The sequence below is a fragment of the Rhizobium sp. SRI_017 genome (genome assembly GCF_057586295.1).
The window spans coordinates 57,672-114,256 of the sequence record NZ_JBYCZP010000013.1 but is presented as its reverse complement, the minus strand read 5'-3'; the positions used below and the strand labels follow the sequence as shown (position 1 = coordinate 114,256).

Below are 56,585 nucleotides of genomic sequence, written 5' to 3'. Positions count from 1 at the left end.
CGTATCTCACCGTGGCGGCGACGGTTGCGGCCGGCGTCGCGGGCATTGTCGAAGGCATTGAGCCCGAACCCGAAGTGATCGGCAACGGCTATGTCCAGGACAATGCGGGGCCGGATTTCGCCCGCTCCATGCCCGAGGCGATCGAGCGGCTCAACGGCTCGTCCTTTGCCAGGGACTGGCTCGGCGAGCGCTTCGTCGATGCCTTCGTCGCCAGCCGCCAGAGCCAGTACGACGAATTCCGAAAGAAAGTGCCCGACGTAGAACTGCAACGTTTCTTTGACCTGGGGTAGCGCCATGAAGCCGGAACTTCGCATGCAATTCCTCGAAGCCATGAGCCGCGCCGCCACATTCGTGGCTGTGGTGACAACCGATGGCGAGGCGGGACGCTTCGGCGTCACGATCAGCTCGCTGACCTCGGTTTCGGCCGATGGCGATCATCCGTCGCTGCTCGCCTGCCTGCATCATCAGAGCCCGGCGGCAGCGGCGATCCTTGGGAATCGCGCCTTCTGCGCCAACCTCCTGCAGGAGGACCAGCACGAAGTGTCGGATCTGTTCGCAGGCCGGATGACGGCGGGGGAACATGCCGGGCGTTTCGATCGGACGGCCTGGACATCAGGCGAACTCGGCCAGCCGATTCTGGAGGGGGCCACGGCGAGCTTCCAGTGCCGGGTCGCGACGTCGGTCTTGTGGGAGACCCATCACATCATCGTCGGCAATGTCGTTTCGGTCGGACTGTCCGATCATCCGGGAGCCCTTCTCTACGGCCAACGGGCCTATCGTCGGGCGGTCCAGTTGCCGGCGGGCAAATGATATCTTGCTGTTGCCGAGTTACTTAACATACTAATTAGTTTCGCGCCCAGGGACGGAGGCGCGGAAACACCCACGCAGAGAGCCGGCAGCAAGATCGGCCTTCGCGCAACAACCGAGAGGGAACTATGGTTGATGTTACACAGGGCGGAGCGAACCAGCTCCGGAAGAATTCACTGGGGTTGATTGCGGTGACCTTCATGGTCATCTCGGCGGCGGCGCCGCTGACCGGCGTGGCGGGCGCCATGCCGCTGGCCTTCCTTCTCGGCAATGGCACCGGCATTCCGGCGACCTTCCTGCTGATGACGATCATCATGCTGGCCTTCTCGGCCGGCTATGTGGCCATGTCGCGCCACGTCAAGAATGCCGGCGCCTTCTATGCCTATGCGGCGCGCGGGCTCGGCGGACGCACCGCGGGTGCTGTCGCCATCATCGCGGTCGTTGCTTACAACGCCATGCAGTTCGGCCTGATCGGCCTGCTCGGCGGTGTGGCGACGGGCGTTTTCGGCCAGTTCGGCATCAATCTGCCCTGGTATGTCTGGAGCCTGATCGCCATCGCGCTCGTCGGCATCCTCGGTTATCGCCAGGTCGATCTCTCGGCTAAGGTCATGATCGTTCTGGTGTTGCTGGAATATGCGATCGTCCTGATCGTCGACTTCGGCATCCTCAGCAAGGGCGGCGCGGCCGGCCTTTCGTTCAATTTCTTCGACAGCACGGCCTTCTTCTCGGGCTCGCTGACGGCGGCGGTCCTGTTCTGCCTGGGCTCCTTCATCGGGTTCGAGGCGACGACGATCTATGCCGAGGAGGCGCGTGACCCGGAAAAGACCATCCCGCGTGCGACCTATCTCTCGGTGCTGATGATAGGCCTTTTCTTCATCTTCACGACATGGCTGATGATCGTCGGCGCCGGGGTCGACAAGCTCCTGCCGACGCTCGGCGCACTTGCGGACCCGACGGCCTTCTTCTTCGACCTCACCGCGACCTATGTCGGCGGACCATTCCCCGCTATCGCCGGCCTGCTGCTGGTCTCGAGCCTGTTTGCAGCACTCAGTGCCTTCCACAACTACATCGCCCGCTACAGCTATGTGGCCGGTCGCGAGGGCCTGCTGCCGATAGCCTTCGGCCGGACGCATGATGCGCATCAGAGCCCGCATGTCGGCTCGGTGGTACAGACTGTAATGGCGCTGATCGTGCTGGCCATCTTCGCAGGTCTTCAGCTCGATCCCGTGCTCAACATGTTCACCTGGATCAGCCAAGTCGGCACGCTGGGCGTTCTCGGCATGATGGCGATCACCTCGCTTTCGGTGATCGCCTTCTTCCGCAAGCAGGGTGGCCAGAACTCGCCGATCTCGACGCTGATCCTGCCCGGTATCTCCGGACTGATCATGGCGGTGTTGTTCGTCTACATCTTCATCAACTTTGGCGACCTGACCGGCACGAAGGGCGGCGCGCTTGGCATCATCCTGCCGGCGCTGATCCCAGTTGCCGCTATCATCGGCTTCCTGATGGCAACCCGCCTGAAGGCAAGCGATCCGGCCGCCTATGCCCGTATGGGTCAGAACAAGGCCTGACGACGGGTTCTCCACCGGTGCCGCGATGGCGCCGGTGGATCTGCTTCGAACGCGACTGGAGCGACAAATATGACCCACCCATCGCTTGGCCCTTCCGGCCATACGGATAGCTATGTCCGCGATCGCCTGCCATCGGCGGACGAATGGCCGGAGCTTCTGCTCGACGGTTTCGACTATCCCGAATGGATGAATGCCGGCGTCGAGCTGACCGACCGCATGGTCGACAAGGGTTTTGGCGACCATGTCGCGCTGATCGGTAACGGTCGCTCCCGAACCTACAAGGAACTGACGGACTGGTCGAACCGCATCGCCCATGCCCTGGTCGAAGACTATGGCGTCAAGCCGGGCAACCGCGTGCTGATCCGCTCGGCGAACAATCCGGCTATGGTCGCCTGCTGGCTGGCCGCGACGAAGGCCGGCGCCGTCGTCGTCAACACCATGCCGATGCTACGATCAGGCGAACTCGCCAAGGTCGTCGACAAGGCGGAGATCAGCCATGCGCTCTGCGATACAAGGCTGATGGACGAGCTGACCGCCTGCGCCAAGAACAGCGATTTCCTCAAGGTGGTCGTTGGATTCGACGGCACTGCCAACCATGACGCTGAGCTCGACCGGGTCGCGCTGAGCAAGTCCGTCCGCTTCTCAGGCCCGCCTGTCGGCCGTGACGATGTTGCGCTGCTCGGTTTTACCAGCGGCACGACGGGCGAGCCCAAGGCGACGATGCATTTCCATCGTGACCTGCTGATTATTGCCGACGGCTATGCGCAGGAAGTGCTCGGGGTCACACCGGACGATATCTTCGTCGGCTCGCCGCCGCTCGCCTTCACCTTCGGCCTCGGCGGCCTCGCCGTTTTTCCGTTGCGCTTTGGCGCAGCGAGCGCGCTGCTGGAACAGGCCTCGCCGCTCAACATGGTCGAGCTGATTCAGCAGCACAGGGCGACGGTCTGTTTCACCGCGCCGACGGCCTATCGCGTCATGCTGAAGGCGATGGAGGAGGGGGCGGATCTTTCCTCGCTCCGCGCCGCCGTCAGCGCGGGCGAGACCCTGCCGGCCCCGGTCTATGACGAGTGGATGCGCAAGACCGGCAAGCCGATGCTCGACGGCATCGGCGCGACCGAAATGCTGCACATCTTCATCACCAACCGTTTCGACGACCACCGCCCAGGCTGCACCGGGAGGCCGGTCACCGGCTACGAGGCGCGGATCGTCGATGACGCCATGAACGAGCTGCCGCGCGGCGAAGTCGGCAGGCTCGTCGTGCGAGGCCCGACCGGCTGCCGCTACATGGACGATACCAGGCAGCGCAACTATGTGCAGGACGGCTGGAACATCACCGGCGACAGCTTCTGGCAGGACGAGGACGGCCGGTTCCACTTCGCAGCGCGTTCGGACGACATGATCATCTCATCCGGCTACAACATCGCGGGTCCCGAGGTGGAGGCAGCGCTGCTGTCCCATGCCGCTGTGCTCGAATGCGCCGTTATCGGTTCGCCCGACGAGGAGCGCGGCCAGATCGTCGAGGCGCATGTCGTGCTCGCAGCGGGACACGCCGCAGATGAGGTCACGACCAAGCTGCTGCAGGACCACGTCAAGGCAGTGATTGCGCCCTACAAATATCCGCGGAGAATCGTCTTCGTCGGCGCCCTACCGAAGACGCAGACCGGCAAGATCCAGCGCTTCCGCATCCGCGAACAACAGAAGCAATGACCGATCAATCGGATCCGCTATCATTCTCCGAGAGATGATTTCTCACGGAGAGCTGGATCTGGTCGATATTGCGCGCCAGGCCCGACAATGTGCCTTTATCGACATCTGCCATGAGGTCACGCACCCAGCCTTCGTGAGCGGCGGCCATCTCGGCGAATGCCCGTCGCCCCGTCTCGGTCAGACGGGCCACCGTGACGCGCCGGTCATCGCCGGGCGTCTCCCGGGCAACGAGACCATCGGCTTCCAGGCGTTCGACGAGGCCAGTGATATTGCCGTTGGTCACCATGGTACGCTTTGAAATCTCGCCCAGACGCAGGCCATCGGGTTCGCGATCGAGCTGGGCGAGCAGGTCGAACTGGGGAAGCGTGGCGCCGAACTCCGTTCGGAGGCGTCGGCGGATCTCCTGCGAAATCAGCTTGGTCGCCGAAAGCAGGCGCAGCCAGACCCTCAGCTCCTGCTTGCCGTCAGCATGTCCATGGAGTTCGTTTTCCAACTCAGCCGCCAATGCAGCACCCCAGCCTTTCTCTCGTTTCTTGCGCACCGTAATGCCGCGAAATGATGTGCGTTTCAATCTCGACCCGAAAACTCATTTTCCGCCCAGCATTTGCGCGAGCATGAAACCGGAACCTGCACCGGTGCCGGCGCCCGGCCAGGTCGGTGCGCCACACAGATAGAGCGAGGCAACCGGCGTCTTGTAGCGGGAATAGCCGGCGACGGGACGGAACAGGAAATTCTGGTCGAGATGGTGCGAGCCAGAGAGATTGTCGCCGCCGATCAGGTTCGGATTCTCGCGTTCGAGGTCGACCGGGGAGAACACCGACCGTCCAAGGATCTTTCCACCGATGCCTGGCGCGTAGCCTTCGAGAATGTTCAACACACGAACGGCGTACGCTTCCTTGACCTCATCCCAATCCGTGCCGGCGATCTCGCCCTTGGCGTCGCCACGAATGCTGGCCGGCAGGACGCGGACCTGAACCCAGAGAACGTGCTTTCCATCCGGCGCGCGGCTCGGATCGAGTGCCGTCGGCTGGCCGACAACCAGCGCCGGCTCTACCGGCAGCAGGCCGCCGGTGGCCTCGGCATAGACCCGGCTCATCATTTCCAAATCAGGCGCGACATGGACATAGGCGAAAGTCTTGAGTTCCTCGCCGGCCTTCCAGTCCGGCAAGCCATCGAGTGCCAGATGGATCATCATCGTTCCCGGCCCGGCGCGGAACTTGGCGATCCGCGCGTCAAAATCCGCGCGCGCAGGATCTGGTGACAGCAGCTTGCCGAAGACCAGTTGCGGGTGGGCATTGGCGATGACGGCCTTGCGCGCCGTCAACACCCGCCCGTCCGCGAGCCGCACGCCCGTCGCCTTGCCGCCAGAGATTTCGATCCGCTCGACGGCATTGTCGAGAATGAGTTCTCCACCCTTCGACTTCAAGAGCGCCGTCATTGAGCGGATGATCGTATCAGCGCCGCCCTGTCCGATGACCATGCCGAAGGCCTGGTTGGCCATGGATTCGAGATAGGGGAAGAGCGCGCCGCCGGCGACGTCGGGCGCGAAATCAAGATGCAGCCCCCAGACCGCCATCATCGTCTTGACCTTGGCGTGTTCGAACCGCGCATCAAGGAAATCGCGCGGGGAGGACAGGAGAAGCTTCAGCGTATCGTACATCCAGCGCATACCCCGCGACCGCCAGGCCTTCCAGGCAACCTTGGCGCCGGCGAATGACGGCATGGGCGAGCCGAGCAGGCCGAAAATATGCGGTGCATCGGCGCCGAATTCGGCGAGCATCGCCCGCCAGGCTGCTGCGTCCTTCGCGGAGAAGGCGGCGATCCGGCCGGCGGTCTTTTCAAGATCAGTGCTGACACCGAGCCAGGTCTGGTCGCGGAACACGCTTGCAAAACAGTCCGCCGCTGGCACGATGCCGAGGCCATGGGCGAAGAGGTCATCCTTGTTCTTATTGAAGAACGCGGAGCCGGCGAACATCGAGAGGTTCATGGCGCAGAGGTCGTGCCGGAAGCCGGGTTGCGTCAATTCCCGCGTCTTGACCGCACCGCCCGGCTCGGCATTCGCCTCGACCACGACGACCGACCACCCCTTCGACGCAAGCTCGACTGCGGCAGCGAGTCCGTTGTGGCCTGCACCGATGACAACGGCATCGTAATTCATCGGCATGTTCCCCTAAAACCATTCTTGTCCTTGGCTTCATATGCAAACATTTTGCAAAAGCCGCCGCAAGCGAAAATATTTGAAACCTAAAGGTTTATTTTCAGCCACCATTGAGGTGATTTTCTTTTTGTGATTCAATAGGATAAACTAGTACACCGCGGCTCGATCCGTTCCCCTCTGCCTCCGCTGCGATACTTGCATTTTCATATTTGCTGTCTTAGCGTTGCCGGCAGGGAGCAGCTACGGCGCGGAGGATTGATCGTGCGTAGCACCTGAAAACAAGGGAACACACCATGTCAGCCAACATTCTCGCCGATGTCGCGAAAGCGCTTCTTTCCGGTTCCATCACGGTGGTGGATCTTACCGCACCGCTCGGACCGAACACGCCGGTGCTCTACCTGCCGCCGCAGTTCGGCAAGAACACGCCCAACGTCAAGGTGCACGAGATCTCGCATTACGATGCGAACGGTCCGTTCTGGGCCTGGAACTGGCTGGAACTCGGCGAGCATACCGGCACGCATTTCGACGCGCCCTGTCACTGGATCACCGGCAAGGACCTGCCCGGCAACACGACCGACACGATCCCGCCGCAGGCCTTCGTCGGCCCGGTCAATGTCATCGACCGCTCGAAGGAAGCCGCTGCGAACCCGGATTACCTGCTCACCGTCGAGAGCATCAAGGAGTGGGAAGCCGAGCATGGTGCGATCGAGGAAAACAGCTGGGTCGTGATGCGCACCGACTGGTACAAGCGGAATGGCTCGACCGAAGCCTTCCTCAATGCCGACGAAAACGGCCCGCATTCGCCAGGACCGACGGCGGAAGCGATCGAATATCTCGTCTCCAAGAAGATCATGGGCTGGGGCCAGGAAACCATCGGCACTGATGCCGGCTCGGCCGGCGGCATGAACCCGCCCTTCCCGGCGCATAACCTCATGCACAAGGCCGGCCGCTACGGCCTCGCCAGCCTCTGCCATCTCGACGAACTGCCGGCCAAGGGCGCGATCCTGATTGCTGCGCCGCTCAAGTTCGTCAAGGGAACGGGCTCGCCCATCCGCGCGCTGGCGCTGGTCACCAAGTAGGAAAATCTCTTCTCCCCTCGGGGGGAAGATGTCCGAAGGACAGATGAGGGGGAGGGCTCCTCGCTCGCGGCACCCCCTCATCGCCTCGCATGCGCTCGGCACTTCTCCCCGCTGGGGAGAAGAGGGAGGTCGCCGCACCGCCGAACCACATCAGGGATTCAGCTGCTGTCATGACCACATATGATTACATCATCGTCGGCAGCGGCATCAACGCGCTGGTCGCGGCGGCCCTGCTGGGGAAGAAGGGCAAGAAGGTTCTCGTCCTCGAACGCAACGACCGCATCGGCGGCTGCCTGCGCACCGAGGAGATCACCGAGCCGGGCTTCAAGCATGATATCATGGCCACGACCATGGTGTTGTTCCTGACCTCGCCGGCCTATGGCGCGCTTGGCAAGGATCTCGAAGCTCGCGGTCTCGAATTTGCCCATGCGGATTTGCCGACCGGCGTGCTGATGCCCGATGGCCGGCATGCGATCCTGTCGATGAACCGGCAGAAGAATGTCGCTGCCTTCGAAGCGTTTGCTACAGGCGACGGTCAGGCGTTTTCGCGCGAGATGGACAAGCTCGGCGCTGACGCCCCCTTGCTGTTTTCGCTGCTCGGCGGCGCACTCTGGTCCGGCAGCATCTTCAAGACCGTGCTCAAGGAAGCCTGGAAGCGGGGTCCTCGCGGGCTCGCCGCCTGGTTCGGCGAGGCGCTGGTCAGCGGCCGGGCGCATCTCGAAACGACCTACAAGTCCGAGGAGATGCAGGCTCTGTTCGCGCCGTGGGTTCTGCATTGCGGCCTTGGTCCGGAAAGCGCCTATTCCGGCGAGATGCTGAAGGTCATCGGCTTCGCCATCGAGCTTGCCGGCTGCCCGGTGGTGAAGGGCGGCGCGGAAAATCTGCTCAAGGCGTTCGAGCGACTGATCACGGACAATGGCGGTGAGATCCGCACCGGCGCCGATGTCGAGGCCATCTTCGAAAGCGGCGGCAAGGCGACGGGTGTGCGGCTCGCCGGCGGCGAAGTGCTGCAGGCAAGTCAGGGCGTGATCGCCTCGGTGACGCCAACCCAGCTTTACGATCGGCTGCTCAAGGGCTCGTCGAAGAGCTCGCCCGCCGATGTCAGCGAAGGCCTGAAAAACTATCGTTATGGCAAGGGCAATATGCAGATCCATTATGCCCTGAAATCGCCGCCGCGCTGGAAGGCGGGCGAGGATCTCGCCAACGTGGCGCTGCTGCATCTCACGCCCGGCCTCGATGGCGTGTCGCGCGCAGCCAACGAATGCGAGCGCGGGCTGCTACCTGCGGTGCCGACCATCTGCGTCGGCCAGCCGACGGCCTTCGATCCGAGCCGCGCGCCGGAGGGCAAATCGATCCTCTGGCTGCAGCTTCCCGAAGCGCCGCGCCATATCAAGGGTGATGCCGCCGCCCACCTGCCGATTCCGCAGGATGGTCGATGGACGGAGGAACTGCGGGAGCAGTTCGCCGACCGTGTCGAGCGCATTCTCGAAAGTCATATTGACGGCTGGTCGGAGAATGTCATCGCCCGAAAGGCGTACTCGCCCGCGGATCTCGAAAAGATGAACATGAACCTCGTCGGCGGCGACCCCTATGGCGGCTTCTGCGGGGTCGACCAGTTCTTCGTCTGGCGGCCGTTCAAGTGGTCGGTGAACCACAAGACCCATGTGCCTGATCTCTACCATATCGGCGCCTCGACCCATCCCGGCCCGGGCCTTGGCGGCGGGTCGGGCTTCCTGCTCGCCTCGTCCTTGAAATAGTGCTTGGAATGATGGCATGACCGAACGTTTCTCCGGCAATGTGCTCCGGCCGCTTGATGGCCCCGAAGCCAAGCGCCCGACCATGGGCGAGATCGGGCTCAACAATTTCGCGCCTTATCTGATGAATCGGGTGATCTCTCGCTGGAACGCCAATCTCGCCGACGATCTCAAGGCGCTCGACATGACGACGGCCAAGATGCGGGCGCTGGCCATCCTGTCGATCACGCCGTCTGTAACGATCAACGAACTCTCGGTCTTCGCCGTGACCGAGCAATCGACGATGAGCCGGACGCTCGATTCGCTCGAGGACCAAGGCTACATCCGCCGCCAGCCGCGGCCCGATGATATGCGCATCCGCGACGTGACGATCACCGAGGACGGCCGCGCCGCCTTCGAAAGCATCTGGCCGACCATGTATGACGATTTCCTCAAGATGTTCCAGGGCATCGAGGAGGAGGAGTACAAGACCTTCGTGGCGGTGCTGCACAGGATATTGCAGAACATCCGGCTGCACGAGATTTAGGATTTGGCCTCGTGGGGGGATCGTGCGTCGCCCTGTCTACCATGACGGATGGCGACAATTTCTATTGCGTCACCTTTGAGGCGAACAATGACGACATAGGGCTTCATCACCACCCGGCGGGTTCCGAGCGTGTCGCCATGAACGCCCATCCCGGAAAACTGGCCGAAATTCGACCGAAACTCCCTGAAGCGCTTGGCAAGGTTGTTCGCTGCCTCCGGATTGACCTCAAGCAAATAGGCCATCTGGTTCAGGAACCAGCGCTCGGCAATCGGCGAGACGATCACCCGCCTCCGGCTCATCAAGCAAGCTTCCGCGCCGCCTTGGCTTCGTGACGACGGATCATGGCCTCGGCTTCGTCGAGCATATCATCAATGTCGATTCCTTCGCCGCGATCCAGTTCCGCAATACCCTCAGCCTCCTCCAGAATGTTGCCGCCATCACCTTCCAGATAGGCTTGCATCGCACGCAGGATAACCCAGGAACGGTCACGGTCCATGGCGGCAGCGATCCGGTCGAAGTCGGCCAGCATATCGCCCGGAACGCGCAGGGAAATTTGGGCACGTGCCTTCTCGGACATCTCAACCTCTCTCGCATCTCAACGAAATTCATTGTATCCCATCGAAATACGGAATTCAATCGCGCGCTTACAGCGTCGCCACCGTCTTCAAAGCCCCATCCAGCGCATTGCCGCCTTCATCCAGAAGAGCTGCCTGCTTCAGCCGGCGCAGCCAATCGGCGCCGTCTTCACGATGACGGAGCAGCGGCAGGGCAGAGAGGACGCGGTCGAACTTCGACAAGCCGCGCGCATGGGTGTCGGAATAGCCCTTGACCAGGCGCCTGACAGCGAGGACCTCGGTCGCAAGGTCGTAATTCTCGGGCAGCAGTTCGGTCGCCGCCTTCAGCCAGGCGTTCATATGCTCCATCTCGCGGGCGTGACGCAGTGTCCCGCGACGGCGGCCGCGGAGTGCCGAGACGATGTAGAGCCCGAGGAACCAGAAGAGCGTTGCCGTCCGAACCCGCCGGCCCTTGTTGACCCGCCTGTCGAGGAAGGCAAAAAGCCTCGGACTGTTTTCTATCCATAGGCCGAGCTTCTTCGGCAGGGTACCGCAGACTTCCTCCATGCGCGGATGCATATATTCGGTCATGTAGACGACCTGGTCGTCCTTGGCGCCGACTTCCTTGCGGACGCGCTCGAAGCGCGACTCGCGCACCTTGAGGTCGGCGACGCGGATCACGTCGTCATAGGCCATGGCGACCGCGACGTATTTCGCGGCCTGTTGCGTGAAGGCGTAGCCTTTGGCCTCGCCACCTTTGGCCCGGTCAAGTGCCAGAAGCCCGGAAACGCGATCGAGATATTCGCTTGCATAGGCCGGATCCTGGAAGTCGGTGAGCTTCTTCGTGCCGGCATAAAGCATCGCATGTGCCTCGGCCCGGAATTCCGTGCGGATGCGGCCGATGAGCTTGTCGAGTTCGGGATGACCGGCCGAGGCCGGCAGCGGGTCGAGCCGCTTGCTCGGCTTGTCCGAGACCGGATCGCGCGGGTTGTTCCGGGCGCGGTCGAAGGCGGCGCCGAAAGCCTTGAGCGATGCCTCGATGCCCTTGCCGCCGGCGCGGATCGTAGCCTCGAAGGCCGCGCGCGGGAAGGGAAGCGCGCCGGAGCCGGCGAGAGCACCGAACATCGAGGCGGAGATGACGCTGCCGTTCTTCGTCGCGAGCGTCTCCATGTCGAAGGCGATAGTGCGCTTCGAGGCGAAATCGGTGGCGTCGACGACGATTTCCGGGTTGCCGATACCGTTGCCCGGCGTCTGCTTTTCGGACACGGCGAAGGCGCGATGAGTTGAGGCGATCAGCGTGGTCTTGTCGGGCGTGACAAGGCCGCGCAGGACCGAGCGGCCGGCTTCCATCAGTTCGGCGGCCATGACGACGTCGACATCACCGGGCGTCGGCATCAGCGAGAAGATCGGCGCATGGCCATCCCTCTCCGGCAGCATCTCGATATAGTAGATCGTCGCGCCGGTGCGCTGGGCGACGCCCGGCACGGATGTGGTCTGCGCCATCCAGCCCTGCGCCTCGGCGAGGCTGACGATCCAGTCGGCCAGCACGCCGCCGCCCTGGCCGCCCATGGCGAGCACGGCGATGGCGAGGGGCTTGTCGGTGGACTGGCGGACGGGGGCCGTCGGATCGATGGAGACATGTTCGTTCATGGCGCGATCCTCACTCGGCAAACAGCACGCGGCGCGACTGCCGGCGGGCCTGCAGCCAGCCGATCACGGCGCCACGGACGCGGGCGACGAAGCGGTCCCAGCCGGTCGGATTGTGGATGATATCGGCACGGTAGAAGGACGGGCAGAGCACGGCGGCCTCCGAGACCTCGCCGCAATTGCCGCAGCCGACGCAATTGTTGTCGATCGCCGCGACCGGATCGTCCTTCAACGGATCGTCGGTATGCTTGACCGAGAGCGACGGACAGCCGGAGAGACGGATGCAGGCGTGATCGCCGGTGCAGACATCCTCGTCGACGCCGAAGCGCTCCTTGACCATCCGCTTGCCGTCCTTCACCGCCTTGGCGAAGAGCGGCTTCACCCGGCGCTGCTTGTTGAGCATGCATTCGGAGGAAGCGACGATGATCTTCGGGCCTTCTTCCTTGGTGGTCAGTGCCTCGCGCAGCGTGTCGCGCATCTTGGTGACGTCGTAAGTGTGGTCGATTTGGCGCACCCAGGTGGCGCCGACGCCTTTCACCGCATTGACGATCGAATTGTTGGTCTTGCGGCGCGGATTGTCGGCGCGGGAGGACAGGATGTCCTGGCCGCCGGTCGCCGCCGAATAGAAATTGTCGACGACAAGAATGACGCCGTCCTGCTTGTTGAAGACGGCGTTGCCGATCGAGGTCGCCAGCCCGTTGTGCCAGAAGCCGCCGTCGCCCATGACCGAGATCACGCGCTTGTCGGCTTTGACGTTGAAGGCCGAGGCGGCGGCCGGCGACAGGCCGTAGCCCATCGTCGTCGAGCCGATATTGAAGGGCGGCAGGATCGAGAACAGGTGGCAGCCGATATCGCCCGACACATGATGCTGGCCGAGCTCGTTCTGCACCAGCTTCATCGCCGCGAAGATCGGTCTTTCGGGACAGCCGATGCAGAAGCCTGGCGGACGCGGCGGCACGACTTCGGCAAGTGCCTTGATCTTTGGGTCGTTGAGAACAGGCGACGGGTCCGGAATCGGCGGCTGGTTGCCCAGCAGGAGCATCTGGTAGGTCTCGATAAATTTCCGGATCCCCTTGACCAGCACCGGCGCGGTATATTCGCCGCCCATCGGCAGCACGTCCTTGCCGGAAAGCTTGGTCTGGATGTCCCGGCGGCGGAGCAGCGTATTGAGGGATTGTTCGATATATTCGGGCGCACCTTCCTCGACCATCAGCACGGCCTTCTTGCCGATGCAGAACTCCGCGATCTCCTCATCGATCAAGGGATAGGAGACATTCATGACATAGAGCGGCACCGAGGATTCGCCATAGACATCGGCGAGGCCGAGCTGCTGCAGCGCGCGCATTACGCCATTGTAGAGCCCGCCCTGCAGGATGATGCCGATCTCGCCTTCGGCGGGGCCGAAATATTCGTTGAGCTTGCGCTCGCGGATGAAGTTGACGGCGGCGGGCCAGCGCTTCTCCAGCTTTTCCTTCTCGTGCGTGAAGGACGCTGGCGGCAGAACTATGCGGTTGACGTCGCGCACCGGATTCTCGAGCGCCTGCCGCAGCGTGAAATCCGGTCGCTTGTTGTCCTTGGCGACGAACTGGCCGTGGACATGACAGCTGCGGATGCCGACCTGCAGCATCACAGGTGTGTTCGACGCTTCCGATAGCTGGAAGCCCTGCTCGACGATCTCGACGATCGAGGGCAGGTTCGGTCGCGGCGTCAGCAGCCAGAGCTGCGACTTCATCGCGAAAGCGTGGCTGCGCTCCTGCATGATCGAGGAGCCTTCGCCGTAATCCTCGCCGATGATGATCATCGCACCGCCGGTAACGCCACCTGAGGACAGGTTGGAGAGCGCGTCCGAGGCAACGTTTGTGCCGGCCGTCGACTTCCAGGTGACCGCGCCGCGGACCGGATACATGACGGAGGCGGAGAGCATCGCTGCGGCCGCCGCTTCCGACGCGGAGGTCTCGAAATGAACGCCCAAGTCTTCCATCACATCCTTGGCGTCGGCCAGCACGTCCATGAGGTGCGAAATCGGCGAGCCCTGATAGCCGCCGACATAGGAGACACCGGACTGCAGAAGCGCCTTGGTGATGGCCAGAATACCCTCGCCGCGGAAGATCTCGCCATCGCCCAGCTTGAGGTCCTCGACCTCGCTCGCAAATGATCTCTCAGCCATATCAGGCTCCCCTTGGCCTCTTTTGAGGCTTCATCTTCGAAACATGCAAAATCATATTTCTTTGCAGCGCCGATTGTCAAATGGCAAATAGCTCTATGTGTTGCAGCGCGAAGAGGCCATCTCATTATGGATGGGCGAGCCATATTAATATGCGTCGGCATATAATTTGCGTGCGAATCGTCCGACAGGCGAAAGAATCCGCTTGCCAGTGGTTTGGCCCTATTTTAAGGTTCAAGTATTCCGATCAATAAATCGACGGCATGGGCGGAAAAGCTTGAATTGCCGGCGAACAGGGGAACGACGGAGCTCATGATGACTGATATTACCCGCCGCCAGACGCTGGGTCTGGGTGCTTCTGCCTTTTTGACTGGTGTTCTCGCCGGCCGCGTGCCGGTGCAGGCCGCTGAGACCGATACGCTGACCATCGCCTTCAACGTCAACCTGCCGTCCTTCGACGCAACGGTCGGCCCGTCGGCGGTCAATCCGACGATCCAGGCGATCTACCGTTCGATCTTTGACCAGTATATCGGCCAGGCTCCCGACCTGAAGTTCGAGCCCGGTTTGCTGACCGCCTGGGGCTGGAACGACGACAAGACCAAGGTGTGGATGGACGTCCGCGAAGGCGTGACCTGGCATGACGGTTCGCCCTTCACGCCTGAGGACATTGTCTGGTCGCTTGAGCGCGCCGCCAACGAAAAGACCGGCAACCCGATCCAGTTCATCTGGTCCACCGCCGGCAACTACAAGATCGAAGGCAACAAGATCACCGGCGACGTTCTGCGTTTCGAGCCCACCTACTTCATGTGGATGGCGTTCCTGACCGGCTATGTCCTGCCCAAGGCATATTATGAAAAGGTCGGCGCTGAAGGATTCGAGAAGAAGCCTGTCGGGACCGGCCCCTATATGGTCGACGCCTATGAAGGCAACGCCTTCCTGCGCCTCAAGGCGAACCCGACCTACTGGGGCGGCAAGCCGGCTTTCGACACCGTGATCTTCAAATTCGTGCCTGACGGTACGAGCCGCGTCGCCGAAATCGAGTCCGGCTCTTCCGATATCACGCTCGAGATTTCCTATGAGGATTTCGACCGCCTCAAGGAGAAGGAAGGACTGGCCGGCATCGCCACCCCGATTTCCGATATCGGCATGATCTTCCTCAACAATATCGAGGTGATGGAGGACAAGAACGTTCGTCTCGCAGCCCATCACGCCATCGATAAGAAGGCTATCGTCGATCGCCTTCTGCGGGGTTACGGCGTGCCGATCGATACGCTCGAAGCGCCGGAATATTCGGCCTTCGATGGCTCGATCAAGGTACCTTACGATCCTGAACTTGCCAAGAAGCTGCTGGCCGACTCGGGCTATTCGACCGACAAACCGGCGAAGTTCAAGATCCAGTCGACGCGCGGCCTGAAGCCCAAGGATTACGAGATGGTCCAGGCCATCGTCGGCATGTGGCGCAAGGTTGGTATCGAGGCCGAGATCGAAGTCTACGAAATCGCCAAGCATTACGAACTGCGTGCCGCCGATCAGTTGGCACCTGCTGCCTTTTACAACTGGGGCAACGCGATCGGCGATCCGACGACGTCGACCGGCTTTGCCATGTTCGGTCCCTCGCCGCACTCGGTGTGGAACACCGATGACCTCGACGGCATGATCGGCCCGCTCTGGGGCGAGAAGGACGAGGCCAAGCGCATTGCCGGCTGGAAGGCTGTCGACAAGTATATTGCCGAGCAGGGTTATGTGATCCCGCTGCTGCAATATGCCCAGCCGGTCGTCTACAAGTCCGCGCTCAAGGTGACACCGAACGTTTCCGGTGCGCTTCAGCCGGCCTGGGTCTCCAAGGCCTGATATCGCAAGGGCGGGTAACTCCGGTTGCCCGCCCATCTCGGCATTTCTTCGGCTTGTTTGCCCCGATCCGCTCGGCTAGCCTCGGCTTCCGCGCGTGAGGCTCCTGTTCCATGCCCTTCATTCTTCTTTCGGTTCTCAACAGATTGGTGCTCGCAGCGGTGACGCTGTTGGGCGTAGCGGTGGTGGTGTTCGTGCTGCTCCGCGTCGTGCCGGGCGACCCGATTGCGATGATGATCTCGCCCGGCTCGACGCCTGAGCAGATCGCCCAGATGCGCGCCCATTACGGGCTGGATGGCTCGATTGCGAGCCAGTTCTGGATCTGGCTGAAGTCGATTCTATCAGGCGATTTCGGAACCTCGATCTCGCTTCGGCGCAATGTACTGGAGCTCCTCGGCGAGCGGCTGCCGGCAACGCTCGAACTCGCCGCCGCCGCCCTCGTTTTCGCCATTCTTCTCGGTGGGGCGATCGCGATCCTTGGCACGCTCGTTCGCAGGACCTTCCTCGAGCCGGTCGTCGATACCGTCAATGGAACGGTGCTGGCGGTGCCCGATTTCATCTGGGCACTCGCCCTGATCCTTGTCTTCGGCGTGTTCTTTCCAGTCTTTCCGCTATCCGGTCGTATCGACCCATCGGTGCAGAACGACTTTGCGACCTCCTTCTATCTGCTCGAAAGCCTGGTGACGCTCCGCTTTGGCGTATTGATCGACATCTCCTCGCACATGATTATGCCGGTGCTGGCGCTCGGCCTCCCGCTGGCCGCGATCATCGCCCGCGTGCTCAAGGAGGCACTGCTCGAAGCCATGGTGCAGGACTATATCCTGCTCGCCAAGCTCAGGGGCAAGTCGAACCTGCGGCTCATCCTGCAGGAGGCGCTGCGCAACGCAGTCGGACCGACGATCGCGCTGACCGGCGTGCAGTTCACCTTCCTCATCGGCGGCACCGTCATCGTCGAGCGCATCTTTGCCTATCCTGGGATCGGCAACATGGCGATCGACGCGGTGATCAACCGCGACCTGCCGCTGATCCAGGGACTGGTGCTGGTCTTCGGAGCGCTGTTCATCCTTATCAATCTGGGCGTCGACCTGCTTGTAGCCGCTTTCAATCCGAGGCTCCGTCATGCGTAAGAGTCTCCGCACCGCCCTCAGGGAGCCCAAGGTCGTCGTCGCCGGTGGATTCATCCTGCTGCTGATCCTGATGGCAATCTTCGCACCTTGGCTGGCGCCGAAGGATCCGCTCGAGCAGGATCTAATGCTGGGCACCCTGCCGCCAGCCAACCAGCCGGGCGCGGAACCCGGCTACTGGCTCGGCACCGACGATCTTGGCCGCGATGTGCTTTCGCGCCTCATCCATGGCAGCCGGATCGCGCTGATCGTCGCCTTCGTGGCGGCTGGCCTGGCGGCACTGCTCGGCACGGTTCTCGGTCTGCTCGCAGGCTGGTATCGCGGCTGGGTCGATGTCGTCATTTCGCGTCTCGTCGATATCTGGATGGCCTTTCCGCCGGTGCTCTTGTCGATCCTGCTCGTCGCTGTGCTCGGCTCGGGCGTGCACTCGGTCATCGCGGCGATCGTCATCATCGACTGGACGCGCTTCTGTCGTGTCGTGCGCTCGGAGACCATGGCCCAGGCGCAGATGGATTATGTGACCGCGGCCCGGACCATCGGCTTTCCCAAGCTGCGCATCCTATTTGCCGAGATCCTGCCCAATGTGGCGCCTGTCATCGTCGCGCTGCTGAGCCTCGAAATGGGCATTGCCGTCATCGTCGAGGCGATCCTGTCCTTCGTCGGCCTCTCGGTATCATCGGACACCCCGACATGGGGCGGCATGATCGCGCAGGGCCGCAGCATCATCTACCAGGGCTGGTGGGTGCTGGTGGCGCCGCTGGTCATGCTGTTCCTCACCGTTCTCGCTTTCAACCAGCTCGGCGACGGATTGCGCCGCGCGCTCGACCCGATGATGCGCCGATGACAGAGCCGCTCCTTTCCATATCAGGTCTCTCCGCCGTCTCCGACCGGGAGAACGGCGCGCCGATCCTGCGCGACGTGTCGCTCAAGCTGGAGCGCGGTGAAGTGCGCGGCCTTGTCGGCGAAAGCGGCGCCGGCAAGTCGACTATCGCCAAGGCGCTGCTCGGCATTCTGCCGCGCACGGTGCGGGTGACGGGCGGTTCGATCCGCTTCGAGGGCAGGGACCTGCTGACACTGCCACCGAAAGCACTGAGCGACATCATGGGGAGCGAAATCTCGCTCATCCCGCAAGATCCGCAGACGGCACTCAATCCCGGGCGGCGCATCGAGGGACAGCTGACTGACGGTTTGAGGATGCGCCGCCGCCTTTCACGACAAGCCGCGCATATCAGGGCCCTCAAGCTGCTCGAAGAAGTGCATATCCGCGAGCCGGAGCGCGTGCTGCGGTCTTATCCGCATGAACTCTCGGGCGGCATGCGCCAGCGCGTGCTGATCGCCGCCGCCTTTGCGCTTGAACCCAAGTTGGTGGTCGCAGACGAGCCGACCACGGCGCTCGACGTGACCGTGCAGAAGCAGATCCTCCGGCTGATCCGCGGCATGCAGAAGGCGCACGGCACCGGCGTGATCTTCGTCACCCACGATCTCGGCGTCGTCGCCCAGATTTGTGACACGGTCACGCTGCTCTATGCAGGCAAGGTGATCGAGGAGGGCTCGACGACCGATGTGCTCACAGCGCCGCGCCATGCCTATACCAAGGCGCTGATGGCGGCCGGACCGCGCTACGACAAGCCCAATGCCGGACTGGAGCCCGTGCCGCAGTCCGTCTTCGAACAGTTGCGCGGCGAGATCGGGATCACGTGATGGCTGAAGATCTTCTCATCGCAAAAGGAATCGAAGTCACCTATGGCGGTGGCGGCCTGTTTAGTGGCGCCGGCCACAAGGTGCTGCACGGCGTCGATCTCTCGATCAAGCGCGGCGAGACGATCGGCATCGTCGGCGAATCCGGCTCCGGCAAGACGACGTTCGGTCGGGCGTTGCTGCGGCTGGTCGATGTCTCCGCCGGTGAGATCAAGTTCGATGGCACCGACATCACGCACGCGCCCGATCACAGGATGCGGCCGCTCCGGCGGCGGATGCAGATGATCTTCCAGGACCCGATGGCGTCGCTCAATCCGCGCCATTCCATTCGGCGCATCCTGGTCGAGCCGCTGCTGTTCCACGGCGTCGCCGCCGATGCGCGCGATGCTGAAGCGCGGGTGATCAAGATTCTCGACCGCTTTGCGCTTCCGAAGATCGTGCTCGACCGCAACCCGCATGAACTCTCGGGCGGCCAGCGCCAGCGCATCGGCATCGCCCGCGCCGCGCTGCTGGAGCCGGATTTCGTCCTGGCCGACGAGATCGTCTCCGGTCTCGATGTCTCGACCCAGGCGCAAGTGCTCAACCTGCTCAAGGATCTCACGCGCGATCTCGGGCTCGCCATGGCCTTCATCAGCCATGACCTCAGCGTCATCCGGGCGGTCTGCGACCGGGTCTGCGTCATGCGATCAGGCAAGGTGGTGGAGGAAGGCCCCTGCGACCAGGTCTTCGCCGCGCCGAAATCGAATTATACCCGTGCGCTCCTCGATGCCATTCCTTTGCCGGAGATCGATCCGGACTGGCTGGACCGCGTGGCCCTGGTCGACGAGACTCCATAAAACGATCTGACCCGCTTTCAGCGGCGCCGGCGGAGCGTCTCGGATGGCGCTTCGCCGTAGCGTTCCCGATAGGCGGCAGCGGCGCGGCCGAGATGACCGAAGCCGGCGGCGAAAGCCGCATCGGCGACAGAGCCCTGGGCGCCAACCGAGAGAAGCGTGCTTCGGAAACGCTCAAGCCTTAGCGCGAGCAGACCCTCACCTAACGTGACCCCGCGTGCCTTGCGGTAGGCATCCTGGAGCGAACGCAGCGACACGCCCGACGCTACGGCAATCTCGGCCATGGAAATCAATTGCTCAGCATTGGCCGCCATGTAGTCTTGTGCACGACGAACGGCGAACGGATCGGCGGAGGGCGCCGGCCGGGAGAAGGCCGGCGTGACACTGCTCGACAGCCGGGACAACAGCAGCGTCGTCAGCCCATCCCGCAGCAATGCCCGATAGGCATCCGGGACGCCATCTGATGTCTCGGCAGCGTCGAGCATCAATTGGGCATGCTGCAGGATCGCACGGCCCACGACGCCGGTCAGGTCGACACCGGTCTCGAATTCGATCGCCCGCATGGGCTGGTGGGTCAGGCTTTCGAATTGCGCCTCAACCGCTTCGCGGCGGATGAGGATGATCAGTTTCTCGCAGCCTTCGTTCCAGGTCATGCGGGTGCCGAGGGTCGGCGACAGGATCGAGCCACGCTGGCCCGCCCGGACATCCGCCGCGACCGTGCCGCAGCGGACAGTCGCGCTGCCCTTCAGCGGCAGTTGCAGGAGAAAGAAGCGGGAGAGTTCGCCGGGATCGATCTCCACCGTCGAACCGTAGGCGACGAAGTTCACCGAATAGTCGACCTGCAGGGCGGTGTGATGCCGGGCGTGAAACGCCTCGGTATTGCGGCCGACGGGATTGAGGAAATGCGGACAGAAGATCCGGCCGATCGCCTCGCGCGCATCGTCAGGCGAGCGCGTGTCGACGGCGGCGAAACGGGAGAGCGGCGAGTCTTCTGTCAACATCGGCTTTCTCCGGCAAGGGTCGCTTCCAGCAGGTGACGATTTTCAAGACGGCTTGCCGGATCTGGATATTCACCTGCGCGATCCGGATTGTCCTCCATGCCGGCCGCGCGGATCATGACGATACTTTAGATTTAAAGTGAATGAAAGTCCCGGCTTTCTCCGGCAGCCCGCGATGAGGAGACAGGCGCCAATGGATAAGGACACATTCCGTGCAGCGATGCGACAGGTCGCCGGTGCCGTTACGGTGGTGACAACGCGCGGGCTGAACGGCGAGCCGCGCGGCGTCACCGCGACCGCCGTCTGTTCGCTCACCGTCGATCCGCCCTCGGTCGTCGCCTGCATCAACCGCGAGACCTGGGTCGGGCAGATTGCGCCCGAAAGCGGCAATTTCTGTGTTAACGTGCTCGCGAAAGCGCAGCGGCCCGTCGCCGAGACATTTGCCGGCCGGTCGGCGCTTTCGGGCGCCGAACGTTTCCAGGTCGGCGACTGGCAAGATGCGGATACCGGCGCGCCGGTGCTCGACGGGGCGATCGCGAGTTTCGATTGCGACCTTGAACAAGCGGTCGACTTCGCCACGCATGTCATCCTGATCGGGCGGGTGCGCAAGACAGTCAGCGACAATCCGGATGCCGAACCGCTTGTCTATGTCGGCGGCGCGTTCACGACCACCCAGTCTGCGGCCTGACGCAGGCCTTCATCCGGACGAACAAAACAACGAGAATGGGGAATTCCATGCGTGGACTAGATGGAAAGACGGCGATCATATCGGGTGGCGCCACCCTGATCGGCCAGGCGGTGGCGGCGACGCTGATCGGCTATGGCGCCAAGGCGGTCATCGCCGACATCAACGAGACAGACGGTGCTGCCGCAGCATCCAAGCTTGGACCGAACGCCAGTTTTATCCGAACTGACATCACAGACGACGCCGACATTACGGCGCTCGTCAAGAAGACGGTCGAGACGACGGGCAGGCTCGATTTCCTCGTCAATGTCGCCTGCACCTATCTCGACAATGGCGCGGAGACCAACCGGGCCGACTGGCTGAAGGCGCTCGACATCAACATTGTCGGTTCGGTCATGCTGATGCAGGCCGCTCATCAGCACCTCAAGGCCAACAAGGGCGCGATCGTCAATTTCGGCTCGATCTCCTCGCGCGTCGCCCAGACAGGCCGCTGGGTCTATCCAGTGTCGAAGGCGGCGATCCTGCAATTGACCCGCAACCAGGCGATGGACCTCGCGCCCGACGGCATCCGCGTCAATGCGGTCTCGCCCGGCTGGACCTGGAGCAATATCATGGTCCAGCTCACTTCCAACAACAGAGAGAAGACCGACAAGGTGGCCGCACCCTTCCACCTGCTCGGCCGGACCGGCGACCCCGAGGAAGTCGGCGAGGCCGTCGCCTTCCTGCTGTCGGACAATGCGAGCTTCATCACCGGCACCGATATCCGGGTCGACGGCGGCTACACCGCCATGGGTCCGGAGCAGAACGTGCCGGCGATCCCGAAGCTCATGGAATGACGCTGCAAACCTCAAGGACAACAATCAAAATTGGGAACTGAAACAATGAGCAAAGCACGTAAAGTCACCATTGTCGGCGGCGGCCAGTCCGGCCTCCAGCTCGGCTGCGGTCTCCTGGCAAAAGGCTATGAGGTCGATATCGTCCAGAACCGCACGGCCGAAGAGGTTCGATCGGGCAAGGTGTTGTCGAGCCAGTGCATGTTCGACGCGGCGCTCGAGAACGAGCGCGACATCGGCCTGAACTTCTGGGACGACAGCTGCCCGACCGTCGACTCGATCAATTTCGTCGTTCCGGCGCCTGACGGATCCGGCAACAAGGCGATCGATTGGAACGGCAAGCTCGACAAGCCGGCGCAGAGCGTCGACCAGCGGGTGAAGATTCCGCGCTGGATGGCGGAATTCGAGCGCCGTGGCGGTACGATCACCATCCATGATGCCGGCATCGACGATCTTGAGCGCTACGCGAAGCAATCCGAACTGGTCATCGTGGCCGCCGGCAAGGGCGATATCGCAAAGCTCTTCGAGCGTGACCCGGAGAAGTCTCCCTTCGACAAGCCGCAGCGCGCGCTGGCGCTGACTTACGTCAACGGCATGCTGCCGCGCCCGGACCATTCCGCCGTCAATTTCAACCTGATCCCGACAGTCGGCGAATATTTCGTCTTCCCGGCGCTGACGGTCAACGGCCCCTGCGAGATCATGGTGTTCGAAGGCATTCCCGGCGGCCCGATGGATTGCTGGAAGGATGTAAGAACGCCGGAGGAGCATCTCGCCAAGTCGAAATGGATCCTCGACACCTTCCTGCCCTGGGAAGCCGATCGCAACCGGCAGATCACGCTGACCGACGACAATGGCATCCTGTCCGGCGCCTTCGCCCCGACGGTGCGCAAGCCGATCGGCCGGCTGCCCTCGGGCGCCGTCGTGCTCGGCATGGCGGACGCCGTCTGCCTCAACGACCCGATCACCGGCCAGGGCTCCAACAATGCGTCCAAGGCAGCCAAGGCCTATATGGACGCGATCCTCGCCCAGGGCGACCGGCCCTTCGACGCCGCCTTCATGCAGTCGGCGTTCGACAGCTACTGGAACTATGCCCAGTTCGTCGTCGGCTGGACCAATGCGCTGCTGCAGCCGCCACCGCCGCATGTGCTCAACATCATGGGCTCTGCACAGGCCTTTCCTGTTCTCGCCAAGCGCATTGCCAACGGCTTCAACGATCCGCGGGACTTCTTCCCCTGGTTTGCCGTGCCCGAAGAGGCCGACGCCTATCTGCAGAAGCTTGCGGCCTGAGTTCCGCAAGGGGCCGGCGTAGCGGCCCTACCTCTCCCCTTGTGGGAGAGGATACGCAGGCCGCGAGACGCGTAGCCTGTCGCATGGCCGAAGTTGGTGAGGGGTGACGCGACGGCGCTACTACTCCTCACCAAGTGCGTCCAGCATTCGCCAAAGGCTCATGCGGACTGACTATCCTCTCCCAAAAGGGGAGAGGCAAAGCCTACCCGTACCGGCGATGCGTCGCCGCCGTGCGGGCGACTTGCTCGTAGATGCCTGTGAGAAGATCGAGGGTGGCGGCGGCATCGCGCAGCCGGCTCTGGAAGTTGGGCACGGACTGCACCGCCTTGATCAGCAGCGAGGCGCGGACGTCAGCATAGCGATCCGTGACCTCCCGGCCCTTGTCGGTGACGGAATAACTCACACCCGACCGACCGCTGCCGTTCCGCACCACCAGCCCGGCCCCGATCAGCTTACGCAGGCTGTACTGCATGTTGGGGATGTCTTCCCGGTTGGCGAGCCGTGCCAGATCCTTGATCGTCTTTGGTCGGTCATGCATGCGGATGATGTGCAACATGGCATTTTCCGGACCGCTGGCGACGAGGTCGATCACCGAGGCCAGGCATTCGCCCTGCCAACGGCCGAAGGCCTCGAAGGCGCGCATGAGGGCATATTCCAGTTCCGCAACATCGACTTCCAGCGGATTGCGGGCAAGGTGCCAGCTGCGATCCACTGCCGCGCTGGTCTCCGCCGGATTGCCTTTTGTTTTCATCGCTCTGCTTCCCGATTGCCCGCCCGCGACGGCATTTCTCGATTTTCCTAGACATCGGCCATCGAATTTCGATTGACAAGCCTTTAGTTTCAAATAGACTTTCTATTGTAAATTCTGTCAAATAATCGGGGAACCACAATGACTGAGAACAGCATGTTCGCAGACGGGCAGTTTTTGCTCGGAACCTTCGCCTCCAACTGCTCGGGCGGCATGTCCGTGACCAAGGTCGAGGAGCGCTGGGACAATTCCTGGGACAATAATCTTCGTCTGGGAAAGATGCTCGATGATGCCGGCATCGACTTCATGCTGCCGATCGCCCGCTGGATCGGCTATGGCGGCGAGACCAATTTCCATGGCGGCGTGCTCGAGACCATGACCTGGGCTGCCGGTCTGCTGGCCAGCACCTGCAACATCAATGTTTTCGCCACCATCCATGTGGCGGCGAACCATCCCGTCGTCGTCGCCAAACAGATCGCCACCATCGACCAGATCAGCCGCGGCCGCATCGGACTCAACATCGTCGCCGGCTGGAACCAGCCGGAATACGAGGCGCTCGGTCTCGAACTGCCCGCGGGACACGAGGACCGCTACGGCTATGCCCAGGAATGGTTCGACGTCGTCAAGGCCCTCTGGACCAAGACCGAGGCTTTCGACTGGAACAGCAAGCATTTCAAGCTCAAGCAAGTGCTCGGCGATCCACGCCCATCGCGCAAGGTGCCGATCCTCAATGCCGCGGGCTCCGGCCAGGGCCGTGCTTTTGCCGTCAAGAATGCCGATTTCCTGTTCACCCCGGCCATCGACCTCGAAAGGTCGAAGGAAGAGGTCGCCGCGCTCAAGCAGCAGGCCGCCGATGCCGGCCGCAAGGTCGGCGTGCTGACCTTCAGCCATGTCGTCTGCCGCCCGACCGAGAAGGAGGCGAAGGACTATCTCCAGCATTTCGGCCAGGCCAATGCCGACTGGGAAGCGGTGGACAATCTGGTGCGCCTGCAATTCGCCCATGCGCAATCCTTCCCGCATGACCTGCTGGCGCTGATCCGCGACCGCATGGCCGCCGGCCATGGTGGTTTCCCGCTGGTCGGCACACCCGAGCAGGTCGCCGAGGGCATCATCGCGCTGCATGCCGCCGGCTTTGGCGGCACCACCCTGTCCTTCGTCGATTATGCGGAAGAGTTCCCCTATTTCCGCGACCATGTGCTGCCGATCCTGGAAGCGCGCGGCATCCGCCGGGCGGTCACGACACAGCGGGTTGCGGCCTGATCCGACGCCCGCGGGCGTGACGGCGAGGGGTCGCCGTCGCGCCCGCATCTTGTGCCTGGATATCGCGCATCGCGCCGCCAAGGCGGCCTGCTCACCGGACGGAGAAGAGAGATGGGAATGGAAATGTTCACGGCGCCGCTTTCGGATCCGACCGCATACCGGCTAGCCATGCGTCATTTCGCGGGCAATGTCAGCGTCATTACAGCAGGCACCGGCGAGCGCCGTTCCGGTCTGGTCGCCACCTCCACTGTGTCGCTCTCCATGGAGCCGCCGCTGATGCTGGTCTGCGTCAACCGCAATTCATCATCCTGGCCGTTGTTCGAGGATTTAGGGCATTTCGGCGTCAATTCACTGGCGCCGCATCACCAGCCGATCGCCGAACGCTTCACCGGGCAAGGCGGCATCAAAGGCGAAGATCGTTTCGCGCTCGGGCAGTGGCGCAACGGACCCACTGGCGCGCCCCTCCTGATCGGGGCTGCAGTCGCAATCGATTGCGAAATCGAGGAAATGATCCCGAAATCAACCCATTCGATCCTCATCGGCCGAGTCTGCTCGGTCGAGATCAGCGGCGAATCCGGCGCCCTGGTCTACTGGCGTGGCGCCTACCGACCTCTCGAGACCCTTTCGGCCTGATCTGGCCTGCAGCCGGAAGCATGCTGTCGCGATATTTTAATCCTAAAATACTTTCGTTATCCGCGTCCCGACGATTGACAGAGCGCCTCCGTGAATTTACTTTAACCTTAAAATATATCGAGGCGGCCTTGAACCGGCCAGCTGAAAAAAGGGTACTGACATGCGGATCGTATGCATCGGCGGCGGACCGGCGGGCCTCTATTTCGGGCTCCTGATGAAGAAGCTGCATCCCGAACATTCCATCACCGTGGTCGAGCGCAACAAGCCTTACGACACATTCGGCTGGGGCGTCGTCTTCTCCGACGCCACGATGGAGTCAATGAAGGTCTGGGATCCGGAAAGCGCCGCTTCCATCCAGGACGCCTTCAACCACTGGGACGATATCGAAGTCTGGTTCAAGGGCAAGGTTCAGCGCACCACCGGCCACGGCTTCGTCGGCATCGGCCGCAAGAAGCTGCTCAACATCCTGCAGCGACGCTGCGAGGATCTCGGCGTCGAGCTCGCCTTCGAGACCGAGGTCGACAGCGACCTCGACTTCCCCGACGCAGACCTGATCATCGCCTCGGACGGCCTGAATTCCAAGGTCCGCAACAAATATGCCGAGGTGTTCCAGCCCGACCTCGTCGTGCGGCCCAACCGCTACATCTGGCTTGGCACAAACAAGTCCTATGACGCCTTCACCTTCGATTTCCGCAAGACCGACCACGGCTGGTTCCAGGCGCATATCTACAAGTTCGACGAAAACACCTCGACCTTCATCGTCGAGACGACCGAGGAAGCCTATGAGGCCCATGACCTCGGCGCCCTCGACCAGCAGGGCTCGATCGACTTCTGCGAAAACCTGTTCTCTGAGGTGCTTGACGGTGCCTCGCTGATGACAAATGCCCGCCACATGCGTGGCTCGGCCTGGCTGAACTTCAACCGCCTGATCTGCGGCAAGTGGAGCCATTTCAACGGCAATTCCCATGTCGTGCTGATGGGCGATGCGGCGCATACCGCCCATTTCGCCATCGGTTCGGGCACGAAACTCGCCATCGACGACGCGATCGAACTGGCCAACCAGTTCAACCGGCTCGGCCACGACAAGGACAAGATCCCTGCGGTTCTCGAAACCTATGAGGAGATCCGCCGCGTCGATGTAGCCCGCATCCAGAATGCGGCACGCAATGCGATGGAATGGTTCGAAGTCGTCGGCCGCCGTTATGCCGACACGCTGGAGCCGGAGCAGTTCATGTATTCGATGCTGACGCGCTCGCAGCGCATCAGCCACGAAAACCTGCGGCTCAGGGATGCGAGCTGGCTGGAGGGCTACGAGCGCTGGTTTGCCCGCAAGGCCGGGCTTGCCACCACGTCCAACAGCCGCTCCCTGCCGCCGATGTTTACGCCCTATACGCTGCGCGGCGTCACCCTGCCGAACCGCATCGTCATGTCGCCGATGGCGATGTATTCGGCCAAGGACGGGCTGATCGACGACTTCCACCTCGTCCATATCGGCTCGCGCGCCATGGGCGGTGCCGGCCTCGTCTTCGGCGAAATGACCTGCGTCTCGCCCGACGGCCGCATCACCCCGGGCTGCCTGGGACTCTGGAACGACGAACAGGCCGAGGGCTGGAAGAGGCTCGTCGAATTCGTGCATTTCAATTCGCCTGCCAAGGTCGGCATCCAGATCGGCCATGCCGGCCGCAAGGGCTCCACCAAACTCGCCTGGGACGGCATCGACCAGCCGCTGGAAGAGGGTGGCTGGCCGCTGGTCTCGGCCTCGGCGCTGCCCTATCTCAAGCATAGCCAGGTGCCGAAGGCGATGGATCGCGCCGATTTGGACCGCGTCCTCGCCGACCATGTGCGGGCCGCCGAGCGGGCCGTGACCACGGGCGCGGATTGGCTCGAACTGCACTGCGCGCACGGCTATCTGTTGTCTAGCTTCCTGTCGCCGCTGACCAACACCCGCACCGACGAATATGGCGGCGACCATGCCGCCCGCGCGCGCTATCCGCTCGAAGTGTTCCGCGCCATCCGTGCGGTCTGGCCGGAGGACAAGCCGATCTCGGTGCGCCTCTCCTGCCATGACTGGTTCGACGGCGGCAACACACCCGAGGATGCCGCGATCTTCGCGGCCATGTTCAAGGAAGCCGGCGCCGACCTGATCGACTGCTCGTCGGGCCAGGTGTGGAAGGAAGAAAAGCCGGTCTATGGCCGCCTGTTCCAGACGCCGTTCTCCGACAAGATCCGCAACGAGGTCGGCATCCCGACCATCGCTGTCGGTGCGATCTCCGAAGCCGACCACGCCAATTCCATCATCGCTGCCGGCCGCGCCGACCTTTGCGCCGTGGCCCGTCCGCATCTCGCCGATCCGGCCTGGGTCCTGCATGAGGCGGCGAAGATCGGCATCAGCACTGTGCCCTGGCCGAAGCAATATTATTCGGGCAAGGCACAATACGAGACCAACCTCGCCCGCGAAAAGCAGGCGGCCGCGGCCGGAGCGAAATAGACGATGGCAGGCGGTCTGGGAGAACATCACGCGCTGGTCACCGGCGCCGGCAGCGGCATCGGCGCCGCAATCGCGCGCGGGCTCGCACAGGCTGGTGCGCAGGTGACGCTGGCCGGGCGGCGGCGGGAGCCGCTGGAAGCATTGGCAGGCAGCCTTCCGGATGGGTCGTGCTTCATCGCCGATGGCTTCGACGTGACCGATCCAGGCGCCATTGCTGCGGGCCTCGAGAAGGCGAAACGTGCTTTCGGTCCCGTCAGCATACTCGTAAACAATGCCGGCGAGGCCCCGAGCGCGCCGTTCGAAAAGACCTCACTCGACATGTGGTCGCATGTGCTCTCGGTCGACCTTACCGGCGTCTTCAACGTGACGCAGGCCGTGTTGCCCGATCTCAAGGCGCGTGGCACGGGCGCGCGGATCATCAACATCGCCTCGACCGCCGGCCTCACCGGCTACGCCTATGTCTCGGCCTATTGCGCCGCCAAGCATGGCGTCGTCGGGCTGACGCGGGCGCTGGCGCTCGAACTGGCAAAGAAGGGCGTGACCGTCAACGCCGTCTGCCCCGGCTTCACCGATACGCCGATCATCGCACGCTCGATCGCCGAGATCGTCGCCAAGACCGGTCGCAGCGAGGAGCAGGCACTCGCGGAATTCACCAAGTCCAATCCGCAGGGCCGGCTTGTCCGCCCCGAGGAAGTGGCAAACACGGTTCTCTGGCTGGCGTCGCCTGATGCCGGCTCGATCAATGGACAGGCAATCGCGATATCAGGTGGGGAGGTCATGGCGGGATGAGCGACAATCGAGCGACGATGAGCGGGCATCTCAAGCCGTTCCGTGACTATCAGGCCAAGAACTTTCTCTGGTCGGCCAGCGAGGACGGACGCGTCGCGACGCTGACGCTCAATCGGCCCGACCGCAAGAATCCGCTGACCTTCGAGAGCTATGCCGAGCTGCGCGACCTGTTCCGCGACCTGGCCTATTCGTCCGACGTCAGGACGATCGTGCTCAAGGGTGCCGGCGGCAACTTCTCCTCCGGCGGCGACGTGTTCGAGATCATCGAGCCGCTGACCCGCATGACGATGCCCGACCTGCTCGCTTTCACCCGCATGACCGGCGATCTGGTTAAGGCGATGCGCAAATGCCCGCAGCAGATCGTCGCTGCCATCGACGGCATCTGCGCCGGCGCCGGCGCCATTCTCGCCATGGCTTCCGACCTGCGGCTGGCGACACCCGAAGCCAAGACCGCCTTCCTCTTCACCCGCGTCGGTCTCGCTGGTGCCGATATGGGCGCCTGCGGTATTCTGCCCCGGATCATTGGGCAGGGCCGCGCTTCGGAACTGCTCTATACCGGCCGCTTCATGAGCGCCGACGAGGGCGAGCGCTGGGGCTTCTTCAACGCCCTGCATTCCTCCTCAGACCTGGACGCGGCGGCGGACAAGCTCGCACGTTCGCTGGCTGACGGTCCGTGGTTCGCCCACGGCATCACCAAGACGATGCTGAACCAGGAATGGGCGATGGGCATCGACGAAATGATCGAATCCGAGGCCCAGGCCCAGGCGATCTGCATGGCGACAGGCGACTTCCGCCGCGCATTCGAGGCGTTTGCCGCCAAGCAGAAACCTGTGTTCGAGGGCAACTGATGACACTGACCGGCCCGACGCGCGAACATCTCGACTGGCCGTTCTTCGGTGCCGAACATCGCGGCGTCGTGGAAAAGCTCGATGCGTTCGCCGGATCGGCTGTGCTGGCCTCCGTCGATCATCATGATATCGACAAGGCCTGCCGCTCGCTGGTCAAGGCGCTCGGAGACGCCGGCCTCCTCAGGATCGCAACCGGTGTTGCCGGCCGCCGGGCAATCGATTCCCGCTCCGTCTGCCTCGCCCGCGAGACGCTCGCCTGGCATGACGGGCTCGCCGACTTTGCCTTCGCCATGCAGGGGCTCGGAACCGGGGCAATCGGCCTGTCGGGCTCTGAGGAACTGAAGGCTGCGGTGCTGCCCAAGGTGACGTCGGGCGACTGGGTCTCGGCCTTCGCGCTTTCCGAGAAGGAGGCCGGATCGGACGTCGCGGCCATGGCCTGCGCAGCACGCGCTGATGGCGATTCCTACGTGCTCGACGGCGAGAAGACCTGGATCTCGAACGGCGGCATCGCCGATGTCTACACGGTCTTCGCCCGCACCGGCGAGGCACCCGGTACGCGGGGTATTTCCGCTTTCGTCGTCTTCGCCGACGATCCCGGCTTCTCGATCACCGAACGGATCGAGGTGATCGCGCCGCATCCACTGGCAACCATCCGTTTCGACAATTGCCGCATTCCAGCCTCGCGCCGGCTCGGCGCGCCGGCCGAAGGTTTCAAGATCGCCATGCGCACGCTCGACATCTTCCGAGCCTCGGTGGCGGCGGCAGCACTCGGCTTTGCCCGCCGCGCGCTCGATGAAGGACTGGCGCATACCAGATCGCGAAAGATGTTCGGGGCGACGCTGGGCGACCTACAACTGACCCAGGCCGCCCTCGGCGACATGGCCACCGGTATCGATGCGGCGGCACTGCTCACCTATCGCGCCGCCTGGCGCCGCGACGTGCAGCAACTGCCGACAACCAAGGAAGCCGCGATGGCCAAGATGACGGCGACCGAAACCGCGCAGTCGGTCATCGATCGCGCCGTCCAGCTGTTCGGCGGCCGCGGGGTGAAGACCGGCGAGATCACGGAAAAGCTCTATCGCGAAATCCGGGCGCTGCGCATCTATGAAGGTGCGACCGAGGTGCAGAAGCTCATCGTCGCCCGCGAGCTGATGAAGGGGGCGTGAGGTGTTCACGAAGTCCTATCCCCTTCGCTTCGGCGACTGCGATCCGTCGGGCATCGCCTACTATCCGTCCTATCTCCGGATTCTCGATGGCGCGATCGAGGACTTCTTCGCGTCGCTCGGTGCGAAGCGCGACCAGATGATCTCAGAGATGCGGATGGGCACGCCGACCGTGACGCTCAATCTCGTCTTCGAACGCCCGGGCTATCAGGGCGATGAATTGACGATCGATATCCGCGTCGCCAGGCTCGGCCGATCGTCCCTGGATCTGGCGCATACCGTGTCGGCGAGGGGCGAAACGCTCTTCACCGCCCAGCATCGGCTCGTCGCGACCTCGCTTGAAACCCACACATCCTGCGCCTGGCCGGACACGCTCCGTGCCGCGCTCACCCATCACCTGGAGACGACGCATGCACACGATCCTGCAGCCTGAAGGCTGGGCAAGGCCGATCGGTTACGCCAATGGCGTGGAGGCGCAGGGACGCCTGATCTTCGTCGGCGGCCAGATCGGCTGGAACGGCCAGTGCCAGTTCGAGACCGACGATTTCGTCAGCCAAGTCAGGCAGACACTGGAAAACGTCGTCGCCGTGGTGCGCGCGGCCGGCGGCGAGCCGCATCACATTACCTCGATGACCTGGTATTTTACCGACAAGCAGGAATATGTCGGCAATCTCAAGGGCATCGGCCAGGCCTATCGCGCGGTGATCGGCAAGCACTTCCCGGCCATGGCCGCCGTGCAGGTCGTGGCGCTGGTCGAGGACCGGGCCAAGATCGAAATCCAGGCACACGCCGTCATTCCGGAATTGTGACGATGACATCGGGAGAGGCTTCCAGTACGCTCAGTTTCTCGGCTTGCGTTTCAGGGCGTATTGCCAATGGCGTCCTGGTTGTGACGATCGACAATCCGCCGGTGAATGCTGCATCGGCTACGATGCGCGCCGGACTGGTGGCCGCCATCTCGCATGCGAATGACCGCGGCGAGATTGAAAGCACTGTCATCACGGGCGCGGGGAAGATCTTCGTCGGCGGAGCCGACATCACCGAGTTTGGCAAGCCGCCCGTCGATCCGATCCTGCCCGATGTCTGCCAGCTGATCGAAAACTCGGGCAAGCCCATTATCGCGGCGCTCAATGGTGCCGCGCTGGGCGGTGGTCTGGAAATCGCGCTCGCCTGCCACTACCGGGTCGCCGCCGCGACGGCCAGCGTGGCCTTCCCGGAGGTCAAGCTCGGCCTCGTACCCGGCGCGGGCGGAACTCAGCGGCTGCCGCGCCTGACCGGCATTCCCGTGGCCATCGACCTGGTCAGCAGCGGCCGCAGCTTGAAAGCCGGCGAGGCGCAGTCCCTGGGCATCGTGGACGAAGTCGCTGATGGTGATCTGATGGGGCGAGCGCTCGCGATTGCGGCCGAGGGCAAGGAGAAGTTTCGCAAAACCGGCCATCTTGCCGTGCCGCCGGTTTTGGCCGAGGAGGTCGATGCCGCATCCCGGAAGATCACTGCCAAAGCGCGTGGCCAGGTGGCGCCCGGCGTTGCCCTGCGTCTCGTCGCCGACACGCTAAGCACGACACTCGAAGCCGGTTTGGCCGAAGAGCGCTCCGCCTTCCTGCTCCTCAAGGATTCGCCGGAGGCCGCAGCGCTGCGCCATGTCTTTTTCGCAGAGCGCGAGGCGGCGAAGATCGCGGGCCTTGAGGGCATCTCTCCCCGCGCCGTCAAAACCATCGGCATTGTCGGCACGGGTCTGATGGGCTCCGGCATCGCCGTTGCGGCGCTCGATGCAGGCTATCGCGTCATCGGCGTCGAACAGAGCGAAGAGGCGGCGCTGAAGGGCCGGGAGCGGATTGCGGGCCTGCTGGAGCGGAACGTCAAATCCGGCCGGCTGGACGAGAAGGGGCTTGCCGATCGCCTGTCGCGCCTTTCGGTCGAAGGGACCCTGAGTGCTTTGGCCGCCGCCGATTTGGTCATCGAAGCTGTGTTCGACGACCTCGCGGTCAAGACAGAACTCTTTCAAAAACTCGACGCAATCGTGCGGCCGGACGCGATCCTCGCCACCAACACATCCTATCTCGACCCGGACCAGATCGCGGCGGCGACGGTCCATCCCGACCGCGTGCTCGGCCTACATTTCTTCTCGCCGGCCAATATCATGCGGCTGGTCGAAGTGGTCCGCTGCGCCAAGACAGAACCTGACGTCCTCGCCACCGGTTTCGCTGTCGCCAAGCAGATGCGCAAGCTGCCGATTCTGTCCGGTGTGACCGAGGGTTTCATCGGCAACCGGATCTTCTCGGCCTATCGCCGCGAGGCCGAATTCCTCGTCGAGGACGGCGCCGAGCCGAAGGAGGTCGACGCCGCCATGGAGGAGTTCGGCTTCGCAATGGGACCGTTCTCCGTGTTCGACCTCGCCGGCCTCGAAATCGCCTGGGCACGGCGCAAGCGGCAGGCGGCAACGCGCGATCCCCAGGAACGCCATGTCGATATCGCCGACAGGCTCTGCGAGGCCGGCCGCTTCGGCCAGAAATCCGGCAAGGGCTGGTACAGCTATGCCGATGGCAAGAAGGCCGTCGACCCGGACGTGACAGCAATCATCGCCGCCTCGCGCGCCGCAAAATCGATCGTGCCGCGCCATATCGACAGTACGGAGATCGTCACCCGTTTGCTTGCCGCCGTGTCGGCGGAGGGCGAGAGGCTGCTCAATGAAAAGATCGCTGCCCGCCCGGGCGATATCGACCTCGTCCTGATCAACGGTTACGGCTTTCCCGCCCATAAGGGCGGGCCGATGTTCGTGAAAACTGCAAATGCCGGCAGGTAGGGTAAACCGATCTGTAGCCCGAGCGGATCAGTGAAACCGAGATCGCGAACGCATCTCAATGTGCATTGGCTTGCCTACGCCGGCAAAGCGGAGAGATGCTCATGGAAGGCGATCCAATCGCTAGCCTCACGGCGGAAGACGATGGTTTCGCGCTCACGGTTGGTCATGGTCTCGCCGCCGACCGACGCGTCGGTCTCGACGACGTGGGTGAAGACCGCAACCTCGCCGGCCATCTGAATACGCTGGTCTGTGGACCGGCAGCTGAGCACGCGGAAGCCGTCCCGCTCTTCCCAGAGCCGCCACTCGTCGCGGTAGGCGTCGCGGCTCGTCAGCACCCGGTCGAGATTATGGAAGATGAAGCTCGCATCCGCGGCGAAGGCCTCAAAATAGGCCTCGGTGTCGTGGCGTGAAAAGGCTTCGACGAGGCGCGCGGCGGCGGCAAGCACGCCGTCTTCGGCTTTGGTCATTCGTCCTCCCGGGATTTTCTTATGGTTTGGGGCTGGAGATCAGCGTTGCGAGCGGCCGACTCTGCCGGGCGACATCGTCTTTCAGCATTTCGAGCGGCATGGTCTCGTCGCGTACGAACTCGGTGAACATCATGTTGAGATTGTTGAAGAACATGGCGCCCACCGCCGCCGTGTCGATGCCGGCGATGACCACGCCCTTCAACTGCAGCCGCTGGATGAGTGTCTGGACCTGGGCGCAAAGCCGGGCGTCGAGCGCAGTGTAGCGTTTCGAGAACGGCGTCTCCGGCTGCTGGATGGAGATCGCCATCGCCGTGCGCCACATCTCCTTGGAGAGATAGACCAGCGAGTGGTCATAATATTGGTTGATCAGTTGCCTGAGCGCCTCGGCCACATCGCCCGGCGGGTCGGCTACGATGGCCTCGCCTGCTGACAGCACTTCCTCCACTTCCATGCCGACGGTGGCGAGCAGGATGTCGCCCTTGTTCTGGTAGTAATTGTAGAAGGTGCCGACCGAAACCTCGGCGCGCTCGGCGATGTCTTCGATGCGCGCGGCATCGTAGCCGACCTCCCGGAACAGGCCCGTCGCGGCCTCCAGGATGCGCCGCTCGCGGTCCGCCTTCTGCCTCTCCCTCAATCCCGCCATCGCGGCTCGTCCTCGTTGAATCCGGCTTTTTGAATCTGCTTTAATTTTGATATTGACTTAAAAAATGAACTCATTCAATATTTTTTTCGAAGGCGCCGGAACGAGTGCCAAACAGAGGGTGAAATCGATGACCAATCCTGCAAAGGGCGCTTTTGCGCGCCACTTCCTGTCTTCTGCCGCAGCGCTTGCAATTGCGGCCGTCAGTGCTTCTCAGTCTTTTGCCGCCGAAGAACTCAACGCGCTGGTCTGGTGCGATCACACCGACCCTGCGCTGATCGAGCCCTTCGAAAAGGCCAACAACGTCAAGGTCAATCTTAAGGAATATGAAGGCACGGGCGCCGGCATTTCGATCCTTGAACAGTCGCAGCCCGGCGACTGGGACGTGATGGTGATCGACGCCGTCGACGTACACCGGATCGTCGACATGGGCATGCTGGGCGAGATGCCCGCCGATGCGCTGCCCAAGGCCGACATGTTCGCCGAACTGGTGATGGATGCCAACAACACCAAGGACGGCAAGACCTACGCCGTAACGGAAAAGTTCGGCTACAACACGATCTCCTACGACAAGACCAAGGTCGATCCGAAGGATATGGAAGATCTCTCCATCATCTGGTCGGACAAATACAAGGGCCGCATAGCGCTCTATGATTATTACCTGCCGATGATCGGTCTCGTGCAACTCGGGCTGGGCAAGAAGACCGCCGATCTCGGCGATGCCGACATGCCTGCCATCGAGGAAAAGCTGAAGGCGATGAAGGCGGCCTCCAAGCAGGTCAGCGACGTCGTCTCCTCGCAGACTGCGCTCGCGACCGGCGAAGTCGACATCCTGGTCGGCGGCGGCGAATGGATCACCGCCTCGCTCGCCAAGGACAAGCCCAATCTCGACTGGATTGTGCCGAAGCAGGGTGCAGTGCGCTGGGCGCAGTCGATCGGCGTGATGAAGGACAGCAAGGATCCGGCGCTGGCGCTGAAATTCGTGCAATACATCATGAGCCCTGAGGGCCAGGCGCGGCTTGCGACCTCGTCCTGCTATTGGGGCATGCCGACCAACGAAAAGGCCGGCGCGCATCTCGACGATCAGCAGAAGGCGGCGCTGAGGTGGAGTGACCAGGCGGGGTATCTGAAGAACACCCAGCTCTATCCGATTCCGAGTGCGGAGCTCGACAAGAAGATGCAGGATGCCTGGACGAATATGATGCAGCAGTGAGGGCAGGTCTGGCCTCACTCGCAAGGGTGATTTCACCCCTCACCAACTTCGGCCAAGGGTTCACTGACGTTCACCCGGCCTGCGTATCCTCTCCCACAAGGGGAGAGGCAGGGTGTCACGCGCCCGGCCTCGCTTGAGGCAACCCAAGCGCCGCGAGTCTACCTCTCCCCTTGTGGGAGAGGATAGCAAGCCCGCATGAGCCGTAGGCGAATGCTTGGGCGCGCTTGGTGAGGGGTAATATCCGCGCCAAAAACCGAACCACAGGACCACCATGACCCCAACCATCGAACAGACCGATCGCCGGAAGGCATGGGGCTTCGTTGCTCCCGCTCTTCTCTGGACCGTTGCCTTCTTCGTGGTGCCGTTCCTGTTCATGGCCGCGATGAGCCTGTGGTCGCGGCAGGGGCGGGAGATCGTCCGGGTCTGGAATGCAGACAACTACCTGCGCTTCCTCAGTGAAAGCGCGCTGTTCAAGGGCCTGACCAATTCGCTCGAGATCACCATCACGGTGACCATCATTTCGGTCCTTCTTGCCTATCCGCTCGCCTGGATCATCGCCGAGCGGGTACCGAAGAAGTGGCAGCGCATGGCGCTGATCCTGGCGATCCTGCCCTTCTGGACCTCCTATGTCGTCCGTTCCTATTCCTGGCTGCTGGTGCTTTCCAAGGGCGGCGTGATCAACCAGGTACTGATGGGGATGGGGCTCATCGCCGAGCCGCTTGAAATCGCCTCCAATCGCACCGCGACCGTGATCGGCTTCGTCCATTTCTTCGTCATGCTGCTGACGCTGACCATCTATTCCAACCTGATCCAGCTCTCGCCCAACTACCGCCGCGCGGCGGCCGACCTCGGGGCCAATGCCTTCCAGACCTTCTGGCATGTCATCCTGCCGCTGACGCTGCCGGGTATCATGACCGGCGCCTTCCTGACCTTCGTGCTCTGCATCGGCGACTACATCACGCCGCAGATTTTGGGCGGCAACAACGAGCTGGTGCTGCCGCAGATCATCATGCTGCAGATCGGTCGGCGGGCGGATTTCCCGATGGCGGCGGCTCTCTCCATCGTGCTGATGCTGGCGGTGACAATCGCCTATGCCGCCTGCGCCCGCTGGCTGAAGATCGAGAGGGCTTGAGATGCAGCGCTATCTGACTTCCTCGCTGAGTTGGCTTTACCTCGTCGCGCTCTATGCCTTCATCTTCCTGCCGGTCGCGGTGCTGGTGCTGTTCTCTTTCCAGGACGGTCGCCTGCCCGTGCCGCCGTTCAACGGCTTTTCGACGCAGTGGTACCAGGCCGTCTTCGCCGACCGCAAGCTGATGGCCGCACTGACCAATTCCTTCCTCGTCGCCACCATCTCCTCGGCCCTAGCCTGTCTGCTTGGCTTCCTCGCGGCCTATGCGCTGGCGCGCTACAAGCTGCCGGGCTCGGCGTTGCAGCGCGGGCTGCTGATCGCACCGATGACGGTGAGCTATCTGATCATCGCGCTCGGGTTGCTGACGGTGCTCAACACGCTCAGGGTTCCGCTGTCTCTGTGGACAGTCGGCATCGGCCACGTCGTAATCAACCTGCCGCTCTGCTTCGCCATCATCTATGCCTCGATGGGCGACCATCACATCAATATCGAACGGGCGGCGCGCGACCTCGGCGCCAATGATATCAAGGTGATGGCACTGGTCACGGCGCCGATGCTGATGCCCTCGATCTTGGCGGCCTTCTTCCTCTCCGTCACCTTCAGCTGGGACGAGTTCATCATCGCCTTCCTGCTGTCGCGCTTCGACGTGACGCTGCCCGTCGAGATCTGGAGCATGCTGCGCTCCGGCCTCAATCCCAAGACCAATGCCATCGGCTCGCTGGTCTTCCTCGCCTCCATCGCGCTCCTGCTCGTGCTGGAGATCGGCCTGTTCGGAAGGAGCCGCAAATCATGACCGCATCCGTCTCGATCCAGAATGCGCGAAAGGTGTTCGGCAATTTCACGGCGCTGGACAATGTATCTCTGGAAATCGCCGCCGGCGAGTTCATCGTTCTGCTCGGACCCTCCGGCTGCGGCAAGACTACGCTGCTGTCGATCCTCGGCGGTTTCATGGAGCCGACGGCGGGCAGGATCGCGATCGGTGGCACGGACATGGCCGGCGTCTCCCCGGCCCGCCGGCCGACGACGACGATGTTCCAGGACTATGCGCTCTTCCCGCATATGAGGCTCATCGACAATGTCGGCTTCGGCCTCAGGATGCGTGGGATGGGCAAGGCCGAGCGGGACGAGAAGGCGCTGTCTTTTCTCGATCTCGTCGGCCTCAAGTCCTCGGCCAGCAAGAAGCCGCATGAGTTGTCGGGCGGTCAACGGCAGCGCGTGGCATTGGCTCGGGCGCTCGCGGTCGACCCCGACGTCCTGCTGCTGGACGAACCGCTCGGTGCGCTGGACCTCAAGCTTCGCCGTCAGATGCAGGATGAGCTGAAGGCGATCCAGAAGCGCGTCGGCACGACCTTCATCCATGTCACCCACGACCAGGAAGAGGCGATGGCGATCGCCGACCGGATCGTGGTGATGAACCGGGGCCGCGTCGAGGATTTCGGCGTACCCTCGGACATCTACATGCGGCCGAAGTCGCTCTTTTCCGCCGGCTTCATGGGCGAGGTGAACCTGATCGACGGCAAGGTTCTGTCGGCCAATGACAATATGGCTGAGTTGGAAACCCGGATCGGGACGGTGACGCTGCCATCGGCCAATTTCACCGCCGGACAGCCGAAATCCGGCGACAAGGTCAAGCTTTGCATCCGGCCGGAGCATTTCCGTGCTGCGGCGGGTGACGCGACGACGAGGTTCGGCGAAGCTACCATCACTGGCAGCGCGTTTTTTGGTACGCATTACCGCTGCCATCTGGCGCCGGTCGCTGCCAATGAGTTGTCGCTGGTGGCGCATATGCCGCAATCGGCACGGGTCGAGACGGGGGATCGCATTGCCCTTGCGGTCGACCCGGCGGGTGTTACGGTGCTGCCGGCGGCTTGATTTGCATCAGGCACTGCCCCTCATCCGCCTGCCGGCACCTTCTCCCCGTCTAACGGGGAGAAGGGACTTGTGGCGCCCTCGGCACCTAACGTCCCCTCTCCCCGCGAGCGGGGAGAGGGTCAGGGTGAGGGGCGAAGGCTTCTGCAGGCGCGGCGCGAGGAAATGGAAATGCAACGCATCCCCCCGGAAAACTGGTACGCCGTAAAGCGCCTCGATGACGACGTGACCTATATCTGCGAGCCCTATATCCAGGAATTCTACCGCTGCAACATCTGGCATATCAGAGGCCGCGATCGGGACATGCTGGTCGATAGCGGCATGGGCGTCGTCTCGCTCCGCGAATGGGTGCCTCTGGTCACCGAGCGCGACCTGATCGCCGTGGCGAGCCACACGCATTTCGACCATATCGGCTGCCATCACGAATTCGAATGCCGGGCCGTGCATGCGGCCGAAGCCGATCTGTTGGCCCATCCGACCCGGACCAATACGCTGGCTGAACCCTATGTCACCGACGACATCTTCGATGCGCTGCCGCCGGAACCCTATTGCTCGAAATGCTATGGCGTGAAGGCAGCGCCGGCGACGCGCATTCTGGAAGACGGCGACGTCGTCGATCTCGGCGACCGGGTGTTCGAGGTGGTGCACACGCCTGGCCATTCCCCTGGAGGTATTGCGCTCTGGGAGGCGAAGTCATGCATTCTGTTCTCCGGCGACATTCTCTATGATGGCCCGCTGATCGAGGACACCTATCACGCCAATGCCGTGGACTATCTCGCTTCGATGAAGCGGCTGCTCGACTATCCAGTCCACATCGTCCATGGCGGGCATTTCCCGAGCTTTTCAGGCGAGCGGTATCGGCAGTTGATTCGCGATTGGCTGGACGCAAAGGGCGCCTGAGGACCTCAGCCCGGCGCTGATACGCCGGGCTGAAGGCGAGATCTCTCATCCCTTGGCGAAGCGCGTCACATCGAGATAGCCGTCGGCGAGGATCATCGGCTTGAGGCCGCTGCGGGTCACGGCGGCAAAGGTCTCGTGGGTGATGAAGACGAAGCCGCCGGATTCCTCCATCAGGTCCTGCATCTTCTTGTAGATCACGTCGCGCTTGGCGGCATCCGTCTCCGCCATGCCCTCCTGGTAGAGCTTTTCGAATTCCGGGCTGTCGAATTGCGACCAGTTATAGACGCCGATCTGGGAGGGGCGGAACCAGGTGAGGTTTTCCGAGGGGTCGACGCCGCCGGCGAAATTCATCAGCACGATTTCGAGATTCTTCCAGCCGTCGCCGGAATTCTTGTCGCCGATCGTCCAGTAGACGCCGTCGTCGAGCGCCTTGATCTCGACCGTGATGCCGATCTGGCCGAGCAGCGCCTGCACGATCTGGCAGGTCAACTGGCTGGTCTTGTCGTTCTGGCAAGCGAGCTCGATCGTCAGGCCCGAGACGCCGGCCTCGTCGAGCAGAGCCTGGGCTTTTTCGAGGTCGGCGGGATAGAGGATCGCATCGCGATGGCCGGGCATGGCGGGCGGGATGACGCCGGTCGCGGCCTTGGCGAGGCCCGAATAGCTGCCCTGCATGATCTGCTCGACATCAACAGCCAGCTGGATCGCGCGGCGGACCTTCTCGTCCTTGAATTTCGGATTGTTGACATTGATCGCCAGCCAAAGGAAGCGGTTGCCGTCCATGGTAATGACCTCGGACTCCGCCGGTGGTTTCTCGACATATGTCGCGAGCGTGTTGAGGCTGATCTTTGAATAGCTGATCGCCTTGGATTCGTAAGCCAGCGCCGCCGACTCGTCATCGGTGATGACTTCGAAGCGTATCTTGGAAAAGGCTGGCGCCTGTCCTTTCCAGCCCGGGTTCAGCGCCAATGTCAGATTCTGCTTCAATGCCCATTTCTCGATCACATAGGGGCCGCAACTGGCGGGCACTTCCGTGGTGAACTTGCCGCCTACTTTCTCCACGGCCTTCTGCGAGACGATATGGCCCATGTAATAGGGCAGGGTGCTGACCCAGAAGGGCGCCGACGGGGCCTTGAGCTTGATAATGCCTGATCGTTCGCCCGTCACCTCGACCTCGTCCATCGCATCGAAGGCATAGGCCCAGGCCGAGGCGCTCGCCGGATCCTTGACGCGGTCGAAGGAGAATTTCACATCCTCCGCCGTCACCTTGCCATGACCGCCGGTCCATTCCAGCCAGTCATGCAGCTCGAAGCCGATTTCGGTCGGGGAAATCTGTTTGAGCTCCTTGGCAGCATAGAGATCCCATTTCGTGCCTTCGCGCACGTCGCCGAGGCGATTGAGCGAAACGAAGAGCGCACGGCCGACTTCCTCCTCGAGCAGGCCGTTCTGGAAAGCGGGGTCCAGCACCTCGATATCGGAGGCACCGCGGATGACGAGCGTATCGCCCTCGGCGGCATAGGTCAGGCTGGGCCGGAGCGAAATGGCGGTGGCAGCAGCTGCACTGGTGGAGAGAAAATGCCGGCGGTTCATCAGAAGCTTTGTCATGTCTATCCCTCTGGTCTTGTTATGGTGATCGAGATTTCATGCGACGCGTTCCGCCCGTTTCCCGTCGAGCGGATAATGACAGCGGATCGCGTGACCCGCCGAAATGGTGGTCTCATCAGGCGCCTCGCTGCGACAGCGCTCGCGGGCGTGGGGGCAGCGCGGATGGAACTCGCAGCCATCAGGGCGATGGGCGAGGCTCGGCACCTCGCCGATGACGGGCGGTTCGGTGCGGCGCCTGCGCGGATCGGGCACGGGTTCGGAAGCGAGGAGTGCAGCCGTGTAGGGGTGGCGCGGTGCGCGAAAAATCTCCGCCGTCGGCCCGGCCTCGACGATGCGGCCGAGATACATGATCGCCACACGGTTCGAGACATGACGAGCGACAGCGAGATTGTGGGTGATGATCAGGAAGGCGGTGCGATATTCGTCGCGGATATCGAGGAAGAGGTTGAGCACGCCGGCCTGTACCGAGAGATCCAGTCCCGCCGTCGGCTCGTCGGCGATGATGACCTTGGGGATGACCGACAGCGCGCGGGCGACGGCCACCCGTCGCGCCTGGCCCCCGGACAGGCCATGCGGGAAACGCGACAGCAGTTCGCGCACCAGCCCGGCCTTGGCGGCGAGTTCGGTGATGGCATCATCAGACACCGGTGCTTTACCAGCGATGCGCCGTGGCTCGGCAATGATCGAGCGGATGCGCTGGCGGGGATCGAAGGAGGTGACGGGGTCTTGGAACAACAAGGCTGCCGCCTCGCGCAGGCGGGCGAAGCTGCGGCTTGAATAGTCGGGCAGCTTCTCGCCTTCGAGCAGTAGGTCGCCCGATGCCGGCTTCATCAGCCCGACCAGTGTCCTGCCGAAGGTGGACTTGCCGGAGCCGCTTTCGCCGACCATGCAGACGATCTCGCCGGGATGGATGGCAAGCGAGAGCTCGACGAGGATGTCGAGGCCGGGCCGGCTGACAAAGGGTAGGCCGCCGCGGCCAGGCACGGAAACCGTGAGCGAACGGGCTTCGATGAGGGGGGTGTCGCTCATGCCGCGTCTCCCATCGATGTCGATCGTGGCTGCTGCGCTGGTCCATCCGTCGCCGGGGCGCCATCCTCCCAGCTTATGGCAGGGAGGCGCCTGGCGCCGCTCTCGACCAGGGACAATTCGCAGGCGAGCAGCGCTCTCGTGTAGGGATGTCGCGGGTTGGCAAAGATGTCGTCGACGCTACCCTCTTCCACGATCCGGCCGGCATACATGACCGCGACGCGGTCGCAGATCTCGGCGATGACCCCGAGCTGGTGCGAGATCATCAGGATCGCCACGCCGGTCTTGGCGCGCAGCTCGCGCATCAGATGCAGGATCTGGGCTTCCATCGTGACGTCGAGCGCGGTCGTCGGCTCGTCGGCGATCAGCAGCGATGGCTTCATCAGCAGCGCAGCCGCGATCGAGACCCGCTGCAACATGCCGCCGGAGAGCTCGAACGGATAGGCGTCGAAACGTGCCTGCGGATCGGAGATGCCGGCCTCGGCCAGGGCCTCGATGATCCGCAGCTTCTTCTCACGCCGGCTCGACATGCGGTCGCGCCATAGGAAATCGGTGAGCTGTCGGCCGATCGTATGCAGCGGGCTGAAGGTCGCCATCGGGTTCTGGAACACCATGGCGGCGGCAGGACCGCGCAAAGCTGCGATGTCGCGCTTCGAAGCCGCGAGGATGTCGGTGCCGGCAAGCCGCATGCGGTCGCCGCTGACCGTGGCGCTCGATGGCAGGAGGCCGAGGATAGAGTGCGCGAGCGTCGATTTGCCAGAACCGCTTTCGCCGATCAGGCCGACCACTTCGCCCGGCCGCACCATCAGGCTGACATCGGCGACAGCCTTAGCCACGCCGCTATAGGTCACCGAGACATTCTGCAGATCGAGCACCGGTTCCGTCATGGCGTGCGCTTCCCTGACAGCTTCGGATCGAGCGCGTCGCGCAGCGCCTCGCCGAAGAAGGTGAAGCCGATCGTCGCGAGGATCAGCGGCAGGCCGCCGGCGATGACCGGCACCGGCGTGTTGCGGATCACCGAAAATCCGTCGCTCAGAATATTGCCCCAGCTTGGGATCTGCGGCTTCACGCCAAGGCCGAGGAAAGACAGGCCGGCCTCGAGCGTGATGATGGTCGAGAGGTCGAGGCAGGCGAGAATCAGCAGCGGGCCGATGACATTGGGCAGCAGATGGATGAAGAGTATGCGCGGCAGGCTGGCATTCATCGCCTGCTCGGCCTTGATGAAATCACGCGATTTCAGGCTCAGCGTCTGGGTGCGGATGAGGCGCGCATAGCTCGGCACGCAATAGATGACGATGACGAGGATGACGGTACCGAGCCCGGCGCCGAGCAGCACGACCATGGCAAGCGCGAACATGATCATTGGCAGCGAACTCAGGCTGTCGAAGATCAGGATCATCACGGCATCGAGCCAGCGCGGCCCGTAACCCGCGATGAGCCCAAGCGGGAGGGCGGCGGCGAGCGCGATGGCAAGGGCCGTCAGCGCCACACTCATGGCGGTCCGCGTGCCGATGATGACGCGCGAGAAAAGGTCGCGGCCGAGTTGGTCGGTGCCGAGCCAATGCGACAGCGACGGGTCGGCGAGCCGCTCCTTCACATTGATCGCGGTGGCTGGATAGGGCGCGAGCTGCGGCGCAAGGATCGCGGTCAGCACGATAACGGCAACGAGCACGGTGCCGATGAAGCCGATCGGTGTCGACATGACGGCAAAGGCGACATTCAGTGCGCGGCCGAACGATCCGGGTTCGGCGGCCGGCATTTTCGTTGACGTTTCGACCGCGTTCACCATGTCAGAGCGCGCTCCGGACGCGGGGATCGAGGATGGCCGCAACGATATCGGCGACGATCATGCAGGTCACATAGAGCGCGCAGGTGACGAGCACCGTCCCCATGACGAGCGGATAGTTGCGCGACATGACCGAGTCATAGGTGAGCTTGCCGAGACCAGGGCGGGTGAAGACGATTTCGGCAAAGACGGAGCCGGTCAGCAGCCCGCCGAAACCAATGGCGATGACGGGCAGGGCGGAGAGAAATGCCTGTTTCAGCGCGTAACCATAGACGATCCTGTTTTCACTGACGCCGAAGGCCCTCAGCGTCCGGACGTGGCTCTCGCCCATCGCCTCGATCATCGCGGCCCGAATGATGCGGGAGACATAGCCGACCCAGCCGAGACCGATGGCGATCGACGGCAGGATCAGCGCTCTCACCTGGCTCCAGATATCGCCCGGCTCGCCCGCGCCGATTGCCGGCAGCCAGTTGAGCATGACGGCGAAGATGAGCAGCGAGTAGAGCGCGACCACAAAAGAGGGAACGGCAACCATGCCGACCGAGAAGATGCCGATCAGCCAATCCGGCCAGCGGCCGTGATGGACGACGGCAGTGCAGCCGAGGATCGTGCCAAGCGCCACGGCCCAGACAAAGCTCGAAAAGGCGAGCGCCACGGTGAAGGGCAGCACGTCCAGCACCATCTCGGTCACCGGCCGCTTGCTCCAGACATCCTGCCCGAGATCGAGTTCGGAGAGTCTGAGAAGGTAGGAGCCGATCTGTTCGATCAGCGGCCGGTCGAGCCCCATCATCACGCGGAAAGCTTCCCGCATCTCCGGTGTCGAACGCGGTCCGAGCGCCACCACCGTCGGATCGCCGGGGATCATATGCAGCATGAGGAAGAGCATGATCGAGACGATGAACAGGATGATTACGCCGAGGCCGATGCGGCGCAGGAGGAAAGCGGTCATGGCTGGAGCTCCGCGCTTGAGCTTAAAGCGAGACCCCTCCCAGATCCTCCCCACAAGGGGGAGGGCTTAACCTGCTGCTCCGCTATCGCCTCAGTTCCCCTCACCACTCGCTGTGACGTTCCCATGATCGCGGCAGCGGTGCCACGGAATAAGCCCTCCCCCTTGTGGGGAGGGTTGGGGAGGGGCCTTTGCCCGCACGATGCGGCTACATATGATCGCGGTCGATCCATGCCTCACCCTCCCGCTCAAAAACCGTCGCGCCGCATTCGCGCGCCTCCAGCCGCCATTGCAGATGAAACTGCGCCTCCGTCGATGTCACCACCACCTTCGACATCGTCTCGGCTTCGCAGTCGCCGCTCTTGAACCCCAGCACCCATCCAGTATCGAGCCGTGCCGAGAGCGGGTCGTCCTCGGTGATCGCCATCTGGTCGACGACCTTGGCCCAGATCTCGATGCCGCGATCGAGCAGGCGCTGGCGGCCGTAGTCGCTGGTGAGCGTCAGCGTTTCGCGGCGCGCACCGGCATCGATCGTCAGGATACGGGAGCTCCGTTCCTCTGCCAGTTCCTCGACCGGCACTGGCGGCGATATTTCAGCCGGCTCAAATGCAAAGGTACCGTCTTCCGGGCGCGCATGTCTGACGGGCAGGATCACCCGGCTGGTGCCGGGCTCGATCTTTAAGCTCGACATCGAGGGTGCGGGCCAGAGGACCGGCCAATGCTGGTTGGAAAGGACGAGGCGAAGCCGGTTACCCTTGCCGAAGCGGCGGCCACAGTGATTAAGGTCGAAGCGGACCGTAACGTCCTGGCCCACCACAAGGGGCTCGGGATGTTCGTGGCCCGATCGATGCGAAAGATTGAGACTGCCCCAGGTAACGAGCGTCGAGGTGCCATCGGGCCACACTTCGCAGAGCCGCGCAGTCAGCGTCGCCTGAGGCCCATCCGATTGCAGCGTGACTTCGACCGATGGCGCGCCGAGCAGAACCATGTCGCTGTCAAGCGCGGGCGTGTCGAAGCAGAGTCCCAGCCCATCCTCGCGACGCTGGTCGCCCGCCATATCTGGAACCGTGCCGCCATAACCGCCATAGCGGCCGCAATCGCGACCGGCCGTGACCGGCGATCTGAGTTGCATCGTGATCCCCGGCTCCGGCTGACTGCCGAGGCCGGCGTCATTGAGGTAGAGCACCTGCGGGCGGATGTTCGGGGAAGGCCAGCCCGGCTCCTGCACCCAGTGTCCGGCGTGGTCAGGATAAAAGTGCGCCGGCCGGTGCGGATCCTTGATGTAGGCCGTATAAGCCGGCTCGGCCATGATGCCGGTATCGACACCCTCCAGCCACTGCCGCCACCAGCGGATCGCTTCCTTGAGATAGTGGATGCCGGGTCCGGGATCACCGAGGAAGGGATAGGCGTGGGTCCAAGGGCCGATCAGTCCCTTCCTCGGCCCCTTCAGACCTTCCAGAAGCCGCGGTACAGCGTTGAAATAGGTGTCGTCCCAGCCGCTGATCGCATAGACGGGAATGTGGATGTCGGAGAAATCCTCGCAGACCGAGCCGAATTTCCAGTAGGCGTCTCGGCGCTGGTGGCGCATCCAGACGTCGGACCAGCAGGTCGAGGCTTCGAGCCGCTGACGCCACATTGCCCGCCATCTGTCGCCGACGATTTGCGGATCCGGCGGCAAGGCGCCGAGGCCGAGAATGAAGCTCGACCACATGCCGTCTTCGGTCAGCAGATTGCCGCCGAAATAATGCACGTCGTCGGCATAGCGGTCGTCGGAACAACAAAGCGCGATGATCGCCTTCAGCGCCGGCGGCCGCCGCGCGGCGACCTGCAGCGCATTGAAGCCGCCCCAGGAAATTCCGGTCATGCCGACCGCGCCGGTGCACCACGGCCGTTCCGCGAGCCAGGCGATGATGGCGCAGGCGTCATCCTGCTCCTGCGCCGTATATTCGTCGGTGAGCAAGCCCTCGGAATCGCCCGAGCCGCGAATGTCGACGCGACAGCAGGCAAAGCCGTGGCCGGCGACGTAAGGATGCATCTTCATATCGCGGAAGACGGTGCCATCACGGCGGCGATAGGGAATGAGTTCGAGGATCGCCGGTACCGGCTCTTCAGTCGCGTCCTCCGGCAGCCAGATTGTGGCGGCGAGGCGTATGCCGTCCGGCATCACAATGAAAACCGGATCAAGCGTCCGGACCTTGCGCGGGAACTCTTCGACAACCCGGCTCATCGCGCGCCGCCCGACCAGATGCGGAATGGCGGCGCAGGAATCGTGTGGCGGGGTTGCGGCATTCTCCCCACGTTCATCCTGTTACCCCTTCTCCGGCATGAGCATGGGCGTAGGATAAAACGACTGATGATGATGTCAAGCGTTATTATACGATCTTATAATTAGAAATAAATGCAGCAATTTCAATTGTATATTTTGCTGCGCAATCATCTGGGGCTGATGCGGCGCATCCGGCCGCTGAGACTGCTGAATACTGCCAGCGCGATAATCGTCATAATCATCGGCGGTTAGTCGTGAAACTCGGACGCCGCATAGACTGCAGGTGAAGTGGCGGTCGCCGCCAGGGAATGATAGGGATGGCCGCGCCTAGGAGGGCAGTTGTTGAGTGCTCGAACGACACTGATCATAGGCTGCGTGCTGTTTGCGACGGTAGAAGCGATCGGCCCTTACGGCGCAGAAGCTCAAGTTCGCAGTGCGAACAGGCAATGCCTCTTCGAGAGGCCGGCAGGCCCAGGCGTCCAGAGAGTTTGCATCCGCAAGAATTCTTTTTCCCGTGATGTCTGCCGCGCGATCGAGCGCTTCGCGACGGAGCGGAATCTGCCTTCCGCATATTTCGCCCGGCTGATCTGGCGCGAGAGCCTTTTTCGCGCCGATGCCATCAGCCCGAAGGGTGCCGAAGGCATCGCGCAGTTCATGCCGGGCACGGCAAAGCTGCGGGGCCTCAAGAACAGCTTCGACGTCGTGCAAGCGCTTGATGCTTCGTCGCTTTATCTGGGTGAACTGCGCGACCGGTTCGGCAATCTCGGGCTCGCCGCTGCGGCATACAATGCCGGGGAGAATCGCCTGAGCAAGTTCCTCGTCGATGGCAGACTGCCGCTCGAAACCCGCGACTACGTCTTCGTGATTACCGGCAATCCTGTCGAAACCTGGCGGGATGATCCGCCGACAAAATCGGCAGAGCCGCTCGATCCCACGCGATCCTTCCTCAATGCCTGCATCCGGCTCGCTGTGAGCCGGAATCTGCCGGAACCGATCCTGGTCGGGTCCCTCGACTGGGCCCCGTGGACGGTCCAGCTTGCGGCGAATTTCAATCCTGCCGTCGCGAGAAAGCTCATGTCGGAATCCATCGCGAGATTGCCGGCGCCTCTCAATGCCGAACACGCGCTGATCGTCCGCCAGAAGCGCGTCAAGCCGGGAATGCGCCCGAAATATCAGGCCAGGATTGGCCGAAATACACGGCAGGAGGCTCTGACGCTCTGCGACGCCATTCACAAGGCGGGCGTGGCTTGTGCGGTGGTCAAGAACTAGCCGATAGATGTGACAGCGCGCGCTGGGCCATTTCGCTTCCGTCGGGCTCAGCTATGATGCGCATACGTGGCCGGGAGATTTTTGTTGCCGCAGATGAACGGTTTTTTCCGCGAAAGACTGATCTTGCGTATCCTGGCGCTGCCGGACGCCGTCGTCGTGCTCGAGGCGCCTGCGGGCATGGGCAAGTCCGTGCTTCTGCGGCAGATCGCAGAGAAGGCCGGCGCCAGCGTGCATGTCGGGCTCACGCCGCCCGACGGAAATACCGGCCTGGTGCTCTGGGACATCCCGCCCTATGGGACGCCCGAACCCTTGCCGGAAAACCTCTTCGCTGCGGGCAGACGAATCATCATCGCCAAGCGGCCGGGAGTCGAACTCGCCGGGCTGATCCGCGCCTTTGCCTATGGGCAAGCCGTGCGCATCGACGGACGGGATCTGCTTCTCGACGGGGACGAGGCGGTGGAGGCCTTTGGCCGGGCCGCAGCCGGTGCCGTGATGGATCGCTGTGGCGGCTGGCCGCTCGCTGCCTTCAATGGCGACCAGATTTCCGACATGTCCGAATTCATCGGGCATGAGATCCTCGATCACGCCTCGTCAGAGGAACTCGTCGATCTCAAGCACTTGCTGGAGGGCGGCTCGGTGCCTGCACGGCAGGAGAGCCGGCTTCTGCCTTTCGCATTGTCTGGCAGGGGCGACCGGCTGGAGCTCAATGTCCGCACCTGGCAGCACGACTTGAACCGCGCCATCGACGTCTCGATCTCCCGCCGCATCACCACGCCAGCAGGGGCCAAGGCCATCGCCGAGGCCTATGCCGCCCATGGCCGTGTCGTGGATGCTATCACGACCTTCCAGACCGCAGGCTTCATGGACAACGCCTTCCAGCAATTTAGCAAGGCCGGCGGCCTGTTCTTCATCTATTACCATGGCCCCGCCGCCTTCGATCAAGTGCTGGCCGGATTCCCGGCGAGCTATGCGCATCAGAGCGAGATCCTCGTCCTGTCGCTCGCGCTGCAGTCTCTCAAACGCGGCGACATTTCGCGGGCGCGGCGGCTGCTGATCGACCGCTTCGGCGATCATGCGCATGACTTTGAAGCAGTGTTCAGCCCACGCTCGGTCTTCTCGCGGGAGTTCCGCGAATTCCGCTTCCTGATGCTGATCTACGAGGATTATCAGTTCAGCGACGAGATGCTGGCGACGCTGTTCAAGATGAACGCCGAGTTCCCGGCGGATGCTCACCTCTTTCGCGGCAGCTTCTACAACTCGGTGCTGGAATTCTACATCCGCCGCCGCCGGTTCGCCGAGGCGGAGGAAGTGGCACAGCGGGCGATGCATCACTACGAGGCCGCCAACGCGCCAATGCTCTGCTTCTATATCAGCCTGCACCAGGCGATGATCGGGTTGATCAAGGGCGATACGCTCACGGCCCGCAGGCATGCGGCGCTCTCCGCGAAATATCTCGGCGACGTGCCCTTCGAGACGCCGAATGACGCCCGGCTGCAGATGCTGCTCGAAGCCTGCATCGAATATGAGGGCGGCCGCGCCGAACCCCTCGCACGCTTCCTCAACACTGAGATCGACGATTTCTCGCATGGAGAGATCTGGCCGAGCCTCATGGAATTCACCTTGCTCTATGGCAGCCAGGCGATGGCGACGCATTTCTCGCTGCTATCAGCCCGCGGCTTTCTCGATCGATGGCGGATCTACCAGATCTCGAACCTGCAGTTTCAGACCATGGTCAATATCCGCGAGGCCGTGGTGCTGCAGAATGCCAATCGCTGGTCCGAAGCGACGGCGCGGCTCAAGGACTTGCCGCTCGCCATCGACCGCGCCTTGATACTGGCCGATCCGGAGCATCTGGAACACATCTTCGACCGCGACGAGATCGCGCTCACGCTCGTGTGGATCCGCCAGATCCTGCACGAGCAGCCCGATCTGCCGGGCCTGCTTTGCGTCCTTGAGCATCTCTCCGCGAACCTTAATATCACCGACCGCCAGCGCATGGCACTCGGTATCTGGCTTGCATATACCCACAAGCGCGCGCAGGACCTGACAAGGGCACGCGCCCTGCTGTCACGTCTCATCGAGGACGCTGCCCGCCTCGGCTCGATCGCGCCGCTGGCTGAGGAGAAGGTGTTCCTCAGCGAACTCATCGACAACAAGCGGATCGGTGAATTCCTTTCGGCCTCTGCTTCGGCCCGGCAGGTGATCCGCAGGCTGCGCGACAGCGGTCATCTTGCCCCGGTCTCCGGCATCCGCAGCGAGCTGTCGCGTCGGGAAAACAAGATCCTGGTGATGATCTCGGAAGGTGCGGCCAACAAATCGATCGCCGGTATGCTGGGCGTCACGGAAGCGACGGTGAAGTTCCATCTCGGCAATGTCTATCGCAAGCTCGGCTGCAGGACGCGGCAGGAGGCGATCAGCACCGCGCGGGCCGCGGGCATCGTCGGCTGAGGCGGCTTAACCTCGACGGAAAGCCTCGACCTTCCGCGTATTTCTGACAAAACCTAGACCATTTAAGCAATAACCTAGACCTTCATCGCGTTGTCACATGCCCGATCGCCATGCATTCTGGTTGGCATGGGGCAGGGCAAATGACCCCAAACCATCCAGAATGACGGCCTAGATAACGTGGCCGCGCCGGGAACTCGTTTCAGAAACTGGGAGACAGCATGAGCAAGCTCAGGATTTTTGCATCCACCGCTATCGCGGCTCTGATTGCCGGCAGTGCCGGCCTTTCCTCGGCATCAGCCGAGAATATCGTCACCATGAACACGGTGCAGATCTTCGGCACCATCGACCCCGCCAAGATCTCCGACTACACCGATTATATGGCGGCGGTGAACCTTTACGACGCGCTGATCTCCGTCGACTCCAAGGGCAACCTGATCCCGGAACTGGCCGAGAGCTGGACGGTGTCCGACGACGCCAAGGAAGTCACCTTCAAGATCCGCGCCGATGCCAAGTTCTCCGACGGCACGCCGGTGACCGCGGCCGACGTCGTCTATTCCGTCGATCGGCTGCTGAGGATCAACCAGGGTCCGGCTACGATGTTCATCGGCATCCTGGCGTCCGGTTCGGTGACCGCGGTCGACGACAAGACCGTCAAGTTCACGCTCGCCAAGACCTTCTCGCCCTTCCTGACCACGGTTCCGGCGATCTTCATCGTCAATTCCAAGGTCGCCGAGGCCAACAAGGGTTCGGACGACGGCCAGGCGTGGTTTGCGACCAATGTCGCAGGCGCGGGCGCCTATACGCTCAAGGAATGGGATCGCGGCGCGAAGATGACCATCGTCCGCGACAAGGACTATTACAAGGGATGGGGCGAGGGGCCGATCGACGAGGTCCGATGGATCATCACCAATGACGAGGCGACGGTGCGTTCGCTGGCAGCATCCGGCGAACTCTCCATGACCAGCCAGTTCCAGTCGCCCGAGACCTACAAGGCGCTCGAGGCCATGGGCCGCTTCAACGTCGTGACCGAACCGACGACCACCGCCTTCTACCTCAAGCTCAATTCCAAGGTCGCGCCGACGGACGATATCCACATCCGCCGCGCCATCGCGCTTGCCACCGACTACAAGACCATCAAGGAGGTCATCTTCCCCGGTGGCGACATGAACGGTCCACTGCCTCCGGGCTTCGCCGAGTTCCACGAGGCAAGCATCCCGACCCCGACCTACGATCTCGAAGCTGCCAAGGCCGAGGTGGCCAAGTCGAAATATGCAGGAGGGCCGATCGACATCACCCTCGGCTATGTCGCGGGCACCAAGTTCGAGGAGGAAATCAGCCTGCTGATGCAGGCCAATCTCGAACAGATCGGCTTCAAGGTGACGCAGCAGGCCGATCCCTGGAACCGGATCACAGAAATTGCGGGCAAGGTCGAGACGACGCCCGCCGTGAACCAGATCTTCTTCGGACCGACCTATCCGTCGCCGGATTCGATGTTTTACAGCCAGTATCACTCGAAATCGGCAGGCACCTGGATGTCGATGGAATGGGTCAACGACCCCGAGATCGACAAGTTGATCGACGAGGCTCGTTCGACCGGCGACACGGCAAAGCAGGCCGAGCTCTACAAGCAGTTGCAGAAGAAACTCGTCGACATGCAGTCCGATGTCTACCTGCTGACCCAGAACGTTCAGCACGCGATGGACAAGTGCCTGACCGGCTTCAAGGCCGTGCCGATGCAGTCCTTCGACTATGACTTCACGCGGTACAGCTGGACCTGCAAGTAACCGCTTTCCCCCCGGTCCCCACTCCCGGGACCGGTCTTGGCAGCGCGGGTCCGCTCGAACCCTGCGGCCCGCTCTGCCCTTTCCCTCCAATCTCGTCACGCAACCTGGAGCGTCGCAGTTGGAATTCCTCCTTTTCCTTGGCCGGCGCGTGTTGTGGTCGATCCTGGTCCTTGTCGGCCTGTCGATCGTCATCTTCGCCATCGCCCGCGGCATGCCCGGCGATCCGGCGCGACTGGCGCTCGGCCCAAGGGCCACGCCGGAGCAGGTCGCCGACCTCAACAGCAAGCTCGGGCTCGACCGGCCGCTCCACGAACAATATGGCATGTTCGTCTCCGGCCTCGTCCAGGGCGATCTCGGCCGCTCCCTGCTGACGGAGCGCCCCGTCAACGACGATATCCGCGAGACATTCGCGGCAACCTTCGAATTGGTTCTCGCCACCATCACCATCGCCTTCGTGCTCGGCGTGCCGCTCGGTGTCGCTGCCGCGCGATGGAAGGACAGGTGGCCCGACAATGCGGTGCGCATCATCGCCATCATCTCTGCCGTCACGCCGAGCTTCTTCCTGGCGCTGCTCTTGCAGATCCTTGCCGGCTATGTCCTGCATATCCTGCCCACGACCGGCCGGCTGCCGCCCAACATGGCCTTCTCACCCGACATTACCGGCCTGCTGACCGTGGATGCGATCCTGCACTGGCGCTGGGACGTGTTCGGCGAGGCGCTGCGCTACCTGCTGCTGCCCTCGATCGCGCTTGCCGCCGCCACGATGGGCCAGATCGCGCGCATCACCCGCGCCTCGATGATCGACGTCTCGAGCCAGGACTATATCGAGGCGGCGCGCGCCTTCGGGGTGCCGGAGCGGCTCAGGGTGTTCAAATACATGCTGCGCCCGGCCTTCGTGCCGCCGCTGACGATCACGGGCCTCGAATTCGCGTCCCTGATCGGCAATGCCTTCGTCGTCGAGCTCGTCTTCTCCTGGCCCGGCATGGCGGCCTATGGCGTGCGCACCATCCTGCAGAAGGACCTCAATGCCGTGATGGGCGTGGTGATCGTCTCGGGCGTGTTCTTCGTCGTGGTCAACCTGCTGATCGACCTGCTCGTCGGCTTCGTCGACCCGCGCGTCCGCATCCGGGGACGTCGCTGATGGCCGAGTTTCAGACCATGTCGACCGAGCCGCTTTCGAATGAACCTGCCCGGCTCTCGAACGCCTATCAGAATTGGTATCGGTTCTCGCGCAATCCGACCGCCGTAATCGGCGCTGCTATCGTCGTCATCTGCGTCCTCGCCGCGATCTTCGCGCCTTACATAACGCCCCATCCGGATCATGTCGGCGCCGTCGTCAATTTCCGCGCCCGCCACCTGCCACCTTCGGCCGAATATTGGTTCGGCACCGACAATGTCGGCCGCGACATCTTCACCCGCGTGGTGTTCGGCATGCGCATCTCGTTGCTGCTGGCGCTGGTCGTGCTCGGCACTGCGGTGCCCTTCGGTACGGTGCTCGGCCTGCTCGCCGGCTATTTCGGCGGCTGGACCGAGACGATCATCATGCGCCTCACCGATATCGCGCTCGCCATCCCGCCGCTGGTGATGGCGCTTGCGGTCGCCGCCGTGCTGTCGCCCGACCTGATCAACTCGATGCTGGCAATCGCGGCACTGTGGTGGACCTGGCACACGCGGCTGATCTATTCGATCACGCGGCAGCTGCGCGGACAGGAATTCGTTGAGGCGGCGGAGACGCTGGGCGCATCGAAATTCCACATTCTGTTCCGCGAGATCCTGCCCAATTGCGTCTCGGCGCTGGCGGTCAAGACCTCGCTCGATTGCGGCTTCGTCATACTGGTCGGCGCCTCGCTTTCCTTCCTCGGCCTCGGAATCCAGCCGCCGACACCCGATCTCGGCACCATGGTGTCGCAGGGCGCCGCCTTCCTGCCCGACTTCTGGTGGGAATCGGTGCTGCCGGGCTTCGCCATCCTCTTCGTCGCACTCGGCTTCAACCTCTTGGGCGACGGCCTCCGCGACCTCTTCGACGTGCAGGAGGTCCGATGAGCGAGGCCCTGCTGTCCGTCCGCGATCTCTCTGTCGAATTCTCGACTTATGGCCGCACCAACAAGGTGCTGCACAATGTCTCGCTCGACGTGCCCGCCCATTCGCAGGTGGCACTGGTCGGCGAGAGCGGCTCGGGCAAGACCGTCACGATGAAGGCGATCATGGGCCTGCTGCGCGAGCCGCCGGCACGGATCACCTCCGGCCGCATCTTCTATGACGGCGCTGACCTGCTGACCATGCAGACATCCGAGCGGCTCAAGCTGCGCGGCACGGCGATGTCGATGGTGTTCCAGGACCCGATGAGCTCGCTCAACCCGGTCTTCACCATCGGCGACCAGATGGGCACGATCCTGAAATATGCCGACAAGCGCCTGGGTCGGGCGCGCGGCCGCCGCGAGCGGATGGCGCGTGTGCATGAAGTGCTCGAACAGGTCCGCATGCGCGACCCCGAGCGCGTCACCAATTCCTATCCGATCCAGCTCTCCGGCGGCATGCGTCAGCGCATCCTGATCGCCATGGCGCTCTTGAGCGAGCCCAAGTTGCTGATCGCCGACGAGCCGGGCACGGCCCTCGACGTCACCACGCAGGCGCAGATCCTGAAACTGCTCAAGGATCTCGTCGAGGCGCGGGGACTGGCGCTGCTGATGATCACCCACAATCTCGGCGTCGTGCGTGAGACCTCCCATCATGTCTACGTCATGAACAAGGGCGTGGTGGTGGAGGAAGGGCCGACGAGCCAGATTTTCGGTGCACCGAAGGACCAGTATACTCGCGATCTCATCGCCGCCGTGCCCCGCCTGACTGGCGGCATGCAGTTCGGAAATGCGGAGGCGAGACCATGAGCGCGCCGATGCTGGAGATCCGCAACCTCGCCAAATTCTTCCCGATCCGAAATGCCTTCGGCAAGCAGACCGGCGAGGTTCGCGCCGTCGACGATGTGAGCTTCGTGATCGAGCGCGGCGCCGTCTACGGCCTGGCCGGCGAGAGCGGCTCGGGCAAGTCGACGATCGCCCGGATGATCATGGGACTGGAGACACCGACCATTGGCGAAATCCGCATCGACGGTGAAAGCATGTCGGGTGCCGCCGGCTCGCGGGCGCATGGCCGCCGCGTACAGATGGTGTTCCAGAACCCGGGCTCGTCGCTCAATCCCCGGCGCACGGTCGGGCAGTCGATCGCCGTGCCACTCGAT

Annotated in this window: 52 protein-coding genes (2 of these 52 cut by a window edge); 36 read left to right on the top strand and 16 right to left on the bottom strand. The window is 62.9% G+C overall.

Annotated elements, in window-relative coordinates; translation table 11 throughout:
• The 4 genes from AC2YI2_RS24755 to AC2YI2_RS24740 form a co-directional block, all read left to right on the top strand.
• Positions 1-290: the 3' end of a glutamine synthetase family protein gene (locus tag AC2YI2_RS24755; RefSeq protein WP_487389181.1), read on the top strand. Its footprint begins 1,054 nt before the window's first position; the window shows 290 of its 1,344 coding nt (coding positions 1,055-1,344); its start codon lies beyond the left edge, outside the window; it ends in the stop codon at positions 288-290.
• A gap of 4 nt (positions 291-294) precedes the next feature.
• Positions 295-810, top strand: a complete 516-nt coding sequence (locus tag AC2YI2_RS24750) for a flavin reductase family protein (RefSeq protein WP_487389180.1) — start codon at positions 295-297, stop codon at positions 808-810.
• Between the two features lie 125 nt (positions 811-935).
• A complete protein-coding gene (locus tag AC2YI2_RS24745; RefSeq protein WP_487389179.1) occupies positions 936-2,378 on the top strand; it encodes an APC family permease in 1,443 nt (480 codons plus the stop codon).
• Between the two features lie 69 nt (positions 2,379-2,447).
• Complete coding sequence (locus AC2YI2_RS24740; protein WP_487389178.1) at positions 2,448-4,085, top strand: AMP-binding protein; 1,638 nt, start codon at positions 2,448-2,450, stop codon at positions 4,083-4,085.
• A gap of 4 nt (positions 4,086-4,089) precedes the next feature.
• Here the strand turns inward: AC2YI2_RS24740 and AC2YI2_RS24735 are convergent, their stop codons facing one another.
• Both AC2YI2_RS24735 and AC2YI2_RS24730 read right to left on the bottom strand, forming a co-directional pair.
• On the bottom strand, positions 4,090-4,590 hold the full coding sequence (locus tag AC2YI2_RS24735; protein ID WP_487389241.1) for a MarR family winged helix-turn-helix transcriptional regulator: 501 nt from the start codon (positions 4,588-4,590) through the stop codon (positions 4,090-4,092).
• An 81-nt stretch (positions 4,591-4,671) separates the two neighbouring features.
• Positions 4,672-6,243 carry a phytoene desaturase family protein gene (locus AC2YI2_RS24730; RefSeq protein WP_487389177.1) on the bottom strand — a complete coding sequence of 524 codons (1,572 nt, stop codon included), beginning with the start codon at positions 6,241-6,243 and terminating at the stop codon, positions 4,672-4,674.
• A 293-nt stretch (positions 6,244-6,536) separates the two neighbouring features.
• Here AC2YI2_RS24730 and AC2YI2_RS24725 point away from each other — a divergent pair, with 293 nt between their 5' ends.
• The 3 genes from AC2YI2_RS24725 to AC2YI2_RS24715 all read left to right on the top strand — a co-directional run bounded on the left by AC2YI2_RS24725 (position 6,537) and on the right by AC2YI2_RS24715 (position 9,602).
• Positions 6,537-7,322: a cyclase family protein gene (locus AC2YI2_RS24725; RefSeq protein ID WP_487389176.1), complete on the top strand. Its 786-nt coding sequence runs from the start codon at positions 6,537-6,539 to the stop codon at positions 7,320-7,322.
• Between the two features lie 170 nt (positions 7,323-7,492).
• The gene (locus AC2YI2_RS24720; protein WP_487389175.1) at positions 7,493-9,079 is read left to right on the top strand and encodes a phytoene desaturase family protein; all 1,587 of its coding nucleotides are present in this window, start codon (positions 7,493-7,495) and stop codon (positions 9,077-9,079) included.
• Positions 9,080-9,095: 16 nt separating this feature from the next.
• Positions 9,096-9,602 carry a MarR family winged helix-turn-helix transcriptional regulator gene (locus AC2YI2_RS24715; protein ID WP_487389174.1) on the top strand — a complete coding sequence of 169 codons (507 nt, stop codon included), beginning with the start codon at positions 9,096-9,098 and terminating at the stop codon, positions 9,600-9,602.
• Here AC2YI2_RS24715 and AC2YI2_RS24710 read toward each other — a convergent pair.
• The 4 genes from AC2YI2_RS24710 to AC2YI2_RS24695 all read right to left on the bottom strand — a co-directional run bounded on the left by AC2YI2_RS24710 (position 9,599) and on the right by AC2YI2_RS24695 (position 13,970).
• Positions 9,599-9,901, bottom strand: a complete 303-nt coding sequence (locus AC2YI2_RS24710; protein WP_487389173.1) for a type II toxin-antitoxin system RelE/ParE family toxin — start codon at positions 9,899-9,901, stop codon at positions 9,599-9,601. The two genes, AC2YI2_RS24715 and AC2YI2_RS24710, sit on opposite strands and share 4 nt — an antisense overlap.
• Entirely contained in the window at positions 9,901-10,179 is a 279-nt protein-coding gene (locus AC2YI2_RS24705; protein WP_487389172.1) for a CopG family ribbon-helix-helix protein, read from the bottom strand. The genes AC2YI2_RS24710 and AC2YI2_RS24705 overlap by 1 nt, the downstream gene beginning before the upstream one ends.
• Positions 10,180-10,246: 67 nt before the next feature.
• Positions 10,247-11,806, bottom strand: coding sequence for an indolepyruvate oxidoreductase subunit beta family protein (locus AC2YI2_RS24700; protein WP_487389171.1), 1,560 nt, complete (start codon positions 11,804-11,806; stop codon positions 10,247-10,249).
• A 10-nt stretch (positions 11,807-11,816) separates the two neighbouring features.
• Positions 11,817-13,970 (bottom strand): thiamine pyrophosphate-dependent enzyme, encoded by a 2,154-nt coding sequence (locus AC2YI2_RS24695; RefSeq protein ID WP_487389170.1) that lies wholly within the window; start codon positions 13,968-13,970, stop codon positions 11,817-11,819.
• Between the two features lie 312 nt (positions 13,971-14,282).
• On the opposite strand from AC2YI2_RS24695, the gene AC2YI2_RS24690 reads away from it, so the two are divergent.
• The 5 genes from AC2YI2_RS24690 (at position 14,283) to AC2YI2_RS24670 (ending at position 19,473) form a co-directional block, all read left to right on the top strand.
• Positions 14,283-15,818: an ABC transporter substrate-binding protein gene (locus AC2YI2_RS24690; protein ID WP_487389169.1), complete on the top strand. Its 1,536-nt coding sequence runs from the start codon at positions 14,283-14,285 to the stop codon at positions 15,816-15,818.
• A gap of 110 nt (positions 15,819-15,928) precedes the next feature.
• Positions 15,929-16,942 carry an ABC transporter permease gene (locus tag AC2YI2_RS24685; RefSeq protein ID WP_487389168.1) on the top strand — a complete coding sequence of 338 codons (1,014 nt, stop codon included), beginning with the start codon at positions 15,929-15,931 and terminating at the stop codon, positions 16,940-16,942.
• Entirely contained in the window at positions 16,935-17,783 is an 849-nt protein-coding gene (locus AC2YI2_RS24680) for an ABC transporter permease (protein WP_487389167.1), read from the top strand. Before AC2YI2_RS24685 ends, AC2YI2_RS24680 begins: the two co-directional genes overlap by 8 nt.
• Positions 17,780-18,640 (top strand): ABC transporter ATP-binding protein, encoded by an 861-nt coding sequence (locus AC2YI2_RS24675; RefSeq protein ID WP_487389166.1) that lies wholly within the window; start codon positions 17,780-17,782, stop codon positions 18,638-18,640. Before AC2YI2_RS24680 ends, AC2YI2_RS24675 begins: the two co-directional genes overlap by 4 nt.
• Positions 18,640-19,473: an ATP-binding cassette domain-containing protein gene (locus AC2YI2_RS24670; RefSeq protein WP_487389165.1), complete on the top strand. Its 834-nt coding sequence runs from the start codon at positions 18,640-18,642 to the stop codon at positions 19,471-19,473. Before AC2YI2_RS24675 ends, AC2YI2_RS24670 begins: the two co-directional genes overlap by 1 nt.
• A gap of 17 nt (positions 19,474-19,490) precedes the next feature.
• Here AC2YI2_RS24670 and AC2YI2_RS24665 read toward each other — a convergent pair whose 3' ends face one another.
• The gene (locus AC2YI2_RS24665) at positions 19,491-20,471 is read right to left on the bottom strand and encodes a cupin domain-containing protein (RefSeq protein ID WP_487389164.1); all 981 of its coding nucleotides are present in this window, start codon (positions 20,469-20,471) and stop codon (positions 19,491-19,493) included.
• Positions 20,472-20,661: 190 nt separating this feature from the next.
• On the opposite strand from AC2YI2_RS24665, the gene AC2YI2_RS24660 reads away from it, so the two are divergent.
• Genes AC2YI2_RS24660 through AC2YI2_RS24650 form a run of 3 tightly spaced genes read left to right on the top strand, consistent with a single transcriptional unit; the run spans position 20,662 to position 23,273 of the window.
• Positions 20,662-21,156: a flavin reductase family protein gene (locus AC2YI2_RS24660; protein ID WP_487389163.1), complete on the top strand. Its 495-nt coding sequence runs from the start codon at positions 20,662-20,664 to the stop codon at positions 21,154-21,156.
• A 47-nt stretch (positions 21,157-21,203) separates the two neighbouring features.
• Positions 21,204-21,989, top strand: a complete 786-nt coding sequence (locus AC2YI2_RS24655; protein WP_487389162.1) for an SDR family oxidoreductase — start codon at positions 21,204-21,206, stop codon at positions 21,987-21,989.
• A gap of 45 nt (positions 21,990-22,034) precedes the next feature.
• Positions 22,035-23,273: a styrene monooxygenase/indole monooxygenase family protein gene (locus AC2YI2_RS24650; protein ID WP_487389161.1), complete on the top strand. Its 1,239-nt coding sequence runs from the start codon at positions 22,035-22,037 to the stop codon at positions 23,271-23,273.
• A gap of 202 nt (positions 23,274-23,475) precedes the next feature.
• Here AC2YI2_RS24650 and AC2YI2_RS24645 read toward each other — a convergent pair whose 3' ends face one another.
• A complete protein-coding gene (locus tag AC2YI2_RS24645; RefSeq protein ID WP_487389160.1) occupies positions 23,476-24,024 on the bottom strand; it encodes a winged helix DNA-binding protein in 549 nt (182 codons plus the stop codon).
• Positions 24,025-24,162: 138 nt separating this feature from the next.
• Between AC2YI2_RS24645 and AC2YI2_RS24640 the strand changes: the two genes are divergently transcribed.
• From AC2YI2_RS24640 to AC2YI2_RS24600, 9 genes are all read left to right on the top strand, one after another.
• Complete coding sequence (locus AC2YI2_RS24640) at positions 24,163-25,281, top strand: LLM class flavin-dependent oxidoreductase (RefSeq protein WP_487389159.1); 1,119 nt, start codon at positions 24,163-24,165, stop codon at positions 25,279-25,281.
• 117 nt (positions 25,282-25,398) lie between these two features.
• Positions 25,399-25,914, top strand: a complete 516-nt coding sequence (locus tag AC2YI2_RS24635; RefSeq protein WP_487389158.1) for a flavin reductase family protein — start codon at positions 25,399-25,401, stop codon at positions 25,912-25,914.
• A 160-nt stretch (positions 25,915-26,074) separates the two neighbouring features.
• Positions 26,075-28,402: a bifunctional salicylyl-CoA 5-hydroxylase/oxidoreductase gene (locus tag AC2YI2_RS24630; protein WP_487389157.1), complete on the top strand. Its 2,328-nt coding sequence runs from the start codon at positions 26,075-26,077 to the stop codon at positions 28,400-28,402.
• Between the two features lie 3 nt (positions 28,403-28,405).
• The gene (locus AC2YI2_RS24625) at positions 28,406-29,191 is read left to right on the top strand and encodes an SDR family NAD(P)-dependent oxidoreductase (protein ID WP_487389156.1); all 786 of its coding nucleotides are present in this window, start codon (positions 28,406-28,408) and stop codon (positions 29,189-29,191) included.
• Entirely contained in the window at positions 29,188-30,039 is an 852-nt protein-coding gene (locus AC2YI2_RS24620; protein WP_487389155.1) for an enoyl-CoA hydratase family protein, read from the top strand. The genes AC2YI2_RS24625 and AC2YI2_RS24620 overlap by 4 nt, the downstream gene beginning before the upstream one ends.
• Entirely contained in the window at positions 30,039-31,205 is a 1,167-nt protein-coding gene (locus AC2YI2_RS24615) for an acyl-CoA dehydrogenase family protein (RefSeq protein WP_487389154.1), read from the top strand. The genes AC2YI2_RS24620 and AC2YI2_RS24615 overlap by 1 nt, the downstream gene beginning before the upstream one ends.
• A 1-nt stretch (position 31,206) precedes the next feature.
• Positions 31,207-31,635, top strand: a complete 429-nt coding sequence (locus AC2YI2_RS24610; RefSeq protein WP_487389153.1) for an acyl-CoA thioesterase — start codon at positions 31,207-31,209, stop codon at positions 31,633-31,635.
• Positions 31,613-32,011 (top strand): RidA family protein, encoded by a 399-nt coding sequence (locus AC2YI2_RS24605; RefSeq protein ID WP_487389152.1) that lies wholly within the window; start codon positions 31,613-31,615, stop codon positions 32,009-32,011. Before AC2YI2_RS24610 ends, AC2YI2_RS24605 begins: the two co-directional genes overlap by 23 nt.
• Positions 32,012-32,013: 2 nt before the next feature.
• On the top strand, positions 32,014-34,005 hold the full coding sequence (locus AC2YI2_RS24600) for a 3-hydroxyacyl-CoA dehydrogenase NAD-binding domain-containing protein (protein WP_487389151.1): 1,992 nt from the start codon (positions 32,014-32,016) through the stop codon (positions 34,003-34,005).
• A 74-nt stretch (positions 34,006-34,079) separates the two neighbouring features.
• Here AC2YI2_RS24600 and AC2YI2_RS24595 read toward each other — a convergent pair whose 3' ends face one another.
• Together AC2YI2_RS24595 and AC2YI2_RS24590 are read right to left on the bottom strand one after the other, a co-directional pair.
• Positions 34,080-34,472 carry a nuclear transport factor 2 family protein gene (locus AC2YI2_RS24595; protein WP_487389150.1) on the bottom strand — a complete coding sequence of 131 codons (393 nt, stop codon included), beginning with the start codon at positions 34,470-34,472 and terminating at the stop codon, positions 34,080-34,082.
• A gap of 19 nt (positions 34,473-34,491) precedes the next feature.
• On the bottom strand, positions 34,492-35,115 hold the full coding sequence (locus AC2YI2_RS24590; protein ID WP_487389149.1) for a TetR/AcrR family transcriptional regulator: 624 nt from the start codon (positions 35,113-35,115) through the stop codon (positions 34,492-34,494).
• Positions 35,116-35,242: 127 nt separating this feature from the next.
• On the opposite strand from AC2YI2_RS24590, the gene AC2YI2_RS24585 reads away from it, so the two are divergent.
• The 5 genes from AC2YI2_RS24585 to AC2YI2_RS24565 all read left to right on the top strand — a co-directional run bounded on the left by AC2YI2_RS24585 (position 35,243) and on the right by AC2YI2_RS24565 (position 40,223).
• Positions 35,243-36,325 (top strand): polyamine ABC transporter substrate-binding protein, encoded by a 1,083-nt coding sequence (locus AC2YI2_RS24585; protein ID WP_487389148.1) that lies wholly within the window; start codon positions 35,243-35,245, stop codon positions 36,323-36,325.
• Between the two features lie 271 nt (positions 36,326-36,596).
• The gene (locus AC2YI2_RS24580; RefSeq protein WP_487389147.1) at positions 36,597-37,457 is read left to right on the top strand and encodes an ABC transporter permease; all 861 of its coding nucleotides are present in this window, start codon (positions 36,597-36,599) and stop codon (positions 37,455-37,457) included.
• A 1-nt stretch (position 37,458) separates the two neighbouring features.
• Positions 37,459-38,247, top strand: coding sequence for an ABC transporter permease (locus tag AC2YI2_RS24575; protein ID WP_487389146.1), 789 nt, complete (start codon positions 37,459-37,461; stop codon positions 38,245-38,247).
• Positions 38,244-39,326, top strand: coding sequence for an ABC transporter ATP-binding protein (locus AC2YI2_RS24570; RefSeq protein WP_487389145.1), 1,083 nt, complete (start codon positions 38,244-38,246; stop codon positions 39,324-39,326). Before AC2YI2_RS24575 ends, AC2YI2_RS24570 begins: the two co-directional genes overlap by 4 nt.
• A 168-nt stretch (positions 39,327-39,494) precedes the next feature.
• Positions 39,495-40,223: an MBL fold metallo-hydrolase gene (locus AC2YI2_RS24565; protein WP_487389144.1), complete on the top strand. Its 729-nt coding sequence runs from the start codon at positions 39,495-39,497 to the stop codon at positions 40,221-40,223.
• Positions 40,224-40,268: 45 nt separating this feature from the next.
• Here AC2YI2_RS24565 and AC2YI2_RS24560 read toward each other — a convergent pair whose 3' ends face one another.
• The 6 genes from AC2YI2_RS24560 to AC2YI2_RS24535 all read right to left on the bottom strand — a co-directional run bounded on the left by AC2YI2_RS24560 (position 40,269) and on the right by AC2YI2_RS24535 (position 47,810).
• A complete protein-coding gene (locus tag AC2YI2_RS24560) occupies positions 40,269-41,825 on the bottom strand; it encodes an ABC transporter substrate-binding protein (protein ID WP_487389143.1) in 1,557 nt (518 codons plus the stop codon).
• Between the two features lie 36 nt (positions 41,826-41,861).
• Positions 41,862-42,854, bottom strand: a complete 993-nt coding sequence (locus AC2YI2_RS24555) for an oligopeptide/dipeptide ABC transporter ATP-binding protein (protein WP_487389142.1) — start codon at positions 42,852-42,854, stop codon at positions 41,862-41,864.
• Positions 42,851-43,738 (bottom strand): ABC transporter ATP-binding protein, encoded by an 888-nt coding sequence (locus tag AC2YI2_RS24550; RefSeq protein ID WP_487389141.1) that lies wholly within the window; start codon positions 43,736-43,738, stop codon positions 42,851-42,853. The genes AC2YI2_RS24555 and AC2YI2_RS24550 overlap by 4 nt, the downstream gene beginning before the upstream one ends.
• Positions 43,735-44,640, bottom strand: coding sequence for an ABC transporter permease (locus AC2YI2_RS24545; RefSeq protein WP_487389140.1), 906 nt, complete (start codon positions 44,638-44,640; stop codon positions 43,735-43,737). Before AC2YI2_RS24545 ends, AC2YI2_RS24550 begins: the two co-directional genes overlap by 4 nt.
• A gap of 1 nt (position 44,641) precedes the next feature.
• Positions 44,642-45,586 carry an ABC transporter permease gene (locus tag AC2YI2_RS24540; protein WP_487389139.1) on the bottom strand — a complete coding sequence of 315 codons (945 nt, stop codon included), beginning with the start codon at positions 45,584-45,586 and terminating at the stop codon, positions 44,642-44,644.
• A gap of 205 nt (positions 45,587-45,791) precedes the next feature.
• A complete protein-coding gene (locus tag AC2YI2_RS24535) occupies positions 45,792-47,810 on the bottom strand; it encodes a CocE/NonD family hydrolase (protein ID WP_487389138.1) in 2,019 nt (672 codons plus the stop codon).
• Between the two features lie 381 nt (positions 47,811-48,191).
• Here AC2YI2_RS24535 and AC2YI2_RS24530 point away from each other — a divergent pair, with 381 nt between their 5' ends.
• From AC2YI2_RS24530 to AC2YI2_RS24500, 7 genes are all read left to right on the top strand, one after another.
• Entirely contained in the window at positions 48,192-49,118 is a 927-nt protein-coding gene (locus tag AC2YI2_RS24530) for a lytic transglycosylase domain-containing protein (protein WP_487389137.1), read from the top strand.
• A 93-nt stretch (positions 49,119-49,211) separates the two neighbouring features.
• Positions 49,212-51,566, top strand: a complete 2,355-nt coding sequence (locus AC2YI2_RS24525; protein ID WP_487389240.1) for a helix-turn-helix transcriptional regulator — start codon at positions 49,212-49,214, stop codon at positions 51,564-51,566.
• Between the two features lie 218 nt (positions 51,567-51,784).
• Positions 51,785-53,350 carry an ABC transporter substrate-binding protein gene (locus tag AC2YI2_RS24520; protein ID WP_487389136.1) on the top strand — a complete coding sequence of 522 codons (1,566 nt, stop codon included), beginning with the start codon at positions 51,785-51,787 and terminating at the stop codon, positions 53,348-53,350.
• Between the two features lie 118 nt (positions 53,351-53,468).
• Positions 53,469-54,491 (top strand): ABC transporter permease, encoded by a 1,023-nt coding sequence (locus AC2YI2_RS24515; protein WP_487389135.1) that lies wholly within the window; start codon positions 53,469-53,471, stop codon positions 54,489-54,491.
• Entirely contained in the window at positions 54,491-55,393 is a 903-nt protein-coding gene (locus tag AC2YI2_RS24510) for an ABC transporter permease (RefSeq protein ID WP_487389134.1), read from the top strand. Before AC2YI2_RS24515 ends, AC2YI2_RS24510 begins: the two co-directional genes overlap by 1 nt.
• The gene (locus AC2YI2_RS24505; protein ID WP_487389133.1) at positions 55,390-56,235 is read left to right on the top strand and encodes an ABC transporter ATP-binding protein; all 846 of its coding nucleotides are present in this window, start codon (positions 55,390-55,392) and stop codon (positions 56,233-56,235) included. The genes AC2YI2_RS24510 and AC2YI2_RS24505 overlap by 4 nt, the downstream gene beginning before the upstream one ends.
• Positions 56,232-56,585 carry the beginning of an ATP-binding cassette domain-containing protein gene (locus AC2YI2_RS24500; protein ID WP_487389132.1) on the top strand. It continues 552 nt past the right edge of the window, so 354 of the gene's 906 nt are visible here — the first part of the coding sequence; the start codon lies at positions 56,232-56,234; the stop codon falls past the right edge of the window. Before AC2YI2_RS24505 ends, AC2YI2_RS24500 begins: the two co-directional genes overlap by 4 nt.

Bases quoted from the DNA above. Each gene is read 5' to 3' on its own strand.
- AC2YI2_RS24750 (WP_487389180.1), top strand. From the start codon at position 295: ATGAAGCCGGAACTTCGCATGCAATTCCTCGAAGCCATGAGCCGCGCC.
- AC2YI2_RS24745 (WP_487389179.1), top strand. From the start codon at position 936: ATGGTTGATGTTACACAGGGCGGAGCGAACCAGCTCCGGAAGAATTCA.
- AC2YI2_RS24740 (WP_487389178.1), top strand. From the start codon at position 2,448: ATGACCCACCCATCGCTTGGCCCTTCCGGCCATACGGATAGCTATGTC.
- AC2YI2_RS24730 (WP_487389177.1), bottom strand. From the start codon at position 6,243: ATGAATTACGATGCCGTTGTCATCGGTGCAGGCCACAACGGACTCGCT.
- AC2YI2_RS24725 (WP_487389176.1), top strand. From the start codon at position 6,537: ATGTCAGCCAACATTCTCGCCGATGTCGCGAAAGCGCTTCTTTCCGGT.
- AC2YI2_RS24720 (WP_487389175.1), top strand. From the start codon at position 7,493: ATGACCACATATGATTACATCATCGTCGGCAGCGGCATCAACGCGCTG.
- AC2YI2_RS24715 (WP_487389174.1), top strand. From the start codon at position 9,096: ATGACCGAACGTTTCTCCGGCAATGTGCTCCGGCCGCTTGATGGCCCC.
- AC2YI2_RS24710 (WP_487389173.1), bottom strand. From the start codon at position 9,901: ATGAGCCGGAGGCGGGTGATCGTCTCGCCGATTGCCGAGCGCTGGTTC.
- AC2YI2_RS24705 (WP_487389172.1), bottom strand. From the start codon at position 10,179: ATGTCCGAGAAGGCACGTGCCCAAATTTCCCTGCGCGTTCCGGGCGAT.
- AC2YI2_RS24700 (WP_487389171.1), bottom strand. From the start codon at position 11,806: ATGAACGAACATGTCTCCATCGATCCGACGGCCCCCGTCCGCCAGTCC.
- AC2YI2_RS24695 (WP_487389170.1), bottom strand. From the start codon at position 13,970: ATGGCTGAGAGATCATTTGCGAGCGAGGTCGAGGACCTCAAGCTGGGC.
- AC2YI2_RS24690 (WP_487389169.1), top strand. From the start codon at position 14,283: ATGACTGATATTACCCGCCGCCAGACGCTGGGTCTGGGTGCTTCTGCC.
- AC2YI2_RS24685 (WP_487389168.1), top strand. From the start codon at position 15,929: ATGCCCTTCATTCTTCTTTCGGTTCTCAACAGATTGGTGCTCGCAGCG.
- AC2YI2_RS24680 (WP_487389167.1), top strand. From the start codon at position 16,935: ATGCGTAAGAGTCTCCGCACCGCCCTCAGGGAGCCCAAGGTCGTCGTC.
- AC2YI2_RS24675 (WP_487389166.1), top strand. From the start codon at position 17,780: ATGACAGAGCCGCTCCTTTCCATATCAGGTCTCTCCGCCGTCTCCGAC.
- AC2YI2_RS24670 (WP_487389165.1), top strand. From the start codon at position 18,640: ATGGCTGAAGATCTTCTCATCGCAAAAGGAATCGAAGTCACCTATGGC.
- AC2YI2_RS24665 (WP_487389164.1), bottom strand. From the start codon at position 20,471: ATGTTGACAGAAGACTCGCCGCTCTCCCGTTTCGCCGCCGTCGACACG.
- AC2YI2_RS24660 (WP_487389163.1), top strand. From the start codon at position 20,662: ATGGATAAGGACACATTCCGTGCAGCGATGCGACAGGTCGCCGGTGCC.
- AC2YI2_RS24655 (WP_487389162.1), top strand. From the start codon at position 21,204: ATGCGTGGACTAGATGGAAAGACGGCGATCATATCGGGTGGCGCCACC.
- AC2YI2_RS24650 (WP_487389161.1), top strand. From the start codon at position 22,035: ATGAGCAAAGCACGTAAAGTCACCATTGTCGGCGGCGGCCAGTCCGGC.
- AC2YI2_RS24645 (WP_487389160.1), bottom strand. From the start codon at position 24,024: ATGAAAACAAAAGGCAATCCGGCGGAGACCAGCGCGGCAGTGGATCGC.
- AC2YI2_RS24640 (WP_487389159.1), top strand. From the start codon at position 24,163: ATGACTGAGAACAGCATGTTCGCAGACGGGCAGTTTTTGCTCGGAACC.
- AC2YI2_RS24635 (WP_487389158.1), top strand. From the start codon at position 25,399: ATGGAAATGTTCACGGCGCCGCTTTCGGATCCGACCGCATACCGGCTA.
- AC2YI2_RS24630 (WP_487389157.1), top strand. From the start codon at position 26,075: ATGCGGATCGTATGCATCGGCGGCGGACCGGCGGGCCTCTATTTCGGG.
- AC2YI2_RS24625 (WP_487389156.1), top strand. From the start codon at position 28,406: ATGGCAGGCGGTCTGGGAGAACATCACGCGCTGGTCACCGGCGCCGGC.
- AC2YI2_RS24620 (WP_487389155.1), top strand. From the start codon at position 29,188: ATGAGCGACAATCGAGCGACGATGAGCGGGCATCTCAAGCCGTTCCGT.
- AC2YI2_RS24615 (WP_487389154.1), top strand. From the start codon at position 30,039: ATGACACTGACCGGCCCGACGCGCGAACATCTCGACTGGCCGTTCTTC.
- AC2YI2_RS24605 (WP_487389152.1), top strand. From the start codon at position 31,613: ATGCACACGATCCTGCAGCCTGAAGGCTGGGCAAGGCCGATCGGTTAC.
- AC2YI2_RS24600 (WP_487389151.1), top strand. From the start codon at position 32,014: ATGACATCGGGAGAGGCTTCCAGTACGCTCAGTTTCTCGGCTTGCGTT.
- AC2YI2_RS24595 (WP_487389150.1), bottom strand. From the start codon at position 34,472: ATGACCAAAGCCGAAGACGGCGTGCTTGCCGCCGCCGCGCGCCTCGTC.
- AC2YI2_RS24590 (WP_487389149.1), bottom strand. From the start codon at position 35,115: ATGGCGGGATTGAGGGAGAGGCAGAAGGCGGACCGCGAGCGGCGCATC.
- AC2YI2_RS24585 (WP_487389148.1), top strand. From the start codon at position 35,243: ATGACCAATCCTGCAAAGGGCGCTTTTGCGCGCCACTTCCTGTCTTCT.
- AC2YI2_RS24580 (WP_487389147.1), top strand. From the start codon at position 36,597: ATGACCCCAACCATCGAACAGACCGATCGCCGGAAGGCATGGGGCTTC.
- AC2YI2_RS24575 (WP_487389146.1), top strand. From the start codon at position 37,459: ATGCAGCGCTATCTGACTTCCTCGCTGAGTTGGCTTTACCTCGTCGCG.
- AC2YI2_RS24570 (WP_487389145.1), top strand. From the start codon at position 38,244: ATGACCGCATCCGTCTCGATCCAGAATGCGCGAAAGGTGTTCGGCAAT.
- AC2YI2_RS24565 (WP_487389144.1), top strand. From the start codon at position 39,495: ATGCAACGCATCCCCCCGGAAAACTGGTACGCCGTAAAGCGCCTCGAT.
- AC2YI2_RS24560 (WP_487389143.1), bottom strand. From the start codon at position 41,825: ATGACAAAGCTTCTGATGAACCGCCGGCATTTTCTCTCCACCAGTGCA.
- AC2YI2_RS24555 (WP_487389142.1), bottom strand. From the start codon at position 42,854: ATGAGCGACACCCCCCTCATCGAAGCCCGTTCGCTCACGGTTTCCGTG.
- AC2YI2_RS24550 (WP_487389141.1), bottom strand. From the start codon at position 43,738: ATGACGGAACCGGTGCTCGATCTGCAGAATGTCTCGGTGACCTATAGC.
- AC2YI2_RS24545 (WP_487389140.1), bottom strand. From the start codon at position 44,640: ATGGTGAACGCGGTCGAAACGTCAACGAAAATGCCGGCCGCCGAACCC.
- AC2YI2_RS24540 (WP_487389139.1), bottom strand. From the start codon at position 45,586: ATGACCGCTTTCCTCCTGCGCCGCATCGGCCTCGGCGTAATCATCCTG.
- AC2YI2_RS24535 (WP_487389138.1), bottom strand. From the start codon at position 47,810: ATGAGCCGGGTTGTCGAAGAGTTCCCGCGCAAGGTCCGGACGCTTGAT.
- AC2YI2_RS24525 (WP_487389240.1), top strand. From the start codon at position 49,212: ATGAACGGTTTTTTCCGCGAAAGACTGATCTTGCGTATCCTGGCGCTG.
- AC2YI2_RS24520 (WP_487389136.1), top strand. From the start codon at position 51,785: ATGAGCAAGCTCAGGATTTTTGCATCCACCGCTATCGCGGCTCTGATT.
- AC2YI2_RS24510 (WP_487389134.1), top strand. From the start codon at position 54,491: ATGGCCGAGTTTCAGACCATGTCGACCGAGCCGCTTTCGAATGAACCT.
- AC2YI2_RS24505 (WP_487389133.1), top strand. From the start codon at position 55,390: ATGAGCGAGGCCCTGCTGTCCGTCCGCGATCTCTCTGTCGAATTCTCG.